This is a genomic window from Nocardia sp. NPDC005998 (genome assembly GCF_040614395.1).
Taxonomy (GTDB): domain Bacteria; phylum Actinomycetota; class Actinomycetes; order Mycobacteriales; family Mycobacteriaceae; genus Nocardia.
The window spans coordinates 1-57671 of record NZ_JBEXUI010000047.1 but is presented as its reverse complement, the minus strand read 5'-3'; the positions used below and the strand labels follow the sequence as shown (position 1 = coordinate 57671).

The window sequence follows — 57671 nt, the reverse complement described above, 5'->3', positions numbered from 1 at the left end:
GGACCCGGCCATCCCTGAGCACCAGCACGCGGTCGCAGACTTCCGAGAGTTCCTCGAGCTCGGAGGAGACAAAGATGGAGGAAATCCCGTTCGTGGCCAGCTCTCGGATGAGCTTGTAGATTTGGCCTTTGGCGTGGACGTCGATGCCGCGGGTCGGCTCGTCGAGCAGCAGCACCGACATCTTCGCCGCCAGCAGCCGGCCTATCACAGCTTTCTGCTGGTTTCCGCCGGACAGAGTGCCGATCTCTTGACCCGCTGTCGATGCGACGATCGAGAGCGCGCGCAGCGTTTCCTTCGTCACGGCGGCCTCGAGCGGGGGCTTGATCCAGAATCGCGGCAGCACCCGGCCCCGGGCCGATAGCAGGATGTTTTCCCCGACCCCGAGCATCGGCACGATTCCGGAGCCTTTCCGGTCCTCGGGGGCCAGTCCGACTCCTCTGGCCAGCATGCGGCGGGGGCGGCGACGCAGGATGCGTTCGCCGGCCACGGACACCTCGCCCTGGACGCGGTGTCGCAGGCCGTAGATGGCTTCGAGGAGTTCGGTGCGCCCCGATCCCAGCAGCCCGGCAATGCCGAGCACTTCACCGTCGTGCAGATCGAAGTCGACGCCGCCCAGCACACCAGGGATGCGCATGTCCCGCACCGACAGTACGACCGGCTGGTCACGACGATCCCGGTGCTCCATCTGGGCCGCCGCCTGGCCGCTCTCGCCCGCGATGAGGGCGGCCACCCTTTCCGCGCTCGCCTCGTGTGCACCTAGGGTCTGCACTTCGCGGCCGTCTCGCAACACAGTGAGTGTGTCGGCAACCAGCGGGATCTCTTTCATCCGGTGGGAAACGTAGATGATTGCCACTCCCTGACCGGCCAGGCGTCGGATCAGGGCCAGCAGCGCGTGGACCTCGTGACTGTTCAGGGCGCTTGTCGGCTCGTCCAGGATCAGTACCCGGGGCTCGTCCAGCAGTGCCTTGGCGATTTCTACGAGCTGCTGATGCGCCAGGGAAAGGTTGCCGACTTCCTGCCACAGCGGAATCGGTTCGCCCAGCATCTCGATGGCCCGCCGGGCATTGTCTTCCAACGTCTTGGAATCGATGAAGCCCGGCCCGTTCCGGCGTTCGGGCCAGCGACCGAGCGTGATGTTCTCCGCCACCGACAGTCCCGGCACGAGGCTGAACTCCTGGTGCACCATGGCGATGCCGCCGGCCCGTGCGTCGCCCGGCCGGCTCCAATGCACCTCTTTGCCGGACACGCGCAGTTTTCCGCCTCCTGGATCCGGCTGCTGGGACCCAGAGATGAGGTTCACCAGGGTCGACTTCCCGGCCCCGTTCTTTCCGAGCAGGGCCCGCACCTCCCCCGCACGCAGGGTGAGGTCGACATCTACCAGCGCCTTGACGGTTCCATAGGTTTTGCTGAGGGAAATGCATTCCAGGATCGGGGGAGCGGTCTTATCCACAAGCGTTCCTTCATCGATGACCGGGCAGACACCGTGCGGTGGCGCGCAAGGGCCTCGGCACCTGCCGTTCCTGTTCCTACTTGCCCAGGTACTTGTTCACTGCGGCCGGATCGTCACGGGTATAGGTGATTCCGGGGAGGTCGGTCTCCAGAGGGGAATTCGCCGTGCCCGCAACGGCGTTCTTGGCCCGCTCGTACGCGTCCTTCGCGGTGGTCTGCGGGTCCTGCCCGGTCGTGGCCTGAAGAATGTTGTTCTTATCCAGCAGGAAGCCAGCGAGTTGTTTGGAGATGTCCGTGCCGAAGACAGGAACGGTTTTGCCGGACTGCTGAACAGCGGTCACCTCCCCGACGGTGCCCCCTTCATTGGCGGCCCAGAGCAGGTTGATGCCGGGATCTCCGGAGAGCATGTTGGTGGCGACAGTGGTGGCCTTATCCGCAAGGAATCCCTCCTGATCGGAGGCATAGGTGGCCGTCACGCCCGCATCGTCGAGCGCCTTCTTGAAGCCGGCTTTGCGCAATTTGCAGGTTTCGGCCGCGCTGTCGCAGTTCAGGATGCCGATCCTCGCCGACCCGCCGAGCTTGTTCTTGATGTATTCCGCGGCGGCTTTTCCTGTCGCCGTTCCCAGGGCCGTGTTGTCGGACTGGACGACACCCTTGACAACGGAGGGATTCGTGGCGTCGGCCGTGCAGTTGCCGTAACAGATCAGCGGGATGCTCGCAGCCTTGATCGATTTCATCGTCGCCAGCGAGCCGGCAACGGTAACGGGCTGCATGATGATCGCGTCAACCTGTCGCTGGATCATGTTCTGCGCGGCGGCAGCCTCCGCGCCCGCATCATTGTTCGAGTTGGCCGCGATGACCGTACCCCCGTCGGCCTTCACCGCCGCTTCCAGCGCTGTCTGGATCCCCCTGAAGTATTCGTCGCCCTGGAGCATGATCAGCCCGACCGTGAGCTTCTTGCCACTGCCGCCCGCGCCACCGCTGCCCGCAGGTCCGCATCCCGAGACCGCAAGGACGGTCAGGACCCCGGCTGCGACAAGCGAGAGAAATCTCCGCTGCATTCCAATCTCCTTTGATTGCAGGTCGCACCATACTAGAGTTCAAACATACTTGTATACAAGAGCTCAATCGGTCAAAATTTGAGCATGGCTTCTACTTTCCTGTCCGCTGAGGGGCCGCCGCCCGCACCGTCCGCCGGTCTCCGGCGGGTCGTCCGCACCCCGGCTCGGCAGCGAATCTCAGACCGGGTCCACGATGAACTCACGTCGGCGATCCGGGACCTGCGGCTCGAACCAGGGGCTCTCCTGTCCGAGGCCGAGCTCTCCGAGCAGTTGGGGGTCAGTCGGACGCCCTTGCGGGAGGCCATTTCCCGGCTGGTCGATCAAGGCCTGCTCAGTGTCGTCTCCCAGGTCCGGACCAGCGTGGCGCTCATCGACCTCTCGGAGGTCCGAGAAGCCTGCTTCATTCGCCGCGCCCTCGAGACGGCAGCATTCCGGGAAGCCTGCGAATCCGGTGTCGATGTCGGCGAACTCCGGCGCATTCTGCTGCGTCAGGAGCGGGCGGTGGCCGGCCGTGACGTCGAAGACTTCTTCGTCTCGGATGAGGATCTGCACCAGGAGATCTTCAGGCTGGCCGGTTATCCGGGGGTCTGGAACATGATCCGGCGCTCGAAGCTGCAGCTGGACCGACTTCGCCGGCTGGCGTTTTCCCAGACCGTGATCACCCGGGACGTCATCGACGAGCACATACGCATTGTGGATCTGCTCGAGAACAGGGACGTCGAAGCGGGCATGCGCCTCATCACGGAACATTCTCGTCACGTGCTCGACAGGGCCGATAGGGTCCGGTCCGAGTACCCGGGGTATTTCACCCCATAGCGGTGCCCGCGCCGGACCGGTCCGGCGGCCGCGCGCGGGCACGCGAGCATGAACCGTGATCAGCTCGCCGCGGAAGCAGAGCTTCACCGTCTGCGGCATGCAGGCGCGCGGCGAGCCACTGCCCCAGGACATCACCGCTGGACGCGGCAGCGGGAATTGGCGAAAGGCAACCAAGCGAAGCGAAACGTGGTGTGGGGGCTGGACATCGTGTTTTCTGCCCCCACACCATGGTGTCGTTGGTGATCGACCGAATTCACCGGAGGATGGCGGCGCGGCCTGCGAATTCCGCCGCTGCGCCGAGTTCGCGTTCGATGTGCAGCAGTCTGTTCCATTTGGCAGTGCGCTCGGAGCGCATGGTGGAGCCGACCTTTATCTGGCCGGTGCGCCAGCCAACTGCCAGGTCGGCGAGCCAGCTGTCTTCGGTATCGCCAGAGCGGGCGGAGAGCACCGTCCGGTAGTTCGCATCGTGCGCGGTGCGCACGACGGACCGCGCCTGGGTGAGGGTCCCGATCTGGTTCGGTTTGACCAGCACTGCGTTGCCGACGTGATGGGTGATTCCGCGCTGCAGCCGGGCCGGGTTGGTAACGAAAAGGTCGTCGCCGAGCAATTGAGTGCTGTCGAGCCGTCCAGTGGCCTGTTTCCAGCCGTCCCAGTCGTCCTCGGCGAGGAGGTCTTCGATGGAGATCAGCGGGTAGGTGGTTGTCCACTCGGTGAATTCGCAGATGAGTTCGGCGCTGGTCAGCGAGCGGTCTTCGGTGCGGAGAAGATACTGGCCATCATGGAAGAATTGGGTGGCCGCGACGTCCACCGCGATAGCTGCCTGCGTCCCCGGCTCGAGTCCTGCGCGGTGGATCCCTTCGGTGACCAGGTCGAAGGCGTCGCGGTTGCGCGTCAGGGGGAAGGCGAGCCCGCCTTCGTCTGCGACGAGCGCAGTGGATAGACCTCGCTTTTCGGCCGCCACGGCGGTGCCTCGCCGGACACTCCAACACCATTCGAGCGCCTGGCGGAACGAGTCGGCGCCCACCGGGACGACGAGAATGTCCTGAATATCGATCGCACCGCCCGCGTGTGCGCCGCCGGAGATGATATTGACCATCGGCAGCGGCAGCAACGGTACGGTTCCGGCATCGAGAACGCTGCGGTACAAGGGCAGTCGGCGGGCATCGGCGGCGGCGAGCGCGGTCGCGACCGACACAGCCAGCACCGCGTTGGCTCCCACATTCGACAGCGTGGCATCGGTATCGGTGGCGAGCAAAGCAGCATCGACCTCGAGTTGGTCCAGAGCGTCCAGTCCATGGACGGCCTCGGCCAATGTGGCCTCCACGTTGGCGACGGCTCGCGTGACGGCCCGTCCGGCGTAGCGGTGATCGGCGTCGCGCAGCTCGGCTGCCTCGTGGGTTCCGGTGGAGGCGCCGGACGGTGCCATCGCCTGCCCGCGTGCGCCGCAGGCCAGCAGTACCTCGCAGGCGACCGTGGGGGTCCCGCGCGAGTCCAGTGCTTCCCACGCGAGCAGGGAAGTGATGCGGGTGTCTGTCATGCGATCGTCTTCCAAAGTTCGTTGAGGCTGGCCTCGCTGTGGAGCGCGGCAATGGCCAGCTCCCGTACCCGTTCGCGGCCGCTGTGGGTGAGATATTCCGCCGGAGATTTGCCGTCGAGCCGCGCCAACAGTAGGCATCCGACGTGTGCGGCCAGCTGCCCGGATTCCGGGACCAGGTCGCCGCGCACCGCACTGGAATAGCCATGGTTGAAGGCGTCCGCCACGCCGTGGTAGCCGAGGGCGTCCTCAGGCCGGTGGACCGCTTTGAGGAGCAGGTGGGTGTTGAGGAAGGCGAGATCGAAGACCGGGGAGCCGTAGTGGGCAACCTCCCAATCGATGACCCAGGCGTCGGTGCCGTTCACCAGGATGTTCTTCGGAGAGAAGTCGCCGTGTACCAGGCAAATGCGCTCGTGCAGCAGCTGATCGGCCAGTGCGTCGACCTTACCGGCGAGGCTGGGGTTGGCCGCGCCTGCTGCGCGGTAGAACGGCGCTATGCGCAGGCTCGCGAAGTGCGTGTTGCCGAAGTCGGCGGCCAGCCGGCTCTGGCCGACGGTGCCGGTGTGCCATCGGGCGAGTGCGGTGGCAACGGTCCCGGCGACCGCGGGTTCGATGGTTCCAGCGAGAAGTTGGCTTTTCCAGTCCTTCCACTGTCCGCGTGCGCGTTCGATGGTGATGGTCAGCGCTTGGTCGTCGGTGTCGATCACTTTCGGTACCGCGGTGGGGTCCAGTTCGCCGGCCAAGCGCAGCGCCGCAGCCTCGACCAGGATTCTCGTGGGGTCGGCGAACCACTCCTGCGTCACCCGCAAGCGCGGTAGCGCCTGCTTGACCACGACGTCCACCCCGTCTCCCCGCACTGCGAGCACCTCGTTCGACACCCCTCCGGACAGTGGGTACGCGCAGGCGGTGCTACCGCAGGGGAGTACGCCACGGCCGATCAGGTACGGGATGACGGTCTCGACGGTGAACATTGCTCACCTCCGGCTACGGGCGTGGTGCCGCATTTCGAGATCCCCTACGCGAGTGACGACTTCGTCGCCGTCGGTCAGGAAACGCGGTGGCCGTTGGCCAAGGCCGACACCTGATGGGGTGCCGGTGAGGATCACGTCACCGGGCAGCAACGTCACGATGCCGGACAGGTAGGCGATGAGCGTGCTGACGTCGAAGATGAGGTCCGAGCTATTGCTCAATTGCACCTGCTGACCGCTGACCTCGCACGACAGCGCGATCGCGTCCGGATTTTCCCACTCGTCGACGGTGACCAGCACCGGCCCCAGCGGCGTGAAGCCAGGGAAGGACTTGCCGAGGCTGAACTGTGGTGTCCCGGATGGCCGCATCTGTACGTCGCGCGCGGAAATGTCTTGCGCCGCGGTCAGTCCCGCGACGAACGACCACGCCCGGTCAGCTGTGACGCGATGGGCGCGGCGCCCGATCACCACGGCCAGCTCGACTTCCCAGTCCACCTGGTCGGTCGGCAATTCGATATTGCCTCGTGGACCGGTCACTGAGCTGGGGAACTTGGTGAACACCAGCGGGAACTCCGGTTCCGGAAGCCCTGATTCGATTTGGTGGGCGCGATAGTTGAGCCCGATTCCGAACAGCTGCCGGGGTAGCGGTACGGGGGCGTCGGCCTTGTCTACCTCGAATGGCTCGTTATCGGCGGCCGGGACGCCACTGGCCCAGCGCAGGAATTCATCCCACCGGTCATAGACCGCCAGGGGGTCGGGCCCGAAGCGCCCTCCGCTCGCATCTGCGATGTCGGTCGCCCGGTCACCCGCGACTATCTTCGCTCGGCCGGCTGTCACACCAATGCGCATCTTCTACCCGTCCTCAGTCGTTGTGTTCGGTGTCAGGAGGTCAGCCGGCGAGAATTCCGCCGTCGATGACGAATTCGCTGCCGGTGACAAATGCCGCGTCGTCGCTGGCCACATACAGCGCTGCCTTGGCCACTTCCACGGGTTGAGCCAGTCGGCCCATGGGTTGACGGGCAATGAGCTGCGCGCGCCGAGTATCGCGATCGTCCGCTTGCGCCAGTAGCCGGCCCACCCAAGGTGAATCCACCGTGCCCGGGCATATGCAGTTGCAGCGGATACCCTCCTTGGCCCACTGCACGGCGACCTGCTTGGTCAGCGAGATGACCGCCCCCTTGCTCGCGGAGTAGGACGCCCGATCGGGGAGCCCGATCATCCCCGCGACCGAGGCAGTGTTGACGATGACTCCGTAGCCCTGGCCGAGCATGTGCGGCAGCGCGTATCTGGTGCACAGGAATGTGCCACGGACATTGACCGCGAACACGCGGTCCCATTCCTCGACCGTGGCATTCAAAACACTGGTGGTCGAACCGATTCCTGCGTTGTTGCACAGAATGTCGGCTCCGCCACCGAATACGCGAGCCGCGACATCGAACAATCCGGCGACATCGTCCTCGACGCTGATGTCGGCCCGGACAGCGTGCGCTCCAGCGGGCAGGCTGCCGGGGTCGAGGTCCGCGCCGATCACCTGGGCGCCCTCTTCGAGAAACAGTCGGGTCATTTCCCAGCCGATGCCGGATCCTGCCCCAGTGACCAGGACCTTGCGGCCGTCAAAGCGTGCCATTGGTTACTCCAGCTTCTTAATTCGTCGATGGGTGGAAATGTCGTGTGGCCTACCGAGGCCGAGCGCGTCCGGCACACGCAGCCGATCGTGTGGGCTCGTCCGCGGCGGCGGTGGGCGGCGGGGGAGGTGTCGCCCGGTGGCGACATCGCCGATCATGGCCGGCATATCGTCCTCGAAGAGGAAGCCCCTCGCGGCCGACTGCGTGCAGCCGCAGGATGACCTGGGCAGGATTGAGGTGCCCCGCACCGAGAAAACACTCGGCGTACGGCAGGACCATGCCTTGACATCGCAGAAGTGCGCGTAGCAGATCCAGTGGCCCACGCGCCAGGTTGCCCCACCAGCCCGAATACCGCGCGATCGAGTGCTTCTTCCGCAGCGAAGAACACCGGGCCGGCAGTACTATCGTCGCCAGTGGGGCTCAACCAGCCGGGTCAGCGTTTCGCGGACCGGTGTGCGGCTGACGAAGCGTTCGTGACTGTGTTTTCCGACCCCTCGTGCCCACACCGAAGCTGCAAGATCCTGGACGGCCGAGACAAACGTTTCGAAGACCAGATCCGAGGTACGCCGGCCTGTTCGTTGCCGCTGGATCGGTGACAGGCCCGACACGAGCTACCGACGGCGCCCTGTGTTCTGTCGCGGGGAAATATCATGACCACAATCTTGCATACTAGTTGCTTGTATGCAAGTATTCATCCGTTGTTCTCGGCGATGGGATCGGTGTTGTTGGCGAAGTTTGGCGCGAGCCCGGACAGTAGAGTGCCGGCGTCGCCAGTCAGAGCCGAGGCCGCGGTGGCGTCGAGGTCCGCCGCGAGAGGCAGGCAAGCGGTGAGTTGGAGCCCGGCTCCGATCGGATCTCCGTCGGTGAGTTTCTGTACTGGGCCAGGCGACCTCCTGGGCTTGGCCGACTTCGTTCGCGACCCAGCCGCAGCGCCAGATGGACGCCCAAGCCCTCGGCCTTCTCTACGGAGACCGGACGGGACGAGACAACACCCCAACCGAGAAACCGCTGCCATTCGATAAATCGACGGGTTCAGTATCGAGCCCGAGAATCGGGTCCACGTCTTCGGGTCAGTCGGCGAAGTAGTCCGGATGTTGCTCGCGCAACATCGGACCATAGCGGCGCACCCGGTTAACGTGTGCGCGGAGCAGTGTCTGGCCGCCCTCGATGTCACCGACCTCCAGCGAGTCGACGATCGCGGTGTGTTCGTCGATCAGCTCCCGCAGCATGTCGGGTTCGGGAAGGCTCAGCCGGCGTAGCCGGTCGAGTTGGAGCTTGATCGGCTGCATCATCGTCCAGATGCCGCTGTGCCCGCTGAGCACGAAGATCTGCTGGTGCATTGCTTCGTCCGCGGCGAAGAAGGCACTGAGGTCGTGGCTTGCGTGGCAGCGTTCCTGCTCGGTGATCAGTATCCGCATGGTGTTCACATCGCGGTCCGGGCGTTCACATGCGGCCGCGAAGGCGGCCAGTTCCAGGGCTTCACGGACGAAGCGCGCTTCCTCCACGTCCTGTAACCGGATTCGCTCCACCCGCGTGCCCACCTGCGGCACGACGGACACCAACCCGTTGTCGACCAGGCGCGCGATTGCCTCACGCAGCGGCGTGCGGCTGACCTCCAACTGGGCGGACAGGTCGGTCTCGGACAGCGACGCGCCCGGCGGGATACGCAGGTTTCGAATGGCGGAAACCAACTCGTCATAGACCCGGTCGGATGTGCGGGCGCGGGCGCGTTCCCGCCGGATGGGTGCTATCCGGGGTACGCCACCGGTGCTGAGTGGCCTGGTACTCACCCATCCATTCTCGCATGCTTGCGTACTTGTCCATGATCAGGACGGTGGGGTGTGGCTGATGATTGGTTGCAGCTGTTGTGGCTCATGAGGAATGGCTGCCTCACCGTGCTGGACGCTCCGGCCACTTATTGAGATCTGATGCGAACAGTCGCTGGTTAGGGACCTGATGGCGGGGTTGTCCACGGGCTTGTCGTGTGCTGCTGGGAGTGTGGGAGTGGCTGTGCGCCAACGGATTTGGGTGGGAATCGATGTCGGTAAGGTCGCTCATCACGTGTGTGTGGGGTGGATGAGTCCGGCAAGGTGTGCTGGTCGGGCAAGTTCGGCAACGATCAGCGGGGAACGAGGCGGTGATCGCCCGCGCCCGCAAGACGGGGATCGAGCTGTGATGGGCGATCGGTCTGACCAGCCCCTTGGCCGCGCTGCTGATCACGGTCCTGCTCAGTGCCGGCGAGTCCGTCGTCTACGTGCCCGGCCGCGTGGTGGCCTCGGTGAGTCCCCCTTTGTGGCAGCGGTTTTCGTGGCGACGAGCCAGGCCAGGGCGAGCACCGATGGGGTGATGTGGGCTTAAAATGACGATGTGCAGCGCGCTGCAGTGACCGATCCTTCGAGCGTCGTGGTTCTCGGGTCCGGGTTTGCGGGTCTGTGGGCGGCGCTCGCGGCGGCCCGGCGGCTCGACGAGCTCGGTGTGGCGGTCGGAACCGTCGATATCACGATGATCAGTTCCACGCCGTACCACGACATCCGCGTGCGCGATTATGAGACAGATCTGAGCACATCCCGCATCCCGCTGAGCGCACTTCTCGATCCGGTCGGAATCAAGCACTTCACCGGCGAAGTGACGGCGATCGATGCGCTGGCGCGGGTCGTGGAATCCACCGCGGGCGCGCACGGCTATGACCGGCTGGTGCTCGCGTTGGGCAGCCAGGTGGTCAAGCCCGATATTCCCGGTCTGCTCGAGTTCGGTTTCGACATCGACACCCATGACGCAGCGACCAGACTGCAGGCCCACCTGCGCCGGCTTGCCGAGGGCCCCGCTGACCAGGCGGCCGCGACAGTAGTCGTCGTCGGGGCAGGTTTGACGGGCATCGAAGCGGCCACCGAGCTGCCCGCAATGCTCGCTGACATCTTTGCCATGCGTGCCGTCACGCCGCGGGTCATCCTGATCGACCGCAACCCGGACGTTGGCTCGGACATGGGCGCATCGGCGCGACCGGTCATCGAGGCGGCGCTGGCCTACACCGGGATCGAGACCAAGTTGGGCGTCGGGGTCCTCGCCATCGACGAGCGCGGCGTGACGCTCTCCTCGGGTGAAGTGGTGACCGCCGCCACCGTCGTCTGGTGTGCCGGCATGCGGGCCAACCCGCTGGCCGCCGACTTCGGGGTCGACCGTGACCGGCTGGGTCGACTCCCTGTCGACGACTATCTGCGGGTCTGCGGTGTGCCCGGGGTGTTCGCCGCCGGTGACGTCGCCGCCGCGAAAATGGACGACGAGCATATGTCGGTAATGTCCTGCCAGCACAGCCGCCCGATGGGCCGATGGGCGGGATACAACGTCATCGGCGATCTTCTGGGCAAGCCCATGAAGCCGTTGCGGATCCCTTGGTATGTAACGGTTCTCGATCTGGGACCGGCAGGCGCGGTGTATACCGAGGGCTGGGACCGCCGCGTGGTCGCGTGCGGCGAGGAGGCTAAAGACACCAAGCGCGCCATCAACACCCGGCGTATCTATCCACCGTTGAACCGCGACCGCGACGCATTGCTGGCCGCCGCCGCACCCGAACTGCAGGCCGCGCCCGAGCACGGACCCGAGTCCCCCCATCGACGACCAATTGCGCTGACGGATACATGATTCGGCGGAACATGCCACAACTACCAGGGTTGAATAACTGATCCATTAGTTAAATTTCAGCAACATTGCGTACGCTCCACCGAAGCGGACCGTCGATGGCCGACCGCGGGGAATATGACGTCGCCATTCTCGTTCGGATTGGTGCTTCTCCAGTTGCTGGAGGCTAGCTTTACATGGTCTTCATTGGGTAGGTTCCTAACCGATTGCATATTGCAACCAGAAAGGACTTCGATGACACAGTTGGTCCGCGTTCAGAACTTCAATGTGTCCAGTGACGGATACGGTTCGGGGGAGGGGCAAAGCTTCGAGCGTCCGTTCGGCCACGCCGATCCGAGTGCGTTCTTCTCCTGGGCGGGCGCCACCGCGCATTGGCCCACCCGGACCGACCCGGGGGGAACCTACGGCTTCGACGACTACTGCACGCGCGACTTCCGCAACAACATCGGCGCGGAGATCATGGGGCGCAATAAATTCGGTCCGCAGCGGGGGCCATGGGAGAACTACGACTGGCAGGGATGGTGGGGTGACGAACCTCCGTTCCGCACACCCGTGTTCGTCCTCACCCACCACGTGCGGCCCTCATTCACGCTGGGGGACACCACCTTCCATTTCCTGGACGCGTCTCCCAAGGACGCCCTGGCGCAGGCATTCGAAGCCGCCGAAGGCAAGGACGTGCGGATCGGCGGCGGGGTCGCCACGGTCCGCGAGTTCCTCGAGGCCGACCTGATCGACACGATGCATATCGCCGTCTCGCCGGTCGAACTCGGTCGTGGCGAAAAACTCTGGACCAGCCCCGACGAACTCGTCGACCGTTTCCACCTGGAGCAGATCCCGAGCCCGAGCGGGGTGGTGCATCACTTCTTCTGGCGAAAGTGAGGGCCGGGCCGCGCATCGGTCGGGTTCGACGTGGCGATGAACCGAACCGGCCGATCGTCGGCCCGTTGACGGGGTGTCGATAGCGATCGTGTCACCAGGTACCTGAGCGCTCCCGAAACGCAGTCGAGAGAGGTTGGCGCGGTGTAGTTTTCGCGCGTGATGAGGGAGCTCGACAAGGATGACCTGTACCGGGCCCGCGGCCGGCGAGAGCGATCTGTGGCCGGGTTGCGGCCGGCGATGACGCGCCCGATCACTGGTGGAGGGGTGTTATTCCTGGCGTGCGCTATTCCCTGCAGTCGCGGAGCCGGAATCGACTCGCAGAGGCGGTAGGGGGCGCCAGGTCACCGGCACCCCGCGCATCAGCAAGGCGCAGTCGAGCACCGCGCTGCCTGGCGGGAACCGGTTCTGGTCGTCGAAGACCGTAGACCGAACCGAGCGGACGTCGACCGGCTCGACGTGCCATGAGTCCGTTCGGAGTTCGAGCCCGTCGAGGCATTGACCGCCACGCGTGGCCGAGAATCCGGCCGAGCCACATCGAAAGAAGTCCGATGCCTGCGCCAGATCGGCGAACAGTTCACTTCCCTGGAACCGCTCGGCGGTCCGGACGTCCACGCTCACCGAGATCGTCTCGTCCTGACTGGCGAAGGCCACATGCAGGTCCTGCGCCGTCTCCCGCACGTCGAACCGCGCCGAACTGTGCTCGCCCGGAAACAGTCGGCCACCGGCAAGGACATTGATCACCGAGCCGCTGTCGCGACGCGAGATGTACACACCGGTCGAGCGTCCCTGCGGACCATCCCACTCAACCGCGATGCGATGCGCCGCGTTCTCGCTGCGCAGCCCGACCCAGCCGGGTAGCCAACTGGGCCGGAACTGTCCGAGGCGGATCAGGCAGATGCCGGCAACCGCCCAACCGCCAACCAATTGAGGTCGCATCGGCGGCGGCACCAAGCTCGCGGCGGCCTCAGGGTCGACTCGGTAGTTCACAAGCAGACGTCGCTCAACGACGCTGGACATGCGCGGTGGTCTCATTCGGCACCCCGGTTCTTCGTAGTTCGCAGTCTGCGCTGTCTGACGATGACCTGTTCCGGGCAGATCGCGCTCAGGAACCTGCCGACACACAACGCCAGTCGTTCCTCAACAAGCGAGTAGAAGATCCGATTGGCGGCTCGTCGCTCTCGGACTAGCCCGGCTGCCTTGAGTACGCCCAGATGCCGGGAGATCGAAGGACCACTGATCGGAAACCTCGCGGCAATATCGCCCGCGGTCAACTCGCCGGAGCGGAGGTCTTCCAGGATCTGCCGGCGCGTCGAGTCGGCCAGCGCGCGGAACACGCCGGCTTCTTCTTCGGGGTCGACCTCGGTCATGTTAGCAATTTAGCACTGTAGCTAAATAGCGAACAAACGCGACGGGGATTCCGGCCGCCGAGCGACTGCCGCCATTCGGCGGTGAGCTTGCCGCAATGCGCGCAGCCGATCCGAGTCGCTGGGTGCCCACCGTCGTGCAGAACGTGGGTGAGCCTCACAAGCGCTGGCGGGCAAGGAGATTCACCGGAAATCAGTATCACCAACGGTCGAATGCCGAATCGAATGCAATTCCGCGCGTTTCCGGTGGGAGTTGATCGCCGAGCAGTACGACCAGATGGTGAAGTACGCGACCGCGATCCGCACCGGCACCGCATCGACGGAGGCGATGCGTTCCGAGGGATCGATGCAACCATTGGATAGGCGTCGCTGAGGGCTTTCGGGTGGCGACCCGGTACAGCGATGACCCGTTCCGAGCGAGCGTAGGTATAGACACCGAAGTGCCTGTCCGCCGCATATGACAGATATCTGCGCCCCTTGGTCTTATATCCGCAGATCGTCCTGCACTCGAGCCGAATCATCACTTGTCCGAACGATTTCGTTGAGGAGCGAACCATGAGCGATTCTCCACGTCTGGCCGGCAAGCGGGCATTGGTTACCGGTGGCGGGCGCGGCATCGGGGCCGCGATCGCGCGTCGGCTGGCCGCCGATGGTGCCGCGGTCGCGGTCAACTACGTCTCGAACAAGTCGTCCGCAGACGCGCTCGTCGCCGAGCTGACCGACAAGGGCTACCAGGCAGTGGCATTGCGCGCCGACGTCAGCGACCCCGACCAGACCCGAGTGCTGGTCGATCAGGTGGTCGCGGCGTTCGGCGGGCTGGACATCTTGGCCAGCAACGCGGGCATCGAGCATTTCGGAGCGTTGGAGTCGATCACGCCCGCAGACTTCGAACGAGTGTTTCGCACTAATGTGGCCGGCCAGTTGTTTGCCACTCAGGCAGCAGTGACGGCGATGACCGGCGGCGGGCGCATCCTGCTTACCTCGTCGATCAGCGCACGCATCAGCGTCTACCAGCACACCTTGTATGCGGCCAGCAAGGCGGCGGTCTCGGCGATGGTACTCAACCTGGCGCCCGAACTGGCCGAGCGCGGCATCTCGATCAACGCGATCGCCCCGGGTGGCACCGCCACCGACATGGCTGCCGAAGCGGCGAGCCACTACATCCCGCCGGCGCTGCGTGACGCGCCCGCCGAGGCGGTGATCAAATCGATGACCGCGCTCGGGCGCCTGGCCGAACCCCATGAAATCGCCGCGGTCGCTGCGTTCATACTCTCTCCCGACGCCTCCTACCTCACCGGCACCACAGTCGAGGTAGCCGGCGGCCTGCGATAATCGTGCGTGCCGAGGCCGGGAATTACCGAGGAGTCAGGGAACTTTCCTCATCGTCCTCGGCGACGCGGGTCGTACCCGCTGGATTCGAGTATCGCGGGCCGTTACCTGGCCGAACAGGGCTTCATGTACTTGGTGACACGGTCGTCAACGGCACCACAGGATGAAGCTGCCCTTTCGTAGACAACAACGCGCAACCTCCTGTTCGCCAGGAGGTGTGAGACTCGCGGCCGCGCAGCCGACGAGTTATTCTGACGGGACCCCGACGTTCGGTCCACCGGGTATGAGAGCCGGTTATCGGTGGATGCAGGTTGCAGCGTATCCGGCTGGGGTGTTGTAGCCCAGTGCGGAATGTCTTCGGCGGTGGTTGTATTCGTCCTTCCAGTCGCTGATCACAACGCGGGCTTGGGTGAGGGACCAGAAGCTGTTGATGTTGAGGCATTCGTCGCGCAGGCGGCCGTTGAACGATTCGATGTAGCCGTTGCGCCAGGGCTGGCCGGGCGGGATGAACGCCAGACCGACCCGTTCACCGGCCCAGTCGGCCATGGCCTGGCAGGCCAGTTCGGGTCCGTTGTCACAGCGCAGCGCGGCCGGGTAGCCGCGGTCGACGGCGATGCGGTCGAGTTCGTCGATGAGCCGGTCGGCGGTGATCGACCGCTCGACCAGACCGCCGAGGCATTCGCGGGTGTGCTCGTCGACGATCGAGACGATCTTGACCGGGCGTCCGTCGTCTGTGGCGTCGAATTGGAAATCCACTGCCCACACTCGATTCGGTGCGTTCGCCTCGGCTGTCACGATGGTGGAGGTGCCCAGACGTTTTCGGCGGCGTCGCTGCGGCACTCGTAGTCCCTCGTCGCGCCAGAGGCGTTGGATCTTCTTGTGGTTGACCGTCCAGCCCTCGCCACGGGCGTCGTGGTAGGCGCGGCGGAAACCCTGCCGTGGATGCGCTTTGGCCCATTCGCGTAACCAATCACGCAGCGCCGCATCGGGATCGGCGGCGGTCTCATTGCCCGGAGGTCGGCGTTGGGTACTTCGGTGTTGCCCGGTGACCCGGCAGGCGAACCGTTCGCTCAGGCCCAGCACCCGCATCAGGTGCGCCACGGCCGCCCGCCGGCGTTCCGGGTCTAGAAGTTTCCCTTGGCGATCTCCTTCAACGCCGCCTTCTCCAGTTCCGCCTCGGCGAGAAGCCGTTTCAGAGTGGAGTTTTCGCGTTCGAGGTCCTTCAAGCGTTTGGCGTCATCGGCCTTCAGGCCGCCGAACTGGTTGCGCCAACGGTAATAGGTCGCCTCGGTGATCTGCAGGGTCCGGCACACGTCGGCGACGTCCCTGCCCTCGCCCAACAGCCGATCGGCCTCGCTCAGCTTGCGCACAACCTGTTCGGGGGTGTGCCTCTTGCGTGTCGCCATGATCTTCGAGCCTTCCTGCCCACTACGTGGGCCGCAAGAGCTCTCACACTCCCCGGACCGAAATCATGGGGTCAGGTCAATTCGCCGTGCCGCGCGACGGATTCAGTTGTCGGAAAGTGGCCGCCGCTGTGCGATATCGGCAGTGGCGTAGGAAAAGCAGGGCTCAGAGTTGCGATACCGCTCGTTTTTGCGCAGTGCGGCAATGGTGATAGCGGCGGGCGTATTCGGTACGACGCTGTCATCGACACCGTTCGCACCATCGGGAGCGGCGGAGCCGGGCGTCAGTGTGCCCGATGGGGCACATACCTCGCCGGATGGTTCGCGGATCGTGGATACCAGGGTCATCGATGCTCGGCATCTCGTTCTCACCGTCTTCTCGGCGGCGATGAACAGCGAATTCACTGTGGAGGTACAGCGCCCGGCCGATATCTCCGCGCCGCGTCCGGTCCTGTATCTGCTCAGCGGCGGTAGCGGCGGGAAGGGGCAGGCGTCGTGGGATGGGCTGACCAGCGCAACCGACTTGCTGCACGATAAGAATGTCAATGTGGTGCAGCCCGTCGGTGGTGCCGCGTCCTACTATGCGGACTGGCGAGCGCCGGATCCTCGGCTGGGCGTCATGAAATGGAAGACGTATCTGACCGAGGAGTTGCCGCCGCTCATCGATGCCGCTCTCGGTACCAACGGGATCAATGCGATTGCGGGCGTGTCGATGTCGGGTACCTCGGTACTGCAATTGCCGATCGCGAAACCCGGCCTGTACCGAGCGGTGGCGGCCTACAGCGGATGCGCGCAGATAGCCGATGCTGTCGGCCAGTCCTATGTCCGTATCACGGTGGCCTATGGCGGTGGCGATGCCGTGAATATGTACGGCCCACCCGACGATCCGATGTGGGGCGCCAACGATCCGTACCTGAATGCGGACGGGCTGCGTGGCATCAGCCTGTATCTGTCGAGTGGGAATGGGCTGCCCGGCCCCTATGACAAGGCCGGTGATCGGCATCTGGTCGGGGGTGGAGCCGCGCTGGCGAACCAGATCCTGGTCGGCGGCGTCATCGAGGCCGCGGTGGAGCAGTGCACACGCAATATGGCCGCCCGGTTGGCGGATCTGGATATCCCCGCGACCGTTGAGCTGCGTCCGTACGGCACTCATTCCTGGGGCTACTGGGGTGATGAACTGAGGGCGTCCTGGCCGGTACTGGCACAGGGGCTGGGATTGTAGGCATATGGGCTGATCAGCGCCATGGCCCTCGTCGAGTCGGGTACGTTGACGGGCAAGCGAGTACATGAACGGCGATGCCCCCGAGCGGGCGGATTCGTGGCGCGACGAACTCGGCGGGCGATCGGCAGCACGGCACCTTCTCCGAAGGAGCGGCGCTATGGATCTCAATACGATCACCGATATCGTTCGGCGACCCGCCGACCGACCGGGCGCGGACTGGCGCGACGGTGACGCGTGGCTGGCCGGAGGAACGTGGTTGTTCTCGACCGAGCAGCCGGAACTGCGCCGTCTGATCGATCTCACCGCACTCGGCTGGGACAGCCTGGTGCCCAGTGCCGACGGCCTCGAGATCGGCGCGACATGCACCATCGCCGAGCTGAATGCCTTTGCGCCGCCGAGTGACCGGCCCGCCGGCGCGCTGTTCCGCACCTGCTGCGAGGCGTTCCTGTCCTCGTTCAAGGTCTGGAACGCGGCGACAGTGGGCGGCAATATCTGCATGTCGCTGCCCGCGGGCCCGATGATCACACTGACGGTCGCGCTCGAAGCCACGTACACCCTGTGGGCTGCCGATGGTGGCGAACGCACGATCGATGCCGCCGACTTTGTCATCGGCGACCACCGCAATGTCCTCGCGCCGGGCGAGATCCTGCGGCGCGTCGATATTCCGGTCGTCGCGCTGCGCAAGCGTTACGCGTACCGGCGCTTCTCTCTGACGCGGCTGGGCCGCTCGACGCTGTTCATGATCGCCACCCGGTCGCCGGGAACCGCGGACCTCCTGCTTACCATCACCGCGGGCACCACCCGTCCGGTGCGCTTGGCATTCGACAGCATGCCCGACGCCGAGGCGCTGCGGCAGCGCATCGACGCCCTACCCGATGACCTGTGGTTCGGCGATGCGAACGGCACCCCCGATCACCGGCACCACCTGGCGAGGCACTTCGCCGAGGAGATCCGCGTCGAGCTCACCGAAGGCGGCTCCGCATGACGTACACCGTGAACGGAAACACCTTCGAAGACGAGCCGAATCCCGGTCAATGTCTGCGCACATTCCTGCGCTCGCTCGGCATGCACGGTGTCAAGAAGGGGTGCGATGCAGGCGATTGCGGCGCCTGCACGGTCTGGCTGGACGGGCATCCCGTGCACAGTTGCATCACGCCCGCATTCCGCGCCGAGGGACGTGCGGTCACCACGATCGAGGGTCTCGGCTCGCCTGCGAATCTGCATCCGATGCAGCGGCAGTTCCGCGACGCTCCCGGCTTCCAGTGCGGCTTCTGCACCGCGGGCATGATCATGACCAGCGTGGCGCTCACCGACGCCCAGAAACAAGATCTGGCGCGTGCGCTGAAGGGAAATCTCTGCCGCTGTACCGGCTACCGGGCGATCGAAGACGCGGTGCGCGGTGTCGTCGGGATCGAGGTCGCACTGCCGGGCCGAGCCGTCGGCACCAGCGTCGGCGCGCCGGCCGGCACCGAGGTGGTAACCGGGCGTGCGGAATTCACCATGGACACCGCGATCGAGGGCATGTTGCATCTGAAGGTGCTGCGCTCGCCGCACGCCCATGCCCGCATCGTATCGATCGACACCACCGCGGCGCTTGCGGTTGCGGGTGTGCATCGCGTGTACACCTGGGAGGACGTGCCGCGCAAGCGGTTCACGACCGCGATCCACACCGATCACCTGGTCGATCCCAGCGACACCTACATCCTCGACAATGTGGTGCGCTTTGTCGGTCAGCGGGTGGTCGCGGTCGTTGCCGACACCGTCGGGGCGGCGGAAGCGGGTTGTCGCGCGGTGATCGTCGAATACGAGGTGCTGCCCGCGGTTTTCGATCCAGAAGCGGCGATGGCCGACGGTGCGCCCCAGCTGCACGGCTCGCACGACCCGTTCGTGCGGGATCCCGAGCACAATATTCTGCTCGAGATCCACGGGCACGTCGGTGCTGTCGAGGCGGGATTCGCCGAGGCCGATGTGATCCACGAGGGCACCTACTCTTCGCCGCGCGTACAGCATGCGCATCTCGAGACGCATGGATCGATCGCCTGGCTCGAAGACGGCCGACTGCACGTTCGGACCAGCTCCCAATCCCCGTCGATCGCCAAGGACAAGCTCGGTTATCTGTTCGACCTGCGTCCCGATCAGCTCCGCGTGTTCTGTCGGCGGGTCGGTGGCGCGTTCGGCGGTAAGCAGGAGGTCATCACCGAGGATCTGGCCGCACTCGCCGCATTGGACACCGGTCGGCCGGTGTGTTTCGAGTTCACCCGCGAAGAGGAGTTCACGACGGCGTCGCCGCGGCATCCGATGTCGATGACGGTCAAGCTCGGCGCGCGCGCCGACGGCACGCTGACCGCGATCCAGGTCCGCAATGTGTCGAATACCGGTGCATATGGAAACCACGGCGGCGAAACACTGTTCGCCGGTGGCGCCGCCGTCGCGATCTATCGCTGCCCCAACAAGAAATTCGACGGCTATTCGGTCTACACGAACACCGTGCCCAGCGGTGCGCTGCGCGGCTACGGCATGACCCAGCCCGCGTTCGCAATGGAATCCGCCATGCACGAGCTGGCGGTCGCACTCGATATGGATCCGCTCGAGCTGCGGCGGCGCAATATCGTGCGCCCCGGTGATGCGCTCGTGGCATTCGACGACGGCCCGGACGATGTCATGTTCCGCGAGGAGGGCCTCGGGCGCTGCATTGATCTCGTCGACGACGCGCTGCGGCGCAATACCGCCGAACTGCCACCGGGCGACGGGTGGCTCATCGGCATCGGCACCGCCAGTTCACTGCACGAGACCGCGCCACCGACCGACCACCTCGCCGAGGCCTGGCTGACCCTCGGCGACGATGGCATCTACGAACTCGCCATTGGCACAGTCGAATTCGGCGAGGGCACCCCGACCGCACATGTGCAGATCGCGGCCGATCAACTCGGCACCACGCCGTCACGGGTGCGTCTGGTGCAATCCGATACCGACCGAACCGGATTCGATACCGGCGCATTCGCCAGCGCCGGACTATTCGTCGCCGGGAACGCGGTGCTGCGGGCCGCTGACGCCTTACGCTATCGCATCGTGTTTGTGGCGGCCGCACATATGGGCGTCGATATCGCTTCGTGCGCGATCGACGACACCGGGGTCATCTGTGGTGAGCGCCACCTATCACTATCGGAGCTGATCGATGTGGCACACCGGCGCGGCATTCGATTGACGGAGGCGCGCAAGGCATTCGGATCGCCGCGCAGCGTCGTCTTCAACTCCCACGGATTTCGCATCGCGGTGCACCGGATGACCGGTGAGATCCGCATCCTCTACAGCGTGCACGCCACCGATGCCGGTGTCCTCATCAACCCGGCCCAGGTGCGGGGCCAGATCGAGGGCGGCGTCGCGCAGGGCATCGGTTTCGCGCTGACCGAGAACTTCCACGTCGACGCGAACGGCGTCATGGTCAACCCGAATCTGCGCAACTACCGCATCCCGACCTACGCCGATATTCCCCGCACCGAAGTACTCATGGTCGACTCCGCCGATTCGGTCGGGCCGATGCACTCGAAAGGGATAGCGGAGTGCTGCGTCAACCCGGTCGCGCCCGCGCTGGCCAATGCGCTGGAGAACGCGACGGGGATCCGATACCGCGCGCTGCCACTGACTCCCGAGCGCATCTACCGGCGACTCATTGCGAACGCGCCGGTTCCGACGCGAGCCGATCCGTGAGGAGGGGGCGATGGACGCCGGGAAAGGTAGCGGCAGTGCGGCGACGGTCATTATCGGCCAGCGGGTGCGCCCGGGTTTCGAGAAAGATTTCCGGATCTGGCAGGAGGACCTGAATGCGGCAGCCTCGGGTCACGTCGGATTCCTCGGCGCGGAGATCGCCGCTCCCACTGCAGTGCAGCCGGAGTGGATCGTGGTCTACCGCTTCGACTCGGTCGGTCATCTACAGGACTGGATAAACAGCGCCACCCGCCAGGAATTCCTGGACCGCGGCCAGCAATACTTCGACGGTCCCGCCACTCAGCAGGTCATCGGTGGCGGTGCGCGGCCCGTCGATCCCCTCGTGACGGTGGTCGTCACCCATCGCGTTGCACCCGACAGCGTCGCGGATTTCCTTGCGTGGCAGGCACATCTGAGCCGGGAGGAGGCGAAGTTCGCAGGCTTTCGCGGTACCGAGCTCTTCCGCCCCATCGACGGTGTGCAGGACGAGTGGACCGCGCTCTACCGCTTCGATACCGCGGCGAATCTGGCCACCTGGCTCACCTCGAAGCGGCGCCAGGAACTTCTCGCCGAGGGCGAGAAGTTCAGCGACTTCGAATTGCGCACCATCGAGAACTCGTTCGGCAGCTGGTTCGCCTTCGACGAGAACGGACGTGACACTCCGGCGCCGTCCGATACCAAGACCGCCGTCGCGGTGTGGGTCGGCCTCTACCCGACGGTCGTGCTGCTCACCCTCGCATTGTCACCGTTGCACATGCCGCTGTGGCTGGGGTTGCTCATCGGCAATCTACTGTCCAGCTTCGTGATGAGTTTCTTGACGATGCCGTATTACGTGAACCGGTTGCTGCGGCGGTGGCTATGGCCGCCTCCGGATGCTCCCGCCGCCAAGACGAACCGCGAGGGCATCGTTATCGTCGCTGCCGTCATGCTGGTGTGGGCTGTCATTTTCTACGTGGTGACAACCCAACTCTGGACATTGCCCTGACCCGGCTATCGGCCGCCGAGCGGCGCGGGTCCGGTCGGTGCGGGAATCGCGGTCAATAGCGTCGATGTCAGGGTTGTGGCCGACGGGTCGGCGCGGCCGAGTCCGAACTTGCGGACCTCGGCCCCGGTGCCCGCCTGCCCACTGACGAGCAGATCAGCACCGGAGGTCGTGCTGGTTGTCCCCACCCGCACCCCGATACCAGCAGGTCCGTCGGCGAACGGGACGAACGATGTGACCTCGCGGAACGCGATCGGGCCCGCGTGGTGGTTCGGGCTCTCGGTGTACATCGCGGGCTGCCCGTCGAGACGCGAGCCGCTCGACCACACGCGCACCGTGCCCGCGCCGCCGAGCATGCCGGTGACAATGCTCTGCGCCCCGCCCTCGGCACCGGCCACCCATCCCGTCGAGAGCGAGACACTGTCTCGGTAGCTCTGGTCGAAGGCCAGGAATTCCGAGGTCATCATCGGATCGCCGGAGTATCCGGCGTCCGGCGTGCTTTGCGCCGCGGCGGTCGGCGGGTACAGGTCATAGCGAAAGGTCTTCACCCGCGGGGCGTCTCCCGGCCCCGGCGCCGTCACAATGCTGGCCCGGCCGGAGGCGCTGTCGACCATCCCGGTCGCGATGGCGACTCCGGTCGTCGATCCGGGATACGGTGTGAAACTCGAAAACTGCTCGGGCGCTTTGTCGCGCCCTCCGGGCAAGGTCGAGGAGAAGATCTTCACCCGGGATTCGATGCCGGGACCCGAGCCGACGATGATGTTGTCGGCCGACGCATTGCCGTCGATATCGGCGCCCGCGACATTGACGCCGCCGCGGAAGTCGGGCCCGAACGGTGCGAAGCGAGTCAGTTCGGCGCTGAAGGGTGCGGCGCCAGCGCCGTTGTAGGCCACTACTTCCGAGGCCACTCCCGCACCGGTACCGGCGACGAGGTCGAGCACTCCGTCGCCGTTGACATCGGCCATGGCAACCGTCGGTGTGCCCTCGAATGACGGGAACGGCGTGACCGTCGCGACCGGCCGGTCGCCATTGCCGTCGTAGACCCGCACGGTTGCGGGCGTGCCGGGGGAACCCGCGATCGCTACCGCGTAGGTCGATACCGCGGGGATGACATTGACGAGCGCCATCAGGCCATTGTCTTCGTGATTGAGGCGATGGCAGTGGATCACGAAGGTGCCGGTGTACTCGGTGAACCGCATACGCAATGTCACCGAAGCGGGCACGAGCGGATTCTCGTACTCGTCGGTCACGGGGGCGGGCACATTGACGTTGTCCTCACCCCACATCTGCACGCCGGTCCTGGAATTCGCCACCGGATCGACGATCTCCATCACCTGCATATCGTTCACGTGGATGTGCATCGGGTGCTCGTCGTTGTTCAGGTTCGTGAACAGCCACTCCTCGACCGAGTCGAGTCGCGGCTGCAGCAGCGGGATATTCGGGAAAGTGTTGTCGTCGAACTCGTAGGTGAACGCTTTGGGATCGCTGCTGCTGGCCTTGTCATTGCCGAATCCGCCTGTGACGGTGAGCTTTCGGCGCACATCGGGGGTACCGACCGAGGCGTCGACGAAGGAGGTGTACGCGTCGAGCTGCTGGCCGGGCACGAACGGCGTGGTCTGTCCGGTGCCCTCGTCGGGCCGCACCTGGAGCAGCTTCTGAATGGGGAAGGTGAAGAAGCCGTCTTCATAGCTGATGACCGAGGGGTCTACGGTGATCGTTCCCAAGACGGCGGGTGGGTTGTCGGTGCCGTTATTCGTATAGAGCACACCGGGATTCGTGACGGGGTGGGCTCCCGGCGCAGGGGGCATCTCGAGGATGAGACCGCCGGTCTTCGGCATCGTCACCGCGATCGCGTACCGCGACGCGGGCGGTATGACCAGACGGGTGCCGTCGCCGTCGACCGGCAGGTGGACCTCGGGGAAGGGGACGCCGTCCTGGCCGACGATCGCGAATTTCGGATGGCTGCCCGTTGCCGTCTCGGTGAGCGTGACCGGCATGTAGGCGAAGTCGCTGATATTGGCCAGGACCCAGATCTCGGTCTGCCCCGGCTTCAGCCGCAGCGCGGGCTGGAACTGTCCGTTGATCGTGAACTGCACATCGCGCTGGTTGTCCGGCAGGTTCGGGTCGGCCGGGATCGAGATGGGCGGCTGGGTCGTCGGATCGCTGGTGAAGCTCTGCAGGTTGGTCGGTACGAATTGGTTCTGCCCACGATGGTTGGCGGGCGATAGCGGCCCGGTATGCCAGTTGGTGACATATCGGGACCCGATGGTCGTCTGCGCGAAGTTCACCGGGGCCAGACTCGGCCGGTACGTGCCGTCGGCGAGTTGTGTTCCCTCCGGTGGCCGCAGCGTGCTCACAAATTGCGGCCAGTTCGGATCGTTCAACTCGTGGCCGGTGCCCTTGCGGTCGAAGACGAAGTTGTACTGCAGTGCCATGGTGCGGATCGGAATGTTGTTGCGCGTCACCAGCGGCAGATTGCCGTCGGGTCGTCCGATTTCCAGTAGACCCGCCAGGCCCTTGTAGGTCTGCTGAGCCGTGACCGTATGGCGATGGCTGTGGTACCAGTACAGGCCGTTCGGCATGCTCTGCGGTACCGCGAAGTCGTAGACATTGCCCTTGCCCGCCGGGATATCGAGCAGGACGTTGTCGGCGTTGCCATTGGGGCTCACGTGCAGCCCGTGGGTGTGCAGGTTCAGCGGCGAGGAGGTGAGGGCGGGCGGGTAGATCGGTACATCCCCACCGGCCGGGGTGAAAGCGGGGTTGTAATAGTCCCTGATCGTCAGATCGCGCAGATCGTTGTCGAAGTGCACGATCAAACGCTCACCCGGTTCGACGTGCAGTGTCGGGGCCGGATAGCCGTTGTCGCCCTTGGTCGATCCGTCCGAGGCGGTGCCTCTGATCAGTTCGTAACCGAAGACCAGGAAGTTCGCGACCGGTTTCGAAACCGTGTCGAGGGCAACGGTGCCCTGGTGCGCCGACAGTCGCACTTCCAGCACGCCGTCCTTGCTCGCGAGTTCGACCGGCTCCCGATAGGCGACCGGGGCGGCATTGGGGCCAGCATTGCCACCGCCCGATGGTTTGGACCGATCGGACGTGCATGCCGCGATCAACAGTGCGATCGACGCGGCGACCGCCACGACCGCGACAATTGGATTCCTGCGATGGGTGACCATGGGGATTCCCGCTCCACGAGGGCGACTGGGCTCCAAAGCATTGATCGACGATCCAAAGACTACTCACGATCAATGACCGGGGTCTGGAACTCACGGGATCGGATACCGACCGATCGGCCCCCGCGACGCCTGGTTTTATCGCCCGAGGCAAGTTGACCGGGACGTACGGACGTGGCTGATCTGTGCGGCCAACCTACGTTCGGTCGACGTATGCGGGACGGAGGGTTTCGATCGGGGTTTGCGGCCCGGGACACCCGGTGCATGTCGACAAGAATGTGCTGGCGGGTTGCCTTCGCGCGATCCTGGGATGGACGGCGCTGACCGACCGCCTTCGGCCCCTCCTACCTGCGGTTACAATAGCCGAGCCGCGCTCATCTTATCGCCTGCGTACCCGTGGGTTTCGGCTTTGTGCCGGAGCCACACCGAAGACAGCCTCGATCGTGAGAAGTTCGAACCGCGCTGAGTGCGGTTCCGGTGCGACATAGTCTGGCCGCTCGGGGGGCGGCCTCGGATTCCGGAGGAGCAGATCGAAATGTCGAAACTCCGAGCGGTTGTCGTCGTTGCGGCCATGGTGGGCTGCTCACTATTGGTCGGCCCGGTGCCCGCATCAGCGGGCCCCGGTATTTCCGAACACCCGCAACCGCCGACGCAGCCAGCTGGTTCGGTGCCGTCCGAGCTACAGCAGTGGATCGATGCCACCATTCCGGCCCCATCGTTCGCGCCGGCGCCATCACCGCCGACGCGCGCATTGCCCGCCGAACTCGCCGCATTGTGGCAGGCGGTGCGGTCCGCGCCGTCTGGGGATCCGATCTTCGACGAATGGCCGAGTGGTCTCGACGCGCTCGCCCCTGGCGATATCGTCGAATGGCGTGATGTGACCGCGACTTCCGCGCTGCTTGTTACGGAGCCGATCAGCCGGGCGGTGCTGCTGAAGTTCCGGACGACGGACGCCTCGGGCAGGCCGTCCTTCGGTACCGCGACATTGATCATTCCCGCCGCCGCGTGGACCGGTCCAGGGGAGCAGCCGGTGCTGGTGAGTGCATTGCCGATCAATTCGCTCGGGCTCAACTGCACGACGAGCTATGCGATGGCGCACGGGTTGCGCAACAATTTGTTTGGGGATGATCTGTTCCCGCCGACCACCGCTTGGGCGCTCAGCCGTGGCTATGCGGTGCTCATTCCCGATCACGAAGGTCCGTGGATGGCGTATGCGGAACCGAACGTCGCCGGGCATGTGGTGCTCGATACCATTCGGGCGGTGCGCAATCTGTTTCCAGCGGAGTTCGAGGGCAGCCGTTTCGCCGTTGGCGGGTATTCCGGCGGCGCGATCGCATCGTATGCGGCCGCGATGCTGCTCGACGAGTATGCACCGGAACTGGGCGGTGTGATGGTCGGAGCGGCCATGGGGGGACTGGTGACCGACTATCGAATGGTCGCGCAGCGCTTCGATGGCAGCTCCGAATCCGGCATTCTGTTGGCCGTCGCGCTGGCGATGGGCCGCGAATACCCGGAGATTCTCGAGCATATGAATCACTTGGCACAGTGGGTGGCATCCTCGCCGATCAAGGACACCTGCGGTGACAGCAACGGCCCGCTCGGCGTGGTCGGCATCCCGATCGAGGTCGCGGCCGATATCGCCGACCCACTCGACAGTGATGTCGCCGACGCGGTCTTCGCGCGGACCGACCTGACAAACCGGAAATCCGGTGTCCCGCTTTACATTTACCACGCCGCCACCGACTTCTGGATCCCCTTCGAGAACGGCTACAACCTCTACCGCGACCAATGCGCCCGCGGCGTCCCCGCGGTACACCGCACCGAGCCCGGCGAGCACATCATCGCCCTGTTCACCGGCTTCCCCGGCGAGATCGACTGGCTCGACGGACGACTGCGCGGCGAACCCGCCCCGAACGAATGCGGCACAGGTTCCTGACGGCTAGTTCGTAATCGGGCCGATGGTTGGTGGCGCTTGCACGATCGTCAGCGGCGAGCGTTTGCGCAGGGTGAATCCGAGCGTTTCATACAAACTGATCGCTGTCGCATTATGGGCGACGGCATGCAGGAACGGTGTCTCGCCGCGGGCACGGATGCCAGCGCCAACCGCGCGGATCAGGCGTGAGGCGAAGCCGCGGCCGCGGAATTCGGCATCGGTGCAGACCGCGCTGATCTCGGTCCAGCCCGGCGGATGCAGGCGTTCACCTGCCATCGCCACAAGTCGGCCGTCCACTCGCAGGCCAAGGTAGGTGCCCATTTCGATGGTGCGCGGCGCGTATGGGCCCGGTTCGGTGCGGGCGATCAGGTCGAGGATTTCGGGCACATCCGCCGCGGTAAGTACGTCGAGTTCCGGGTCGTGTGCGACGCGTAGCGCAGTGCCGTCCATTTGCACCGAGCCGAATTCGTTCAGCACCGTCCAGCCCTCCGGCGGCACGTGGCCGTAGCCGCGCAGCGCGGTGCTGCCACCCGGGCCGAGCAGGGTGGCCAGATCGGCCCAATCCTGATCGTCGAGCACCGGCGGATGCCCGACGAATCTGGCGACTTCCGGGTCGTAGCGGCCGATGCGGCCCACCCAGCTGGCGAACCGGTGGTGCTCGCCCCACAGCGACGCCCGCACCGGGTCGTCGAGCGGGTGCAGTGAGGTATCGATGTCGATGGTCGACTCGGTGGTCATCGCGCATTCCTCCGCAACAGGGTCCGACCGGAGAACCTTAGCGAGGCACACGACCGCTGGGACCGGTTGCGCTCATCGCAATTCATATCCGGTGGCGGCCTTCGAATCCGCTCGCGCACAGGGTATTTCCCAGCGCTCGAGCTGATCTCAACCGTTGACGGGCGCCAACGCCAGGGCGGAATCGTGCGCCCCGAACCCCGCCTGGCCACTAGGTATGGGACTCGATCAACGCGACCTTCAACGAGCCCTACGAGCTGGCCCGCCAGCTGGCGAGCCTGGATCACCTATCCGACGGTCGCGCCGCGTGGAACGTGGTGACCTCCTTCGACGCCTTCACCGGCCAGAACTTCCGGCGCGGCGGATACCTCGATCCGGCCGACCGCTATGCACGGGCCGAGGAGACGCTGAATGCCGTTCGCGCCCTGTGGGATTCCTGGGATGCCGCCGATCTCGTCGCCGACAAGGATTCCGGCCGGTTCCTGGCCCGCTCGGATGCCGGGGCATTCGCCTTCCACGGCAGCCAATTCGACATCTCCGGCCGGTTCACCGTGCCACGCAGCCCGCAAGGTCGGCCGGTGATCCTGCAGGCCGGTGTGTCACCGCAGGGGCGCGCATTCGCCGCGGCCAATGCCGATGCCATCTTCTCCCCGTACGGCAAGCTGCCCGAGGCGGCGGACTTCTACCGAGATATCAAGGCGCGCGCAGTCGCGGCCGGACGGGCGGCCGAGGACATCAAGATCCTGCCATCGGCGAGTTTCGTGCTCGGCGATACCGAGGCCGAGGCGACCGAGAAATTCCATGCGATCCGCAATGAGCAGGTCACGGGGCAGACCGCGCTGATCCTGCTGGAGCAGATCTGGAACCGTGACCTGTCGGGCTACGACCCGGAGGGCCCGGTACCGGACATCGATCCGGACCCCGATGCCGCACCGATCATTCAGGGACGCGCCTTCGTGCACCAGGACCGCTTCGCCACGGTCGAGCGCCTGCGTCAGGTCGCCGAGGCGAAGAAACTCACCCTGCGCGAGGTGGTGATCGACCAGTTCGAGCGCGGCCCCCTGGTCGGAACCCCCGCCCAGGTCGCCGAGCAGATCGATACGTTCGTCCAGAACGACGGCTCCGACGGCTTCATCCTCGGCTCGCACCTGGTCCCGTGGGGTCTCGACGAATTCGTCGACAAGGTGGTGCCGCTGCTACAGGACCGCGGCGCGCTGCGCACCGAATACACCGGAACCACGTTGCGCGCTAACCTCGGTCTCCCGGACGTGCGGTCGGCGGTATCGGCCAACGCCTGAGTTCCGTTGCAGCTCTTGATAATCCGGGTGCTTACCGAGCCGGGTGGTGCGGGTCGATCCACGGGACCGATTCGGGGTTCTCCGCTATCGGAATGTCCAGATTTATGACGATCGGCTCCTGATCGCTGCGGATCACCACGCAGCTCAGGGGCTCATCGTCGTCGGCATTGAGTTCCTGATGCGGTACGAACGGCGGGACGTAGATGAAGTCACCGGGACCCGCTTCGGCCATGAACTCCAGCTGGTCGCCCCAGCGCATGCGGGCGCGCCCGGCGACCACGTAGATCACGCTCTCTAGCGGGCCGTGGTGGTGCGCGCCGGTCTTCGCACCGGGATCTATCCGCACGGTGCCCGCCCAGATCTTCTGAGCGCCCACCATGGCATTGCTGATCGCGGCTTCGCGATACATGCCGGGCGTCTGTGCGGTATTGGGGTCGAGGCGGTCGCCGGGGACGACCCGCACTCCCTCCCGCCGCCAGTCCGGTGTGCTGTCATTCATCGGATCGGGCCTTTCGGCGTCAATCGTGGAATTGTGCGGTTATTGCCAGGCTACCCCGGCCAGGGTTGGACTCGGGGCAGTCCGCCACCCGAGTGCAGGGGTTGGCCGGTGATCGGCGGATGTTGTCGATCCCATCACGGCGCACCGCGGCGGTCAGCGCGCGGGTAGTGGTGGGAGTTCGAGGTTCTCGCGGAATGTGTTGCCGACGTAGTCGTTGCCGGCGATGCCACGACGGCGTAGTTCGGGCAGGAGTCCGTTGGTGACGAAGTCGCGGGTTCGGGGATCGGCCAGTCCGCCCAGTGAGATGACATCGAGGACGCCCGCGCGATAGCGCTCTTCGATGGCGTCGGCGAGTTGTTCCGGAGTTCCGGCGGCGGCCCAGTGGCCGGTGTCCTTGGCGGCGATGATGAGCTCGCGCAGTGTGCGGCCAGACGCCGCGAGTTTGGTGAAGATCTCCACCCGGCCGCGGCGGCGATTCACCGAATTCAGTTCCGGCAGTACGGTTTGCGGTATCGGTTGGTCCAGCGGTAGTTCGGAGAGGTCGACGCCGCCGCCCAGCATATCGGCCAGGCGGATTCGGCCTGCGTCGAAATCGGTGGCTTCGGCTTCCTCGCGGACCAGCTGGCGAACCTGCTCCTCGGTTGCTCCGTATGTCGCGTGCAGCGAGCTCATGATCAGTGGCAATCCGGGTGCGCGGCCGAGCTCTGTCGCGCGGGCACGGACCCACTTCGTGTAGGTGACCGCGTCCTCGAGCGTCGGCAGCGAGGTGAAGACTACCTCGGCGAAGCGGGCGCCGAGCTCGATACCGCCTGCCGATTGACCCGCCTGGAACTGGACCGGGCGCCGCTGCGGCAGCGGTGGAATATTGAGCGGGCCCCGCACCGTGAAGTACTGCCCCGCATGCTCGATCGGGTGCACCTTGGTCGCGTCGAGGATCGCGCCACCGTGCCCGTCGGGGGTCAGTGCCCCCGGCTCCCAGCTGTCGAACAGTGCATTGACCACCTCGAGCGCTTCGGTCGCGCGCGCATACCGATCCTCCGGGCTCGGCAGGTCCTGGTCACCGTAATTCTCTTCACCCACCGATGACGTCACGACGTTCCACGCGGCGCGGCCGTTGCTCACATGGTCGAGCGTTCCGAAGAGCCGGGCGAGGTTGTAGGGATGATGAAAGGTGCTGGTCACCGTGGCGATCAGGCCGACGTGTGTGGTCACCGCGCTCAATGCGGACAGGAAGATCAGCGGCTCCTGCGCGCCGATCGCGCCCTGCGCGCCGAAGCTGAGCAGATCGGCGGCGAACAATGCGTCGAACCTATTGGCCTCGGCGATCTTCGCGATCTCGATGGCGGAGGTCACCGTCGATTCCTTCGCATCGATGGCGGCCGCATATACGCTCACCGCGCCGCTGACTCCGGTGACCGTCTTCAGCGGCCGACGTCGTGCAGAACTCATTTACCGAAGCCAACCGTATCGCCCATCCGCCGAACAGGATTGCGATCAGTCGGACGCGAATTCGATGTGCACGGAAACCGATCGCGTTCGCTTTGACGGTACTCACCCTGGCTCTGCCGCGGCCGAAGGTGCGCAGTTCATGACGGCCCCGACAGCTCATAGCGACCAGCGGGCGGCCACTACTTCGACGGCATCAGGCGGCACCGGTCCCGACGTCGCGATCGAAACGGTTGCAACGAAGAAGCATACGACCGACGGTGCATCGAAGGTTGTGGCGCCGTTCGCCGTTGGACCTGTCGCGGCCATGGCGGCGGTGGGCGGAGGGCAACGCCTGCCGCGAACTCGGTTACCAGACCGGTGCATTGGGAGGCAGTGTGGCCAGTTGACGGCGTCGTGGACTTTGCGAGCCCGCTCGGCGATACGCGGAGTATCGCCGAGCGGGTTCCCTTCCCCGTTCGCTGTGCGGACGCCGCCACGTCGCACAGCGCAGCAAGCTTAGCCAACCAAGTCCGCGGCGGTGGGGAGCCGCGCCGTAATGGCGCCGAATTTCCTGCGCCGGTACGGGCGCGCAATTCCGATGGCCGGGTTAGGCGTTGGCCTTCTCGTACGCATTGGCCACCTCGGCCGAAATCCGTCCGCGTGCCGAGACGGTAAGGCCCTTCTTGCGTGCCCAGTCGCGGATGGCGGCGGTGCGTGCGCGGTCGTTCGCCGAGCGGGAGGCCAGGCCCCGACCCCGCGGTGCGCGACCGGTTCTGCGGGCGTTCAGTGTCCAGTTGTCGAAGACGCCGCGCAGCTGGCTGGCATTGTCCGTGGACAGATCAATCTGGTATTCGACGCCGTCCAGTGCGAAGGCCACTGTTTCCTCGGCGGGGGACTTGCCATCGTAGTCATCGACCAGCGTCACAACGACCTTGCGTGCCATGGGCATTCCTGTTCATGAGTCGACAGCGGGCAGAGAAACGTGATCATAACGAGTGCCTGCGAGGGCAACTCGCAGGCGTCTCGCTCACCGAGGCCGTCCTATGCCGCCATTGGCTCGCACCCCACCGTCCCGGCCGCAACACCGGTTGCTTCGGGGGCGCAGCCAGCCGCAGTTCCGGCAGGGCACCATGCTGACAGTGACCAGCTGATTCGCGGACAGCCATACCTCGTCGATGAGGAAGGGCTGGCGCGGGTGGGACAGGCCGTCGTCGGCCAACGATAGGTCCTCGGCCGGAATTTCGCGATGAATTCAGCCGGGGATTCTCGCTATACGAAAGTGAGCGGTGGTGCTGGAGGGAAGATCACCGGCACCGCGGTCGGCGCACGGTGAAAGGCGCCCAGCCGCCACTGCAACTGGTCGGCGGGCACGGCCAATTCGATATCGGGTAGCACGTCGAGCAGTTGGTCGAGCGCTTCTTGCACAATGACCATGGCCACCGACTGGGCTGGGCACGAACGCGGCCCGGCGCCCCACGCCAGATGCGAACGGTTGCCGGTCCGGTCGCCACCGACCGCGGGATCGTTGTTGCACGCCGCCAAACTGATAACAACGGGCTGGTGGACCGGCAACCACGAACCCCCGATTATCTGTGGCTGCCGTGGAAAGCGCGAACAAAAGTTCGCCAGCGGTGGATCGGTGAACAGTACTTCGTCGATCGCATCGCGGATGGACAGCGCACCACCTAGGAGCTCGTCGTGGAACTGGTCATTGGTCACCATCAACAGCAGTGCGTTGACGATGAGGTTCCACGTCGGTTCGGTACCCGTCGAGTACAACACCGCCGTCTGCGCCACGATCTCCGCGTCGTCGAATCGGGCGGAATGTCCGATCAGCCAGGAAATTACGTCCGCACCAGGCGCCGCGCGCTTGGCCGCCACGACATCCGATATCGCCGCTGTGAACCGCTGTTCGCCGTGCTCGGTCGAGGCCGCATCCGAGGCGTCACGCAGTGCCACCAAGGCCGCAAATGCTTCCTGCCCGGCCTCCGGCGAGAGCCCGAGGAGATCGTTGAGCACCCGCACGGTGAGCGGGACGGCATACTCGCCAAGCAGATCCGCGGAACCGGTCTCGCAAAAGCTGTTGATCAGTGGCACCGCGATGGCTTCGACCGCGTGGCGTAGGGCGTACAGATCGACTTTTTCGAGGCTGGCCGTATAGGCGGCCCGATGACGGGAGTGGTCCTCGCCCACCGTCTTCGACCCGGTGGGCCCCCACTCCATCATCGGTAGGACCGGGCAGTGCTTCGGAACGGTGGCCTGCCAGGCCCGCGGGTCCGCCGGGAAGTGGTCGGGATCACTCAGGATGTTCAGTGCTTCGCGGTAGCCGATCACGAGCGTCGCGGGCACATCGACGGTTATCTCCACCGGAACGAGCGGACCGTGACTGCGCCGCATATCGTCGTATGCGGCGTGCGGATCGGCTGCGAACTCCGGCGAATGCAGGGACATGGCCAAGAAAGTAGCTCCCAAGAACGAATAACACGTCAACGGTGAGATCTGGTCAACTGCACGGTCTTTCACGCCTGTGTATGCGACCGTATCCAGATCGTCGGCCCACTACCGGTAATAAGGGTCGAAGCATATTGCTACTGGAACGCTACAAAGTGGATGGATCCCATTTATCCACAGGCAGTTACGGCCTTACGCGTTTAGAACCTCGGTGGCTGCTCCCCGGTCGGCGCAATCATCGATACGCCTGTACGAAACCGAGCGGTACGCCAAATGCGTTTGACCGTAACATGTTTCGATCATCGTGGGATCATACCCCCTCTGCGTAGCGGTCCGCAGCGCGATCCGGTTCTCGCAGCACTATTGCCGCAAATCGGGGAATATTAGCCATATCCGACCGTCCAGTAGCTGGCGGCGTGCATGTTCGTGGCGCGGCTCGGCCGACGAGGGGCTCTTGTATTTACGGCGGCACTGACTACGGCGTGTCCGGTGCTCAGCTAGCAGCCTCCGGGCAAACGCGGCCAATTGCCGTATCGGCGGTGGAAAAGGCCGCGCACTTTCGGCGCAGAATTGGTTGACCCACGTCGAACGCACTCAGTCGTACGCAATCTGGCGTCTCGAGAAGGTCGAGGATCGGTTCCGCTGCGCGGCGCTACCGGTTTGCCATCTCGTCACACGCGCCACATGAGCACCAGTGTGGCCGAGTCGCATTCACACGCCCGCCGGTGCCTGTGATGCGTACGGGCGGCAGGTTGTGACGGGCACCAGCTTCAGTGGGGCTCGTCGGTCAGGACACCGTTCGGTGCGGGTGCGCTCGCCTCCCCGTGGCTGATGAAGCGTTGGGGAGCAAAGTGCCTCGCGCTCGGCATCGCCCTGTGGCGGCGGTGACGTACCTGTGCCTGACATCCGACGAGGTGAATCTCGCCGTCGCCGACACCGTGTCTCGAGCATCGAGGCGCGATACCGAGGCCGCAGTCGGTATCGCGGGCGTAGCGGTATTCGAGGGCAGGGCGCGCACAGTCGGTTCGGGCAATCCGATATCTCTCCCCGGATCTGCTCGGCCGCGTCCTGCCGAATAGGCGCGCAAGGTCGTTGTCCGCGAGCCGATTTCCGGCGGCGCGGATCGAGATCTCAGCAGGCCACACCGTTGAGGTGCGGCTTGCGGCCGGTTTCGGCGGCGCGCACGGCGGCGGCGATGGCGACAACCGGCGGCACCCAGCGGGCCTCGGCCGGGGAGATTCCCCAGCAGGCCGCACCGGCCGAGAGCCGGGTCGGCGGCAACGGGATGCTCGCACCGCTGGTGTGCACGATCGCGCCGACCGCGCGCAACGCGCCGATCGCCTTCGCGGCCTTGGCGGCGCCGACGACCAGATGGATCTCGCGGCGCTGCGCGCCCGGAATCTCGATCACCGGACCGGACAGATTGTTCGCCCGCAGGAACCGGCGCACGGTGGCGGCCAGTGTGCCGGTGAGTTCGATGGCCGATATCTGCTTGTCGGTGATCAGGCAGACACCATTGACCGTTTCGGCGACGGTCCACCCACGTCGGCGGCAGTCCTGAACCGTATCCGAAGTGGCCTCGGTGACGGAACTCGGAAACGTCGTGGGCACTGTCTTCTCCGTTCTGGGTCAATCTGCGACCATCAGCGTCACATCCCTACCTGGGCATCAAATCTGTTGGCGCTTAGAGTTTCCCAACAGATTTCTTACGGCCCCGATTCTGCGGGGTTCGCAGGGCCGGTGACATCGGCCTATGGTCGCGGCCGGTGTCCTCCTTTGGTAGGACACCGGCGCCGGAATCATCCGGGTAAACCCCAGAACTGCCCGTGCAGTCCCACCTGGGCGAAATAGGCCGTGGCCGAGGCCGGATCGCGCCGGGTGTACCCGGATTCCATGCGCCCGGCGTACCAGTCGCTGGCCAGCCGCCACAGCGTGGCCAGGTCCATGACGTAACCCGGTGTCTGCCCGGTGTTCTCGAGCCAGGTGTCGACGCAGTCGGTCGAGCAGAACACGCGCTGGTTGGCGCAGCTGTGCACGACGTCGTCCCAGATGCGGGGGACCGGGGTGAGGAAGTGGGCCACCTGATCACCCGCGGGCGGAGCCGCGCGTCCAACCACCCAGGCGTGCGGAGTGTCGCAGGCCGGGCAGCGCGTGGCGACCAGCACGTCCGGCTCGTCGTGGAGCAGGTGTGGGATGGCGAAGGAATCCCATGCGCAACCGCCCCACCACAGCGTGCCGGTGCCCATTACCGAGAAGCCGAGCGGGATGGCGGCGAAGGGGTGCGCCATGAGGATCCGGTCACGGTCGTGTTTGTCGAGGACCAGATCGCGGTGTTCGTGCAGCGCTGCGAGCGCGTCGCGAACCTCGGGGTGCGCGAGTCCGGTCTCGGCTGCGAGATCCGCTGGGGCAGGGGCGGTTCCGGTGCCGGCGAAGTGGGCGTACACCGCCACGCGGACCTGTTCCCGCATCATCGCGGAAGGATCGTTCATTGCTCTACCTCCTGACACAAGTGCGGTGTCCCAGCCTCGGCCCCGGCGGATCGGAAGTCTTGAACGCTGGTGCAGCGGGCGCGACCTACCCGAGTCGGCGCGCTACCTCGCCGAGTCCAGTGGCTATGGCCTCCTGCTGTTCGGGGCTCAGCACATCGATGAGCACGCGACGGACCGTTTCGACATGGCCGGGAGCGATCTGCTCGAGACGGTGACGGCCGTCCGCGGTGAGAACGGCGGTGACACCGCGGATATCGGTCGGACAGGCCTCGCGGCGGACCAAGCCGGACTTCTCCAGCTGCGTAACCTGGTAGTTCAGGCCGCTTTTCGAGGTGTAGAGCGCATCAGCGAGTTCGGTCATCCGCAGTTGGCCGTCCGGGGCGGCGGCGAGGCGGACCAGGACTTCGTACTGGGTGTGCGAAAGCCCCTCCTGTTTGAGGTGCTGTTCGACCTGACGGCCGACGAGTGCCCAGGCCGCAAGGAAGCCCTGCCAGGCGCGCATCTCCCGATCATTGAGCCATTTCGGATCAGCCACGGCACCCACCCTACTCGTGTTGTTCAAATTTGAACAACAGGCTATAGTCGCGTGGAGTTCAAATTTGAACTACTTGGATGGAGAGCAGTGATGAGTGCAGTTTCGCGTCGCGATTCGATGAGCGGTGAGCCCGGGCAGATGCCGGTGCTCTACCTCTCGCACGGTGCGCCGCCATTGGCCGACCACCCGCGGTGGCCCGGGGAGTTGGCCGCGTGGTCGCACGAATTGCCCCGGCCCACGGCGATTCTGATGATCTCCGCGCATTGGGAGGCCGCGCCGATCGCGCTCGGCGCGACCACCACGGTGCCGCTGGTCTACGACTTCGGCGGCTTTCCGGAGCGCTACTACCGGGTGCAATATGCCGCGCCCGGGGCGCCGGAACTGGCGGACAAGGTGCGCAAACTGCTCGGCGGCGGCGTGGTCGATGTCCCGGATCGCGGGCTGGACCACGGCGCCTATGTGCCGCTGAAGGAGATGTATCCGGATGCCGATATTCCGGTGCTGCAACTGTCGATGCCGACGCTGGACCCGCAGCGGCTGCTGGCGATCGGCCGCAAACTCGCGCCGCTGCGCGCCGAGGGTGTGCTGATCATCGGGAGCGGCTTCTTCACCCACAACCTGCGCGCCATCACCGCCGATGACGAGCACGTCCACAGCTTCACCGCCGAATTCGACGCCTGGGGCCGGGAAACCCTCGCCGCCCATGATCTCGACGCCCTGCTCGACTTCGAAAACAAGGCCCCCGCGGCACATCTCGCGCATCCGCGCACCGACCATTTCGCACCGCTGTTCGTCGCCCTCGGCGCGGGCGCGGACGATCTGGCCGACCAACGCACCGTGATCGACGGGTTCTGGCTGGGCATGGCCCGGCGCTCCATCCAGCTCGGCTGATCCACCCCTGACGAAAGGCATCCAGATGACCGCAACGCTCACCGCCCCCGCACCGACCTCCGAAACCGCCACCCCCACACATACTTACGACCTCGGCCTGCTGGTGCTGCGCCTGGCTGTCGGCCTCACCATGGCCGCCCACGGCGCCCAGAAACTGTTCGGCTGGTTCAACGGCGGTGGCCTCACCGGAACCGGCAAGTTCTTCGAAATGAGCGGCTACCCCGCGGGCAAAACAATGGCCGCCGTCGCCGGACTCACCGAAACCCTCGGCGGCCTTGCCCTGGCCATCGGCCTACTCACCCCCCTCGCCGCCGCAGCGCTGGTCGGCACCCTCCTCAACGCCATCGCCGTCAAATGGGGCGGCAACTTCTTCGCCCCCAAGGGCATCGAATACGAACTGATCCTCACCCTCGCCGCCGCCTCCCTGTCCCTGACCGGCCCCGGCCGCTACGCCCTTGACCGGTTCATCCCCGCCCTGCGCACCCACCGCCTCATCGTCGGCTTCGCCGCCATCGTGCTGGCCCTGGTCACCGCAGGCGCGATCCTCCTCATCCGCAACTAACCCATACCCCGAAACTGCACTATCTCCCCAGGCTCCGCCCGCCCCCTGACACACCCCGACCCGCCCGGCAACATCGCCGGGCGGGTCTTTCACATCCCACCCAAACACGCCGAATAGTCATCGAGAATGCGCTGGTGCAGGTGCGTTCTCGACGTTTACCTGCACCAGCGCATGGTGAGCGTTTGTCCAAGTCCTAGTGGGGGAGTTGTGTGTAGGGGGCGACGGGGCAATGCATGGTGTCGAGTGGTGTTGGCAATGGTGCTGTGAGGTTCGGGGGTGCTTTGGGAGGTTGACGGTCAGGGGACGATGTCAGCTGTTTTGGTGCGGATTTCGACGATTGGGAGGGTGAGGGCGGTTGGTGCGTCTGCGGGGACGACGGGGTTGTTGGGGGCGATGGGGTGGATCTGGTGGTAGGCGACGTCTTGTGGGGGGCGGTGATCTTGTTCGCCCTTGTTGGGCCAGTAGGCGGCGGAGCGTTCGGCTTGCGCGGTAATCGTCAGTGACGGATTGACGCCGAGGTTGGCGGAGACGGCGGCGCCGTCGACGATGCTGAGTGTCGGGTAGCCGAAAACTCTGTGGTAGGCGTCGATTACGCCGGAGTTGCGGTCCGCGCCGATGGGGGCGCCGCCGAGGAAATGGGCGGTGAGGGGGATATTGAAGACTTCGCCCCAGCTGCCGCCTGCGACACCGCCGATTTCGTCGGCGACCTTGCGGGTCACCTCGTTGCCCGCCGGAATCCAGGTCGGATTCGGTTCACCGTGGCCCTGTTTGCTGGTGAGTTTGCGGCCGAAGAGGGTGCGCTTGGTGTAGGTGGTGATGGAGTTGTCGAGGTGCTGCATCACCAGGGAGATGATGGTGCGTTCGCTCCAGTTCTGCACGCTCAGGAAAGTGAGGAGGGTGAACGGGTTTCGCACGACCTGCCCGAGGAAGCGCAGCCAGCGCGGTATTCTGCCGCCGCCATCGACCATGAGGGTCTGCAACAGCCCCATCGCATTCGAGCCCTTGCCGTAGCGAACGGGTTCGATATGGGTGTCGGCGGTCGGGTGGATCGATGAGGTGATCGCGACGCCTCGGGTGAAGTCGACATCCGGATTCACCTTGCGGGTGGCCGCGCCCACTATGGATTCGGAGTTGGTGCGGGTGAGTTCGCCCAGCCGGTTGGACAGTTCGGGGAGTACGCCCCTATCGCGCATGGCGTGCAACAGCTTCTGGGTGCCGAGGGTGCCCGCGGCGAGTACGACCTGGCCCGCGGTGTAGGTGTGCGGACGCTTGCGCACCCACGCGCCGGTGCGTTCGGTCGAGACGTCCCAGGTGCCATCGGGCAGTGGGCGGAGCGAGGTCACCGTTGTCATCGGGATCACCTGTGCGCCAGCCTTTTCCGCGAGGTACAGATAGTTCTTGACCAGGGTGTTTTTCGCGCCGTGACGGCAACCGGTCATACATTCACCGCATTCGAGGCAGCCGGTGCGGTCGGGTCCGACGCCGCCGAAGTACGGATCCGCCACCGTTTTTCCCGGTTCGCCGAAGAAGACACCGACCGGGGTCTGTACGAAGGTGTCGCCGACGCCCATGTCATCGGCGACCTTCTTGAACACTTCGTCCGCGGGTGTCAGATGCGGGTTCTGCACCACGCCGAGCATCTTCCTTGCGCGCTCGTAGTACGGGGTGAGTTCCGCGCGCCAGTCGGTGATATCGCGCCACTGCTGGTCCTGGAAGAACGGCTCCGGCGGCATGTAGAGGGTATTCGCGTAGTTGAGTGAACCGCCGCCGACACCGGCGCCGCCGAGGATCAGCACATTGCGCAGCGGGTGGATGCGCTGGATGCCGTAGCAGCCGAGCTTGGGTGCCCAGAGGAATTTGCGCAGGTCCCAGCTGGTTTCAGGGAGCTCGTCATCGGAATAGCGACGACCCGCCTCGAGCACCCCGACCCGGTAGCCCTTCTCGGTCAGCCGCAGTGCCGTAACGCTGCCGCCGAATCCTGAACCGACGACGAGTACGTCGAAATCCGTCGCCCGCTGGTCCATGTGGTGCTCCTCGATCTGTGTCGCCAGTGACACCGGTAACACTACTACCGAGTAGCTAAGCCTCGCTCGAGGGTTCAGAGCTGGGATTTCATCGAGTGACGGTGGCCGCGATGGCGAGGTCGACGGGTGTCGGGTGCAGGCCGAGGCGCTGTTCGCTGGCGGTGGAGTCCAGTGCGAACGGGCGGGTGACCTGGTAGCTCATCTCGAAATGGGTCGAGGAGGTCCGATGCGGCAGCGCGCACGGTCGCGACAGCATGAGCCTCGCGGGTGTGCAGCGGCTGGGTCTGGACCCCGAGCTTGCCGAAATCGTCAGTGCCGGCGAGGCGCGCATGTGCCATTGCACCCGAGGTAAGAGCGGTGCTCGCATTAGTTGACATTGCTCTCACCGGCGCGCATGGTGATGCGTATGGCGACGACACCGCGGGCCCGTGCCAGGGCTCAGACCATGAACGATATCGTCCGGATCGGACGCGAACATCTGGCCACCGATGGCGCGGCCGCACTGTCACTTCGCGCCGTCGCCCGCGATCTCGGTGTCGTCTCCTCGGCGGTCTATCGCTATGTGCGCAGCCGCGATGAGCTGCTGACTCTGCTCGTGATCGATGGCTACAACGCACTCGGTGACGCGGTGGACGCGGCGCTGGCCGATGCCCCCGACGATCCGATCGAGGGTCTGCGCATCGTCGGCCGCACCGTGCGTGCCTGGGCGCTGGCCGAACCCGCCCGCTATGGTCTGTTGTTCGGCACACCGGTCCCGGGCTACGACGCCCCGGCGGAACAGACCACTGTCCCCGGCACCCGGGTGATCACCACCATGCAGAACCTCTTCGCCCGCGCCTACCACGCGGGTGTGCTCACCGCTCCGGCACGGGAGCGGCCGATATCATCAGCGCTCGCAGGCAATTTCGCGATCATCAGAGCCGTCTTCGGCCACGACAACCCGGACTGGCTCATCGCGCGCGGTATCACCATGTGGACCGGACTCTTCGGCGCCGTGAGCTTCGACGTCTTCGATCAGTACGGTACCGATAGCTTTGCCGATCGCGCCGAACTGTTCGAGCTCCAACTGGAGGGCCTGCTCGAACAACTCGGCTACCACGGCTGACCGCGTCGCGTTCAGGTGATGAGGCGAGGCGGCGGCGCGCCGTGCGGGAGGCGGGGGCCGACGGCGACCAGTGCGCCTGCTGTTCGTCCCTTGCCCCAGCCGAGTTTTTCGCGGTGGCGGCCGATGTGCTCCTCACGGATGGGGCTGCCAGCGGCCAGCGGGGTCGATTCGGGATCGACATACAGCGCGTCGGTGGGGCAGTAGGCCTCACACATGAAGCAGGTCTGGCAGTCGGATTGCCTTGCGATGACCGGGATTCCGGATTCGGTGCGGTCGAAGACATTGGCGGGGCAGGCGTCGACGCGTTTATCGCAGCCGATGCAAGCCTCGGTCAGCCAATAGTGGTCGGCGAGATGGCCGCCGAGCGCCTCTCGACTCGCCTGCGCATTCGCCCGCGCCGTGGCCTCCGGGGCGATATACCAGACACCGGTACCGGAAGGCGCTGTGGCGCCACTGGTTCCGCAGTAGCCCTTATCGACCAGGGTCGCCTCGGCCCCGGTCTCGCGCGCGTGGATGGCCGCCCATGTCGCGGCCGGACCGCCACCGATCACCAGGACGTCGGTGTCGGTCTGCCGGAGTTCACTCATGCGTCTGCTCCTGAGGCGTCGGGATTGCGGCCGAAGAATGGGCAATCGTCAGCGGAATGCGGGGTCAGCGCAGGGAATTCGAAATGTACGAGGGTCATCGCCTTCGCAAAACCCTTCGAATCAGCGCGATTTGACGCTCGGATCATCGATGCGCGAGAAATCCGCGCAGCGGGCGCAGAACCATTGCCGCACCCGACGCGCCCGGCGATAGTTCTGGCCACATCCGGATCGGTAGAAATATCAGGAGGAACCATGACTGTCGCCGATCAACCCCGTTCGGGTGCCCAAGCGGTCGACCGCGCGATCCATGTCCTGAACTGCTTCGAGGGCGATGATCCGGAACTGTCGGTGAGTGAACTGGCCCATCGCGCGGGCCTGCCGGTCAGCACCACCTATCGGCTGGCCCAGGCGCTGGTCCGGGGCCGGCTGCTGGAGCAGGATCCGACGACCGATCGCTACCGCATCGGCCAGGGGCTCGCCGCACTGGCTCGGCCAGCACTGTCGCGATTGGGTATCGACGCGGCCGCACCGCATCTGTATGCGCTGGCCGCGGGCATCAAGATAACCGTCAGTCTGAGCATTGCCGATGATCGAGATGCGGTCACAGTCTTCCAGGCCCGGCCGCCGGTGTACTTCTGCCCCAACCAACTACCGCCCGCCCGCCAGCCCTTGCGATCCAGCGCGGTCGGACACGCGCTGCTGGCGTTCGCACCGGTGCGAGCCCCCGCCGACGGGGCGGACCGGCGGCCGACACCGCTGCCGCCCCCGGATCTGGATCGCGTGCGTCGCAGCGGTTTCGCCGAGGAGATCATCGAGCGCGAGGATCCGGTGCGCTCGGTGGCGGTGCCGATCCTCGGTCCGGACAAGCAGGTCTGGGGAGCGCTCGGCGTACAGGCTCGTTCGGCACGTCTCAATGCGGAATTGGTGCGGGGTATCGTCCCAGCGATGCGCCAGATCGCGGGCCGGATCGCTCCACTGTTCGATTCGACCGCCGCCATTGCCGATGCGCCGGTCGAGTTGTACTCACGGTGATTTTCACAATGTGAAATCGCCATTGTCGCCCGGCAGGGTCGACCCCACCATGGACGCACAGCCGCGGGGTCGCCGCTTGTACACAATCCACGAAGGTCGTTGAAATGGTTGAATCCATTGCGCTGATCCGCCGTCGCACGGTGGATCTCATGCGCCTCCCACACGGAGTCTGTCGCGCCTGAATCCGCGGTCGCCGAAGAACGGTAGCCGCATTCGACAATCAGGTAATTCTCGCGCTTAGCTGCCGTCGCGGTGTGACCGCTGCCGCCGCGCGGTAGGGCGTATTCGGTGAAAGAACTCCCATGACGTTGTCCCAGAAAACCAGGCCACGGCTCGTCCGTGCGCTGGCCGCCGCACTCACCATTCCCGCCGCACTCGCGATGCTCACCGGCTGCGGAAAGTCGGCGCCGGGCACCAATGCCGACGGCAAGGCCGTGCTGCGCTACCAGGGCGCGACCGGCCAGGTCTCGGCCTACGAGCTGGCCGACGACCTCGGCTACTTCTCCAAGATCGCATTGCACTGGGCGGGCGACACCACCAGCGGCCCGGCAAATATCCAGGCCGCCGCGACCCGCCAGATCGAATTCGGCAGCGCGTTCAACGGCGCGGTCGTCAAGTTGGTCGCGGGCGGCGCGGCGGTCACCTCGGTACTGAGCTCCTATGGCGCCGATGAGCAGTCGTTCACCGGCTATTTCGTCCGCGATGATTCCGGGATCACCTCGGCCCGGGATCTGATCGGCAAGGAGGTCGGCGTCAATACCCTTGGCGCACACCATGAATTCATCACCCGGGAATGGCTGCACCAGCAGGGACTGACCGATCAGGAGATCAAAAAGGTCGAGCTGATCGTGGTACCGCCCGCCAATACCGAGGACGCCCTGCGCAAGGGCCAGATCGATGTCGGCACCCTCGGCGGCGTCTTCCGGGAGAGCGCGGAAGGGCGCGGCGGCATCCACCCGCTCTATACCGACAAGGCCCTGTTCGGTCAATTCGACTATGGCACTTACGTTTTCCGCAAGGACTACATCGCCCAGAATCCGGACGCCGTCAAGGACTTCGTACAGGGCACCGCACGAGCGACGCGCTGGCTCCAGGTGACACCGCGCGACGAGGTGGTGGCGCGCTTCGCTTCGATCATCAATAAGCGCGGGCGCAATGAGAACACCGACCTGTTGAAATTCTGGCGGAGTCCAGGCATTCCGGTGCCCGGTGCCGTGATCGCAGAGAAGGAACTGCAGATCTGGATCGATTGGCTGGTTCGCAATGGTGATCTGCCCGCGGGCAAACTATCCGCGAAGGATCTGTTCACGAATAAGGACAACCCGTACGCCAATGGCACCTACGGCCCGACCACCGGGCCGACCGGAGAGGTGGTCGCGGCGAAATGAGTCAGGTGAAACTCGCACTCACCGGAGTGCGCAAACAGTTCCCGGTCCGGGACGCCAACGCGGAGTTCACCGCGATCGAGGATATTTCGCTGGAACTGCGTAACGGCGAATTCCTGGTGCTCGTCGGCCCCAGCGGTTCCGGAAAGTCGACGCTGCTGGATCTGCTCGGTGGGCTGAGCAAGCCGACCGCCGGGCGGATCCTGTTGGACGGCAAGCCGATCAGCGGTCCGGGACTGGACCGCGGCATCGTATTCCAGCAGTATGCGCTGCTGCCATGGCGCACCGCCCGGGCCAATATCGAATTCGGCTTGGAGGCCAAGGGCCTCCGGCGCCGGGACCGCCGGAAGATCGCGGCGGAGTATCTGGAGTTGGTCGGACTCGACGGATTCGGCGATCGGTATCCGCATGAGCTGTCCGGTGGGATGAAGCAGCGCGTCGCCATTGCCCGCAGCCTCGCCTTCGATCCGGAGGTGCTGTTGATGGATGAGCCGTTCGCCGCGCTCGACGCCCAGACCCGGGAGTCGTTGCAGGACGAACTGTTACGGATCTGGCGGGCGACCGGGAAGACCATCCTGTTCATCACCCACGGCATCGACGAGGCCGTCTACCTCGGCCAGCGCATTGCCGTGCTGACCTCGCGGCCGGGGCGGGTCAAGGCCGTTATCGATATCGACATCGACCGTGATTCCGGTGTGGATGTGCGGTCGAGCGAACGCTTCCGGGAAGCCCGGCATCAGATCTGGTCGCAGTTGCAGAGCGAGGTCACCCGGGCGCAGGGACTCGAGCGGGAATCGCTGTCCGCGGCCACGAATACCGAAAGGAAGCCGGTTCATGTCTAGTGCAGTGCAGATCATCGAGAAGTCCCGGCCGGTCGTAGTGCAGAGCCGGGCCGAATCCACCGTACCGAGGGAGATCGGTGCGCTGCGGCTGCTGCGCGCGTTGGCGCTGCTGGCGTGGCGAATCTTCAAGCCCACCTTCGCTATTGGCGCGCTCGTCGTGGTCTGGGAGGCGGCACCACGGCTCGGGCTCGTGGACGAGGTCTTCCTGCCGCCGTTCTCGACGGTCGCGCAGGCCTTTGTCGACCTGGTACAGAGCGGCGAAATGTGGGAGCACGTCTCGACCAGCCTGACCCGCTCAGCGACCGGATTCTCCCTAGCACTGGCGGTGGCCATTCCGGTCGGTGTCGCCATCGCCTGGTACAAACCGGTGGCGGATTTCCTCAACCCGATCCTGGAACTGTTCCGCAACACCGCGGCATTGGCGCTGTTGCCGGTGTTCATCCTGATTCTCGGGATCGGCGAGACGTCCAAGATCGCGCTGGTGGTGTATGCGAGCTTCTTCCCGATCCTGCTGAACACCATCACCGGCGTGCGCACGGTGGACCCGCTGCTGATCAAATCGGCTGTCTCACTCGGCTTCTCGCCGATCAGGCTGTTCCAGAAGGTGATTCTGCCCGCCGCTCTGCCATCGATATTCACCGGTGTGCGAATGGCGGCCGCCTCCTCGATCCTGGTGCTCATTGCCGCCGAAATGGTCGGTGCGCGCGCCGGACTCGGCTACTTGATCACCGCGGCCCAGCAGAACTTCCAGATTCCCAATATGTATGCGGGCATCCTCGCGATTTCCCTGTTGGGGTTGACCTTCAATGGCGTGCTGGTCGCCCTCGAACGCCGCCTATCGCGCTGGCGCACCGAACCATCCCGTTAGGGACCTCCCATGTCTCTACCTCGCAATCAACGCCTTCCTCATGGGAGTCGGCCATCACGAGGCGGCCTGGCGCCATTCTCGGACCGAGGAACGCGTGGCACGCAAATTCGCCTCGCTCGACCACATCAGCAGTGGGCGGGCCGGATGGAACATCGTCACCTCGGCCAATGAACAGGAGGAGTTCAACTTCGGTTTCGACGCCATTCCGGAGCACCCCAGGCGCTACGAGCGGGCACAGGAGTTGGCGGACGTCACCGTGCAGCTGTGGGACAGCTGGGAGTCCTCGGCGATCGTGCTCGATCCGGATGCGGGCGTATCTACCCGGCGGGCTCGAGGTCTTCGTGGACCGAGTGGTCCCGATCCGGCAGGCACGCGGCCTGTTCCGCACCGACGACACCGCGACGACCCTGCGCGGACACTACGGGCTGGCTCCCGTGGAAACGCCGGTTCGCACGGGTGCGGACCGAAGTCGGCGCATGACCACCCGGCTGTCCAGGCAGCGCGCGATCGAATGATCGCCCGCTGATCTTGGGCGAACATTCGATGCGATATGCCAGGCTGGCGGCCATCATTCGCGAGGGCAAGTCTCCGGATTTCGGTGCACGGCCTGCGAACCCCGGTGTCTGTGCTCCGGCTAGCGGGGCACCGTGACCGGGTCGGTGCAGCTGGCGGCGGCGTCGACGAAGGAACAGAGTTTGGGGTCGCGAGTGGGGCGGTAGTCCGGGGCGACGCCGCCATTGTGGGTGATATCGGTGTAGGCGGGGACGGCATCGGTGGGTTTGCGGGTGAGCGTGGGGTCGGTCCGGACGTCGACGGCGTACAGGCCGAAACGCGGTGTGTAGGAACCCCATTCGTAGTTGTCGGTGAGACTCCAATAGTTGTAGCCGATCAGGTTCATGCCGTCGGCCTTCGCGCGCTGCAGCCAGTAGACGGTATCGCGGAGGTCGTCCGTGCGGGTGTAACCGTCGGTGCGCGGTGCACCATCCTCAGTGGGCATGCCGTTTTCGACAATGTAGAGCGGGCGACCCGGAAACTTGCGTGAATAGTGTTGCAGGGCATAGTAAATGCCCTCCGGTTCGAGTGGGTTCTGCCAGAGGTCACTGAGGCTCAGCTGGGTGACGGTGCCGGGGGAGGCGCCGTAGTAGTAGTCGATGCCGATGTAGTCGAGCTTCGCGGCGATCTTGTCGATGAGCGGACCATTGACCACATCCTCGCCCGCCGGAATGTAGGCCACGTTGCTGGTGACCATCGCGCCGGGCTGTACGGCGTGGATGTAGTCGTAGATGGCGTTGTGCGCCTGGGCGATTCGGTCCTGCATCGCCGGGATGGCGGTGGCGTCGAGGCCGCCGTGCGTGGACTCGTTCATGATGTAGGCGGCGGGTTCGTTGAACGTGACCCACAGCGGGTTGTTCGCGGCGTACCGATCGACGACGGTGCGGGCGTTGGCGAGCCAATCCGCGACGATATTCGGATTCGACCACCCGCCGCGATCGGCCTCCCAACCCGGGTAGACCCAGTGGTCAATGGTGAGCATCGGCCGCATGCCAGCGGCGGTGATCGCGGCGATCACATTGTCGTAGAAGCGAAGTCCTGCCTCATCCCATGCACCCGGTCGGGGCTGCACCCGCGCCCATTCGATGCCGATCCGGTAGACCTGGACGCCGAGCTTCGCGGCCAGGTCGATATCGGATCGGTAGCGGTGGAAGAAGTCGACCGAGTCGAGGTACGGATCGGTCGTCTTGTCCTCGGCCACATACCGGGACCAATTGCTATCGGGTGCAAAACCTTCGGACTGATAGCCCGAAGCGGCAACGCCCCAGAGGAAATCTGCGCCGAGTGGCTGCACCTGCGTGGGTGGGGCCGGGCTCGCCACCGCGGGCGCTGTCCCGCCGACAATGAGCGTGGCAGTGGTAGCCGCCAGGGTGGCCAAGATATGGCGACGACTCTGTGATCGCATCGAACTCCTGCTTCCTGATGTGACGGGGCTCATGGACCTCCGGCGCGCGCCGGGTCGGGGCGGGACCACGCGACGAGAGTAACTGGTCGGTCGACCTTCGCGAGGCATCTACACGCGGAATGTGTTGGGGTCCGGTAGTAATCGCCGAGAAGGCAACGGATATGGCCTTGCGTCGGGTGAAGGTTGATTCGCAGGGTATGCATTCGGCGCGCCCGAAGTCTCTGGGCGTTACGAACGGGTCAGCATGGTTCGTGCTGTACGGATTTCAGGAATTCCGATCACTCGTGCGGCGAGCAGGAATACCGCCATGCAGACAGAAGCTCCTGCAGCGAGGGGGACGAGCTGTTCGACGGTGGGCGTGCCAATTGTCGTGCGGGTGAGCGCGATCGCGGCCAGTCCGGCGGCGCCAGCGAGGGCGGTCGCCCACATGACGCGGTGGACGGTGGCGGCGACGGCGGAGAAGCCGAGCAACCCGTACCGGCGACGTAGCAGAATGTGACCGGTCACCGCACCGGCAACATAGGCAAGCGAGCTGGCGACGCTGAGCATCACGATCACGACGTGGTTGGTCAGGACGGTCGCCGTCAGCGCCAAGATCGCCACCTTTGTCACCACCATGACTATGTTGATCACAGTGGGGGTGCGAGTGTCGTTGTAGGCGTAGAACACTCGCATTTGCAGCATAACCAACGCAAACGGCGCGAGCCCGAACGCCGAACACCCCACTGCCATGCCGATCAGCCGGGCAGCGTCGACGTCGACACGACCGGTGAACACCAGCGTGGCGAATCCCGGACCTAGCAGGCTCATCGCCATCGTCACTGGTATCAGCGCCACGGATAGATAGCGTGCGCCACGTGAGAGATCGGCGATCACCGCGGCGTGATCGCCGATAGCGGCGGCTCGGGAGATTCGCGGCATCAGCACTGTCAGCACCGACGCGGCGAGAATGCCGTAGGGGACCTGGAACAGCAGTTCGGCGTAGGTGTAGATGGATACGCCACCATGGTCGAAAGCGACCCGCATCGTGATCGCAACACCGATCTGGCTGATCGCGGCATACACCAGCAGCCACCCCACAATCGGCAGTCCGGAGCGGATCGGACGCCACGTGTAGGGCAGTGGCCGCACGCGCCAACTCCACGCGAAACCATTGTGCCGCAAAGCCGCAACCACCCAGGCGGCCTGTCCTGCGATTCCTGCGGTGGTGCCTACACCGATTGTCAGCACCTGGGCGGTGGTCATGGCGGCCGGAGTCAGGGTGACCGGCCCGGGAAGCAGAACGAACACCCCGCAAGTCACCAGGACGATCACATTGTTGACCACCGGCGCCCACGCCGCAGTGGCGAAGCAGTCGCGGACATTGAGCACCGCACCCACGACCACGGACACCCCGTAGAAGAAGATCTGCGGCAACAACAGATAGGCCAACCAGGTGGCCAGGTGACGCTGTTCGGAATCGGCTACGAACACCCGAACGATCAGCGGAGCACACGCCACGGTGAACGCCGTGACCACCGCCAGCACCAGCACGGCCGCGACCATGACCCGCTGGGTGAATTCGCGGGATCGCTTGCGGCCCTGGCGTCGAGCCCTGGTCAGCAGGGGGACGACGGCGCTGGCCAGGACGCTGCCGAGCAGCAGTTCGTACAGCATGTTCGGCAGATTGTTCGCACCGTTATAGGCATCGCCGACCGCCGCGGTCCCGAGGACCGCGGCCACCACGATCGTTCGGACGAACCCCGTGACCCGACTGACCACGCCGGCGAGAGCCACGTGCCCACCCGCGCGGGCGAGCCCCGCAGAGTCTCCACGCCCTTCGCCGCCAACACCTTTCAACCTGACCGGTTCGGCGGCGCGGCGCGGTAATCCTTGAATCGGCAACGGCTGTGTGGCGAAGCTGCCGTAGTCGTTCAACACGTCCCCCTGATCGCATGGCTGGTTCCGACCCCGTCCAGGCTACGGATGCGGTTCACCGGTCCCGGCGTGGTGCGGTCACCACACGGTGGATCGAAAACGTACGTATCCGGACACTCCCTGGGTGAGTGTGGCGGGTTGCCGAGCGGGTACACATCCGGCAGGTCCGGGCCTTCCCGGCATTGGGCCTGGAAGAAGCGGTGGGGACATGTCGAAGAGCCGGGTGCAGAAGAAGTTTCGAGCGATACACGCCTACATCCGGATGCTCCGCCGCCAGCTGACCAATGATCCCGAGGCTCTGGTGATTACCGGTCATGCAGTATTGCGCAGCAAACATCCATGGCAGCGGCGCTTTGCCGAAGATATGTTTCGGCGCGCCGCCGAGAAGGGTGACCCGGCCGGGATGGTCTCGTTGGCGGAGATTCTGGTCGACCATGGCGACGACACCGTGGCCGAGGACTGGTATCGCAAGGCCGCCGCGGCAGGATTGCCCATTGCCATGCACAACCTTGGCGTGCTGGCGAATCGGCGAGGAGCGCGCGAGGATTCGACCCGATGGTTCCGGATGGGCGATGAGGCCGGCTACCCGGATTCGGCGCTAGCCCTGGCCAACATGCTCGGCGATACTGCGGAAGCCGTCGCGCTGCTGCGTCGCACAGCCGACGCCGGACATCCGGATGCCATGAACTATCTGGGTGTGCAGTTGCAGAGATCCGGCGACCACGTGGAAGCCGAGATCTGGTTCCGCCGCGCCGAGGAGACCCGTTCCGACCCGCTGTTCCAGTGCAATATCGGTATTTGCTGTGTGCGACGAGGAGATCACGCGGCCGCAGAACACTGGTACCGCAAGGCGGCCGTGGCCGGAGGCGTCGACGGCATGGATTCGCTCGCTCATCACCTCGACGAGCAGGGCTACTCCGCGGAGGCCGGATTCTGGTGGCGCAAGGCCGCCGAGACAGGGGATGTCGATGCGATGTTCGATTACGCAATCACCTGCGACGAGCAAGGGCGCAGCACCGAGGCCGAATACTGGTATCGCAAGTCTGCTATGGCAGGTGACCCTCGTGCCATGAACAACCTGGCAATCCTGCTCGCCGAACGCGACGGTAATGACGCCGAGGCGGAGTCCTGGCTACACAAATCCGCCGCAGCGGGCTTTATCCGCGCCATGCGGAACCTGGCCGACCGATACCAACGTCGCGGCGACGATCACCAGGCACAGTACTGGTCGCGTCAGGCCGACGCAGCCGACAAGAACCCCAGCTGAAAGATCCAGACCGTAGCCGAAGCCCGGACCACATACCGCACTGACCAACGAATAGGACCTGGTGGCAAGCGTTTCCAAGCGCAACCGACTCGGCCGCTCCCTCGAGCATCTGATCGAGCTGTCCAATACCCTGCAGGACCGCGGCGTGGTCCTGGTCGTGCTCGACCAGGGCAGCGACCCTCCACTGCCGTCGGCCGCATGTTCTTCCAAACCCTCGGCGCGATTGCCGAATTCGAGCACGCCGGAGTCCGCGAGACCGGCACCAGTGACGCGACCAGTCAGCCGCGGATCGTCGCGAAGCTGCGGCCGCGGTCGGTGCATCCTGCCCGAGCCGTGAGCGCGGCCTACCAAACCACTTGCGTTCGCTGCGGCCGGATCCGCTGCGCTGCGGGCCTATGGCCCAACGGATATGTCTGCCGCACCTGCCACGATCGCGCACTTATGGGCGGTCAGGAAACGAGCGGATGTTCGGCAATCTGACGGCCGTGCGTTACGAGGTCCACCGGACCCGGGTGCCCGGAAGCCTTCCCTGTCGGGTGATCGCAAAACTGCAGCCACTGACATGGCGTGTGATCGTGGGTGAGGGCGTCGGACATCTCGATGGGGGCGTCGAGCAGGACTGGTTGGATGACGAACTGCCGTTCGAATTCCGCAGACCGAATGCGGTTTTCTTCGCCACTGGCCCCTACTGAGCCGGGGTCGTGCGAGGCGATCCGCACCGACTGCGACGCTTTCGCCACCGACTACCGGTGCTCGCGCCGCGGATGCGAGGACAAGGTTCATGCCCATAGTCTCTGCACTCGCTGCCCGCCCGGGTCGTCGCCGACGCTCTCGGCTACCACCACGTCACCCCAACCAAGCTCGCAGCCGCCTGGATGCGCTACGTCACCGCGTCCCGGTTCCGGTCACCCGCCGGCTGCATCGACAACCCGCGACAGTTGAATACGCGATCTCACCGGTCCGGACCCCGTGTCGGGGGGAGTGGATGTCGTGGGGGACTTCTGGAGCAGGCGGGGGAGCGTGCGTGGACGCGAGGGGCGGCTATCCGAAGGGGGAGCGGGCCAACGGGATTCGCATCCGACATATGGGCGCTGGGTGGACAAGGCCCATCGAATTTGGACTCTAAAATATTATGGTAGGTAGATATGCGCATCTACGCATGCAATCTTCAGATGAACCGATCACCACAAATCACCTCCCGACATTCACACGGGACCCAAACAATCACCAACAGCCCAGAGGAGAGAGCCTTGACTTCGAGCGCGCTCTAAAACCTAGCGTGAAGGCATGACAGCAACATTGATCACCGGAGCGAACAAGGGTCTCGGCTTCGAGACCGCCCGCCGACTCGTTGCCGCGGGCCACACCGTCTACATCGGCAGCCGGGACATCGAACGCGGTCGTCGGGCCGCCGAGCAGTTGGGCGCGCGGGTGGTTCAGCTCGACATCACCGATGACGCGTCCGTGGCGGCCGCGGTCGAGACCATAGCCGGCGAGGGTGGGCTGGATGTGCTGATAAACAACGCGGGCATCCAGGCAGAGATGAGTGAGAGCCATGAAGTGGTCGGCGCCGCGGACGTGACGGCCGACTTGATGCGAAAGACATTCGACACGAACGTCTTCGGCACGGTGCGCGTCCTACACGCATTCCTTCCGCTGCTCCAGCGTTCCACCGCCGCGGTCGTGGTGAACGTCAGCAGCGGTCTCGCCTCACTGACCAGAGTCGCCGCTGCGGGCACCCCGGCGTACGCCTACCCCGGCGTGGCCTATCCCGCGTCGAAGACGGCGGTCAACATGATTACTGTCCAGTACGCGAAGGCATTCCCGAACATACGGATCAATGCGGTGGAGCCCGGCTTCACGAAGACCGATCTGAATGTGAACACCGGCATCCAGACCGTCGAAGAGGGCGCCGAGATCATTGTGCGCATGGCGCAGATCGGGCCCGACGGCCCCACCGGCGGCTACTTCGATGCCGAAGGCACACTGCCCTGGTGATGCGAAACCGGCTGCCGCGTCGCGACTATTCCGGCTCGACCACGGCCGTTGCGACTATGTAGCCCTTCGGATCGCGCCACGTGTGGCCCGGATGATGGGTGAACCAGTCCTCGACGTCCTCACGCAGATCGGTGAGGATGGCCTGCCGCCGTGGGTGGTTCGGTGTCACACCGTACAACGTGAACAGTGCCTCGGCGAACCGCACCAGTGGTTCGGGCGTATCGAAGACGAGAGCGTTGTCGGACCGGTGGATCCGGACATCGCCGAAGACCTGGGACATCATCTCCGGCAACGTATCGGAGTCAACGGTCATGGTGACCGCGGAGCCGGCGCCGTAGGTCGTGGCATGCGCGGCCACGAGTTCGCTGGTGTACGGGTAGGTTCCGGGATGATTGACGACCACGCTGACCGACCCGCCGGGTTTGGTGGTGCGCCGGAACTCCCTGAGTGCGGCGGTCGGATCGGGCACGTGGTAGAGCATGTGGCGCGCGGTGACCACATCGAAACTGTTGTCATCGAACGGGATACGCTCCGCACTGCCGAACACCCCGCGTACCCCGGGTATCGCATCGGCCGCGGCGACCATCGCGGGGGAGGTGTCGATGCCGACGAGGGAACCCTGGTGACCGCTGGCGGCGAGCTGGGCGAGAAAACGCGCGTCTCCGCAGCCGATATCGGCTAGCTGTTCGGTGCCAGTGAGCGCTAGTGCGGCCAGGACGGCGGCGGCCGGCTTGTCGGGCCGTTCGGAGTAGCGCTCATGCGTGTCGATGCGCACCTTCAGCGGTGTCGGATCGGCATATTCGGCATCGAGGCGGTAGCTGCACATCGCGGTCGTCCTTCGGTCCAATGGCCGGTGGTTGACCAGGTCGCCAGGCACGGCGATCGGGTCCGCGGGCTTTCCGGCGGTGAGCGTACCTCCCGAGGCGGCGCGTGGCGTCCCTTTCGCGATGCAGTCGGTTCTGCTAGGAACCCTCCGACCGTCCTGCGGTGGCGGCCGGAAGCTTTGGTGGGACGGTGTCGGTGATCGGTGTGGCCTCGACCAGAAGGTGACGCATGTTCTCGGTGCCCGGGCGTTCATCGTCCAGAATAGGTTCGCCGAGTCCGATTTTCTCCTGGAGACGTTTCATCCAGGCCGGTGCCCACCAGCAGTCGTCGCCGAGCAGTTTCATGACGGCGGGCACGAGCAGCATGCGCAGTACGGTGGCGTCGATGAACAGTGCGGCGATCATGCCGTAGGCGATGTACTGCATCATCACCAGATCGGAGAATGCGAACGCACCGGTGACCACCAGCAGGATGAGTGCGGCGGCGGTGATGATGCGTCCGGTGTGCGCGGTGCCGGTGTGCACCGCATCGGTGGTGGTCGCGCCCTTGGCCCTGGCTTCGACCATGCGGGAGAGCAGGAAGACCTCGTAGTCGGTGGACAGGCCGTAGATGATCGCGATGATCAGTACGAGCACATTGGACTGGATCGGCTGTGGCGTGAAGTTCAATAGCCCTGCGGCGTGTCCGTCGACGAAGATCCAGGTGAGGATGCCGAGGGTGGAGCCGAGGCCCAGTGCGCTCATGAGCGCGGCCTTGATCGGTAGGACGAGCGATCCGAAGGTGAGGAACATCAGCAGCGTCGTCACCAGCAGTACGAGGGCGATCATCACCGGGATTCGGTAGAGCAGTGCGTCGATGCTGTCCTTCTGCATTGCCGGGATGCCGCCGACGAGCATGGTGACGCCCTCGGGTAGTTCCATCGAGCGCAGGTATTCGATGGTTTCGCCCGCCTCATTGGAGTTCACCAGTGTGGCCTTGGTGCGGTAGACGTTGTCCTGGGTCAGGGATTTGGACGGCATTTCGAATGGACTGGCCAGGCCTGGCGCATGCCCGGCGGCGCGCCAGGCATCGCCGACCGGAGCGCTGGTATCGGCGACGAAGACCAGTTCGATGGGGTCGGATCTGCGCTGCGGGAAGTAGGTGTCGATCTGTTGCTGTGCGACGCGAGTCGGGTTGTCCGGTGGCAGATATCGTTCGCTGAAACCGCCGAAGATGAGGTCCTTGACCGGGATGATCAGCAGGAACAGCGCAATGACCAGCGGAATTGCGACGGTCAGTGGGCGCTGCATCACCCAGCGAGTGGTCTTGCCCCACAGACCGTCCTCGACCTGTTCGGCGGTCCTGGTTCTTCGGAATCGCTTGAACCCCAGCATATCCACGCGCGGTCCGAGGATGGCCAGGCTCGCGGGCAGGATGGTGATGGCAGTGAGGGCGGCAAGCAGGACCGTGGCGATGGCGCCGTAGGCCATTGATTTGAGAAAGCCCTGGGGGAACAGCAGCATGCCGCCGAGGCTCGCGATGATCATGGTCGCGGAGAACACGACGGTGCGGCCCGCGGTCATGACGGTGCGGCGCACCGCCAGGCGGGTGTCGTAGCCCGCGGCCAGCTCCTCGCGGAATCGGCTGACGATGAATAGCCCATAGTCGATCGCCAGGCCCAGACCGATCATCGAGAGCACCGATGAGACAAATGAATTCACTTCGGTGAAGCGCGTCAGGAACATGATGATGCCCGATGCGCCGATCACGGTGAGCCCGCCGACCATCAGCGGCAGCGCGGCGGCGACAAGGCCGCCGAAGATGAAGAAGAGCAGGACCGCGACGGCGGGGATGGCGAGGACTTCCATGCGGTGGACGTCGTCGGCCATGGTGTCGTTGAGTGTGCCCGCCACCGCTTGCAGCCCGCTGACCTGCACGTCGATACCGGGTATGGCGAAGGCGTCCTTGACCTTTCGGAAGTTGCGCACGGAGTCGGTGTCGTTATCGCCCGCGATGGCGATGGCGGCCACGGCGCGCTTCTTGTCCTCGGTTGCCGCCTTTGCGCCGCTGATCTTGGCGTTCTCGACGCGCCAGTAGGAGGCGTTGATGCCGGTGATCTCGTCGGGATACTTGTGCGGCAGGCTATTGAGGTTGTCGATGATCGGCTGGCTGAATTCCGCATCGTCGACCGTCTTGCCGTCCGGTGCGGTGTAGAGCACGACGACGTCGAAGTCGTGATTGCGTCCGAAGGCGGCGTCGGCGAGGCGTGCGGCCTGCGCGGATTCCGAAGTGGGGTCGTCCATGCCGCCGGAGCTGAGATGGTCGTCCAGGCCGAAGCCGTATCCGCCGAGTGCCAGTAGCGCGCCCACCACGATCCCGATGACGGCGAAGCGCAGCCGATATACGAGATCCCCCCAGCGCCTGAACATCAGCGGGCTCCTTGCCGCGGGGAAGATTGTTGTGCTGCTCGCTCTGCCGCGCCGATCGCCAAGGGGCTGCATCCTTTCCGGGGTGCACGCTCGATGTGCCTGTAATCAAAGGTACAGGCCAATGTGAAGTGGGATTGTTTCAGAAATGATGCCGCGAATGTGCCGGTATGACCTGAATTGCATTGACTGCGAAGGTGTATCGAATGACCCCGATGGATCGGGGGGCTGCGGTATCAACGGCGCAACAGACAACAAAGTAAGCCTAGTGCCCCGTCCAAATAGATTGCTGCGCTACTCACGTCGGCTGCTCGTCGAGCGTAGTCATCCGGCGGTCAAACCCAGCCTGGGTGACCACCATTCGACTACCTTCGACGCCCCCTGGCCCCAGGGGGCGATACGGCAGGAGCTATCTGGACGCGGCACTAGTTCCGGTCGGCGGGGCTGGACGGATATGAACGCGCCAGGCCGATACCGCGCCTAGGCGGCCTGACCGCAGCATCGACCGGATCGGATTGTCTACCAAGCGAATTGCACGCTGTGCAGTGTTGCGGCCTATGAACTGCGCGGGCGCCGCGGCGTGAGCGCGATATCGGTCGGGCCCAGGATCTTGCCGAGAGTCGCAGCGAGCGTACGCAATTCGTCCGGGTCGAGCTTGTTGGCGAAGCTTTCTTGGATGCTCGCAAGGTAGCTGGGTGTTGCCGCATGCAGGCGCTCGCGCCCCGCATCGGTGATGGCGACGAATGCGGATCGGCCGTCGTCCGGATTTGCTTCACGCGCAACCAGACCCGCGGCCGCCAGTTCGGTGACGAGCCTGCTGACCCGGGTGCGGCTGAGTACGACGCGTTCGCCGAGGTCGGTCATGCGCAGCGGTTCGACGCCGTCGAGTTCCAGCAGTACGTCGTACCACGCGAGCGGGAGTCCGAAGTCTCGGCGCAGCTCGGCGTCCAGGCGTGGGACCAGGCTCGCATGCACCCGCAGCAGGGCCGACCATGCGCTGCTGGCCGCGTGATGCTGCTTCTCCGATTGCGTCACGGACCGATTCTAACCACTTGCGTGCACCCGCACATATATAATAGCGTGCGCACGCACATAAATTTCCGTGTGCCGTTAGGAAGGAATCCCATGACCACAGTCATTGCCCGTGATGAGTTGGCGGCCGCGATCCAGGCCGGCTCGGTAACGGTCCTCGACACCCTCGGTGCGGGCTATTACGAGAAGGCGCATCTGCCCGGTGCGCTCACTCTGGTGGAAGCCGATGTGGAATCCCGGGCCGCCCAGCTGCTTCCGGACCAGCATGCACCGATCGTCACCTACTGCTCCAATAACGCCTGCCAGAACAGCGAGGTCGTCGCCGTGCAACTGCGCGCGCTCGGCTACACGAACGTCCGCGCCTATCGCGCGGGCATCCAGGACTGGACCGAGGCGGGTCTGCCGGTCGAATCGGAGTCCTGAGTCGGGGTCTCGGGGGCCCGGAGGTCCTCACCATCGCGGA

Annotated in this window: 50 protein-coding genes and 2 pseudogenes (1 of these 52 running past the window's edge); 24 read left to right on the top strand and 28 right to left on the bottom strand. The window is 65.1% G+C overall.

Features of this window, described 5'->3' with window-relative positions:
* Together ABZ293_RS37120 and ABZ293_RS37115 are read right to left on the bottom strand one after the other, a co-directional pair.
* A protein-coding gene (locus ABZ293_RS37120) for a sugar ABC transporter ATP-binding protein (RefSeq protein WP_355188547.1) crosses the window boundary here: on the bottom strand, window positions 1–1450 show its 5' portion. 71 nt of this gene lie to the left of the window's left edge; only the first 1450 of its 1521 coding nucleotides appear in the window; it begins with the start codon at window positions 1448–1450; the stop codon falls past the left edge of the window.
* A gap of 76 nt (window positions 1451–1526) precedes the next feature.
* The gene (locus ABZ293_RS37115) at window positions 1527–2510 is read right to left on the bottom strand and encodes a substrate-binding domain-containing protein (RefSeq protein ID WP_355188545.1); all 984 of its coding nucleotides are present in this window, start codon (window positions 2508–2510) and stop codon (window positions 1527–1529) included.
* 84 nt (window positions 2511–2594) lie between these two features.
* Between ABZ293_RS37115 and ABZ293_RS37110 the strand changes: the two genes are divergently transcribed.
* On the top strand, window positions 2595–3326 hold the full coding sequence (locus tag ABZ293_RS37110) for a GntR family transcriptional regulator (RefSeq protein ID WP_355188543.1): 732 nt from the start codon (window positions 2595–2597) through the stop codon (window positions 3324–3326).
* Between the two features lie 253 nt (window positions 3327–3579).
* Here ABZ293_RS37110 and eno read toward each other — a convergent pair whose 3' ends face one another.
* From eno to ABZ293_RS37085, 5 genes are all read right to left on the bottom strand, one after another.
* A complete protein-coding gene (gene eno / locus ABZ293_RS37105; RefSeq protein ID WP_355188541.1) occupies window positions 3580–4863 on the bottom strand; it encodes a phosphopyruvate hydratase in 1284 nt (427 codons plus the stop codon).
* Entirely contained in the window at window positions 4860–5831 is a 972-nt protein-coding gene (locus ABZ293_RS37100; protein WP_355188539.1) for an aminoglycoside phosphotransferase family protein, read from the bottom strand. The genes eno and ABZ293_RS37100 overlap by 4 nt, the downstream gene beginning before the upstream one ends.
* A 3-nt stretch (window positions 5832–5834) precedes the next feature.
* Window positions 5835–6665: a fumarylacetoacetate hydrolase family protein gene (locus tag ABZ293_RS37095; RefSeq protein WP_355188537.1), complete on the bottom strand. Its 831-nt coding sequence runs from the start codon at window positions 6663–6665 to the stop codon at window positions 5835–5837.
* A gap of 52 nt (window positions 6666–6717) precedes the next feature.
* On the bottom strand, window positions 6718–7455 hold the full coding sequence (locus tag ABZ293_RS37090) for an SDR family NAD(P)-dependent oxidoreductase (protein ID WP_355188535.1): 738 nt from the start codon (window positions 7453–7455) through the stop codon (window positions 6718–6720).
* Window positions 7456–8523: 1068 nt separating this feature from the next.
* Entirely contained in the window at window positions 8524–9243 is a 720-nt protein-coding gene (locus ABZ293_RS37085) for a GntR family transcriptional regulator (RefSeq protein ID WP_355188533.1), read from the bottom strand.
* Between the two features lie 592 nt (window positions 9244–9835).
* Between ABZ293_RS37085 and ABZ293_RS37080 the strand changes: the two genes are divergently transcribed.
* Window positions 9836–11092, top strand: coding sequence for an FAD-dependent oxidoreductase (locus tag ABZ293_RS37080; protein WP_355188566.1), 1257 nt, complete (start codon window positions 9836–9838; stop codon window positions 11090–11092).
* A gap of 231 nt (window positions 11093–11323) precedes the next feature.
* A complete protein-coding gene (locus ABZ293_RS37075; protein WP_355188531.1) occupies window positions 11324–11968 on the top strand; it encodes a dihydrofolate reductase family protein in 645 nt (214 codons plus the stop codon).
* Between the two features lie 267 nt (window positions 11969–12235).
* Here ABZ293_RS37075 and ABZ293_RS37070 read toward each other — a convergent pair whose 3' ends face one another.
* Together ABZ293_RS37070 and ABZ293_RS37065 are read right to left on the bottom strand one after the other, a co-directional pair.
* A complete protein-coding gene (locus ABZ293_RS37070; RefSeq protein WP_355188529.1) occupies window positions 12236–12985 on the bottom strand; it encodes a DUF2071 domain-containing protein in 750 nt (249 codons plus the stop codon).
* Between the two features lie 11 nt (window positions 12986–12996).
* On the bottom strand, window positions 12997–13335 hold the full coding sequence (locus tag ABZ293_RS37065; protein WP_355188527.1) for a metalloregulator ArsR/SmtB family transcription factor: 339 nt from the start codon (window positions 13333–13335) through the stop codon (window positions 12997–12999).
* A 163-nt stretch (window positions 13336–13498) separates the two neighbouring features.
* Between ABZ293_RS37065 and ABZ293_RS37060 the strand changes: the two genes are divergently transcribed.
* The gene (locus ABZ293_RS37060) at window positions 13499–13705 is read left to right on the top strand and encodes a Tn3 family transposase (protein WP_355188564.1); all 207 of its coding nucleotides are present in this window, start codon (window positions 13499–13501) and stop codon (window positions 13703–13705) included.
* A 218-nt stretch (window positions 13706–13923) separates the two neighbouring features.
* Window positions 13924–14664, top strand: a complete 741-nt coding sequence (locus ABZ293_RS37055) for an SDR family oxidoreductase (protein WP_355188525.1) — start codon at window positions 13924–13926, stop codon at window positions 14662–14664.
* Between the two features lie 291 nt (window positions 14665–14955).
* On the opposite strand, the gene ABZ293_RS37050 is transcribed toward ABZ293_RS37055, so the two are convergent.
* Window positions 14956–16067 (bottom strand): IS3 family transposase gene (locus tag ABZ293_RS37050; protein WP_355188523.1). Its coding sequence is split into 2 segments (ribosomal slippage): window positions 14956–15800 and window positions 15800–16067, totalling 1113 coding nucleotides; the frame shifts between segments, so codons are not numbered across the junction.
* Window positions 16068–16169: 102 nt separating this feature from the next.
* Window positions 16170–16412, bottom strand: coding sequence for a hypothetical protein (locus ABZ293_RS37045; protein WP_355188521.1), 243 nt, complete (start codon window positions 16410–16412; stop codon window positions 16170–16172).
* Here ABZ293_RS37045 and ABZ293_RS37040 point away from each other — a divergent pair.
* From ABZ293_RS37040 to ABZ293_RS37025, 4 genes are all read left to right on the top strand, one after another.
* Window positions 16396–17286 carry an alpha/beta hydrolase family protein gene (locus tag ABZ293_RS37040; protein ID WP_355188519.1) on the top strand — a complete coding sequence of 297 codons (891 nt, stop codon included), beginning with the start codon at window positions 16396–16398 and terminating at the stop codon, window positions 17284–17286. The two genes, ABZ293_RS37045 and ABZ293_RS37040, sit on opposite strands and share 17 nt — an antisense overlap.
* A gap of 157 nt (window positions 17287–17443) precedes the next feature.
* Window positions 17444–18271, top strand: a complete 828-nt coding sequence (locus tag ABZ293_RS37035; RefSeq protein WP_355188517.1) for an FAD binding domain-containing protein — start codon at window positions 17444–17446, stop codon at window positions 18269–18271.
* Window positions 18268–20994 carry a molybdopterin-dependent oxidoreductase gene (locus tag ABZ293_RS37030; protein WP_355188515.1) on the top strand — a complete coding sequence of 909 codons (2727 nt, stop codon included), beginning with the start codon at window positions 18268–18270 and terminating at the stop codon, window positions 20992–20994. The genes ABZ293_RS37035 and ABZ293_RS37030 overlap by 4 nt, the downstream gene beginning before the upstream one ends.
* 10 nt (window positions 20995–21004) lie before the next feature.
* A complete protein-coding gene (locus ABZ293_RS37025; protein WP_355188513.1) occupies window positions 21005–21976 on the top strand; it encodes an antibiotic biosynthesis monooxygenase in 972 nt (323 codons plus the stop codon).
* 5 nt (window positions 21977–21981) lie between these two features.
* On the opposite strand, the gene ABZ293_RS37020 is transcribed toward ABZ293_RS37025, so the two are convergent.
* Window positions 21982–25146 (bottom strand): multicopper oxidase domain-containing protein, encoded by a 3165-nt coding sequence (locus tag ABZ293_RS37020; protein ID WP_355188511.1) that lies wholly within the window; start codon window positions 25144–25146, stop codon window positions 21982–21984.
* A 532-nt stretch (window positions 25147–25678) separates the two neighbouring features.
* Here ABZ293_RS37020 and ABZ293_RS37015 point away from each other — a divergent pair.
* Complete coding sequence (locus tag ABZ293_RS37015; protein ID WP_355188509.1) at window positions 25679–27079, top strand: lipase family protein; 1401 nt, start codon at window positions 25679–25681, stop codon at window positions 27077–27079.
* A 3-nt stretch (window positions 27080–27082) separates the two neighbouring features.
* Here the strand turns inward: ABZ293_RS37015 and ABZ293_RS37010 are convergent, their stop codons facing one another.
* Window positions 27083–27814, bottom strand: coding sequence for a GNAT family N-acetyltransferase (locus ABZ293_RS37010; protein WP_355188507.1), 732 nt, complete (start codon window positions 27812–27814; stop codon window positions 27083–27085).
* Window positions 27815–28038: 224 nt separating this feature from the next.
* On the opposite strand from ABZ293_RS37010, the gene ABZ293_RS37005 reads away from it, so the two are divergent.
* Window positions 28039–29109 (top strand): NtaA/DmoA family FMN-dependent monooxygenase, encoded by a 1071-nt coding sequence (locus tag ABZ293_RS37005; RefSeq protein ID WP_355188562.1) that lies wholly within the window; start codon window positions 28039–28041, stop codon window positions 29107–29109.
* A 31-nt stretch (window positions 29110–29140) separates the two neighbouring features.
* On the opposite strand, the gene ABZ293_RS37000 is transcribed toward ABZ293_RS37005, so the two are convergent.
* The 7 genes from ABZ293_RS37000 to ABZ293_RS36970 all read right to left on the bottom strand — a co-directional run bounded on the left by ABZ293_RS37000 (window position 29141) and on the right by ABZ293_RS36970 (window position 36511).
* Entirely contained in the window at window positions 29141–29608 is a 468-nt protein-coding gene (locus ABZ293_RS37000; protein WP_355188505.1) for a cupin domain-containing protein, read from the bottom strand.
* A 153-nt stretch (window positions 29609–29761) separates the two neighbouring features.
* On the bottom strand, window positions 29762–31057 hold the full coding sequence (locus ABZ293_RS36995) for an NtaA/DmoA family FMN-dependent monooxygenase (protein WP_355188503.1): 1296 nt from the start codon (window positions 31055–31057) through the stop codon (window positions 29762–29764).
* 586 nt (window positions 31058–31643) lie between these two features.
* Window positions 31644–31979, bottom strand: a complete 336-nt coding sequence (locus ABZ293_RS36990) for an Lsr2 family protein (RefSeq protein WP_354953442.1) — start codon at window positions 31977–31979, stop codon at window positions 31644–31646.
* Window positions 31980–32305: 326 nt separating this feature from the next.
* Complete coding sequence (locus ABZ293_RS36985; RefSeq protein WP_355188501.1) at window positions 32306–33487, bottom strand: cytochrome P450; 1182 nt, start codon at window positions 33485–33487, stop codon at window positions 32306–32308.
* 1131 nt (window positions 33488–34618) lie between these two features.
* Window positions 34619–35098: a hypothetical protein gene (locus tag ABZ293_RS36980; protein ID WP_355188499.1), complete on the bottom strand. Its 480-nt coding sequence runs from the start codon at window positions 35096–35098 to the stop codon at window positions 34619–34621.
* A 188-nt stretch (window positions 35099–35286) separates the two neighbouring features.
* Window positions 35287–35976, bottom strand: a complete 690-nt coding sequence (merB, locus tag ABZ293_RS36975; protein WP_355188497.1) for an organomercurial lyase — start codon at window positions 35974–35976, stop codon at window positions 35287–35289.
* An 85-nt stretch (window positions 35977–36061) separates the two neighbouring features.
* Window positions 36062–36511 (bottom strand): MarR family transcriptional regulator, encoded by a 450-nt coding sequence (locus tag ABZ293_RS36970; RefSeq protein WP_355188495.1) that lies wholly within the window; start codon window positions 36509–36511, stop codon window positions 36062–36064.
* Window positions 36512–36601: 90 nt separating this feature from the next.
* Between ABZ293_RS36970 and ABZ293_RS36965 the strand changes: the two genes are divergently transcribed.
* On the top strand, window positions 36602–37402 hold the full coding sequence (locus tag ABZ293_RS36965; protein WP_355188493.1) for a class III extradiol ring-cleavage dioxygenase: 801 nt from the start codon (window positions 36602–36604) through the stop codon (window positions 37400–37402).
* Window positions 37403–37427: 25 nt separating this feature from the next.
* Window positions 37428–37964 (top strand): DoxX family protein, encoded by a 537-nt coding sequence (locus ABZ293_RS36960; RefSeq protein ID WP_355188491.1) that lies wholly within the window; start codon window positions 37428–37430, stop codon window positions 37962–37964.
* Between the two features lie 296 nt (window positions 37965–38260).
* Here ABZ293_RS36960 and ABZ293_RS36955 read toward each other — a convergent pair whose 3' ends face one another.
* Both ABZ293_RS36955 and ABZ293_RS36950 read right to left on the bottom strand, forming a co-directional pair.
* Complete coding sequence (locus ABZ293_RS36955) at window positions 38261–39988, bottom strand: GMC family oxidoreductase (protein ID WP_355188489.1); 1728 nt, start codon at window positions 39986–39988, stop codon at window positions 38261–38263.
* A gap of 88 nt (window positions 39989–40076) precedes the next feature.
* The gene (locus tag ABZ293_RS36950; RefSeq protein ID WP_355188487.1) at window positions 40077–40244 is read right to left on the bottom strand and encodes a hypothetical protein; all 168 of its coding nucleotides are present in this window, start codon (window positions 40242–40244) and stop codon (window positions 40077–40079) included.
* A 150-nt stretch (window positions 40245–40394) separates the two neighbouring features.
* Here ABZ293_RS36950 and ABZ293_RS36945 point away from each other — a divergent pair, with 150 nt between their 5' ends.
* Window positions 40395–41093: a WHG domain-containing protein gene (locus ABZ293_RS36945; protein WP_355188485.1), complete on the top strand. Its 699-nt coding sequence runs from the start codon at window positions 40395–40397 to the stop codon at window positions 41091–41093.
* A gap of 11 nt (window positions 41094–41104) precedes the next feature.
* On the opposite strand, the gene ABZ293_RS36940 is transcribed toward ABZ293_RS36945, so the two are convergent.
* Window positions 41105–41680 carry an FAD-binding protein gene (locus ABZ293_RS36940; protein ID WP_355188483.1) on the bottom strand — a complete coding sequence of 192 codons (576 nt, stop codon included), beginning with the start codon at window positions 41678–41680 and terminating at the stop codon, window positions 41105–41107.
* A gap of 252 nt (window positions 41681–41932) precedes the next feature.
* Here ABZ293_RS36940 and ABZ293_RS36935 point away from each other — a divergent pair, with 252 nt between their 5' ends.
* The 5 genes and pseudogenes from ABZ293_RS36935 to ABZ293_RS36915 form a co-directional block, all read left to right on the top strand.
* Window positions 41933–42712: an IclR family transcriptional regulator gene (locus ABZ293_RS36935; protein WP_355188481.1), complete on the top strand. Its 780-nt coding sequence runs from the start codon at window positions 41933–41935 to the stop codon at window positions 42710–42712.
* Window positions 42713–43014: 302 nt separating this feature from the next.
* Window positions 43015–44100, top strand: coding sequence for an ABC transporter substrate-binding protein (locus ABZ293_RS36930; RefSeq protein WP_355188479.1), 1086 nt, complete (start codon window positions 43015–43017; stop codon window positions 44098–44100).
* Window positions 44097–44939, top strand: a complete 843-nt coding sequence (locus ABZ293_RS36925) for an ABC transporter ATP-binding protein (protein ID WP_355188477.1) — start codon at window positions 44097–44099, stop codon at window positions 44937–44939. Before ABZ293_RS36930 ends, ABZ293_RS36925 begins: the two co-directional genes overlap by 4 nt.
* Window positions 44932–45807, top strand: coding sequence for an ABC transporter permease (locus tag ABZ293_RS36920; protein WP_355188475.1), 876 nt, complete (start codon window positions 44932–44934; stop codon window positions 45805–45807). Before ABZ293_RS36925 ends, ABZ293_RS36920 begins: the two co-directional genes overlap by 8 nt.
* A gap of 40 nt (window positions 45808–45847) precedes the next feature.
* Window positions 45848–46123, top strand: a pseudogene (locus ABZ293_RS36915) (LLM class flavin-dependent oxidoreductase); the annotation flags it as partial.
* 318 nt (window positions 46124–46441) lie between these two features.
* On the opposite strand, the gene ABZ293_RS36910 reads toward ABZ293_RS36915, so the two are convergent.
* Both ABZ293_RS36910 and murJ read right to left on the bottom strand, forming a co-directional pair.
* A complete protein-coding gene (locus ABZ293_RS36910; RefSeq protein ID WP_355188473.1) occupies window positions 46442–47764 on the bottom strand; it encodes a family 1 glycosylhydrolase in 1323 nt (440 codons plus the stop codon).
* Window positions 47765–47992: 228 nt separating this feature from the next.
* Entirely contained in the window at window positions 47993–49603 is a 1611-nt protein-coding gene (gene murJ / locus ABZ293_RS36905) for a murein biosynthesis integral membrane protein MurJ (protein ID WP_355188561.1), read from the bottom strand.
* Between the two features lie 286 nt (window positions 49604–49889).
* On the opposite strand from murJ, the gene ABZ293_RS36900 reads away from it, so the two are divergent.
* From ABZ293_RS36900 to ABZ293_RS36885, 4 genes are all read left to right on the top strand, one after another.
* Entirely contained in the window at window positions 49890–50948 is a 1059-nt protein-coding gene (locus ABZ293_RS36900) for a tetratricopeptide repeat protein (RefSeq protein WP_355188471.1), read from the top strand.
* A gap of 61 nt (window positions 50949–51009) precedes the next feature.
* Window positions 51010–51285, top strand: a complete 276-nt coding sequence (locus tag ABZ293_RS36895; RefSeq protein WP_355188469.1) for a recombinase family protein — start codon at window positions 51010–51012, stop codon at window positions 51283–51285.
* Between the two features lie 127 nt (window positions 51286–51412).
* Complete coding sequence (locus ABZ293_RS36890) at window positions 51413–51640, top strand: hypothetical protein (protein ID WP_355188467.1); 228 nt, start codon at window positions 51413–51415, stop codon at window positions 51638–51640.
* A gap of 595 nt (window positions 51641–52235) precedes the next feature.
* Window positions 52236–52946, top strand: coding sequence for an SDR family NAD(P)-dependent oxidoreductase (locus ABZ293_RS36885; protein ID WP_355188465.1), 711 nt, complete (start codon window positions 52236–52238; stop codon window positions 52944–52946).
* A 25-nt stretch (window positions 52947–52971) separates the two neighbouring features.
* On the opposite strand, the gene ABZ293_RS36880 is transcribed toward ABZ293_RS36885, so the two are convergent.
* The 3 genes and pseudogenes from ABZ293_RS36880 to ABZ293_RS36870 all read right to left on the bottom strand — a co-directional run bounded on the left by ABZ293_RS36880 (window position 52972) and on the right by ABZ293_RS36870 (window position 57211).
* Window positions 52972–53772, bottom strand: a complete 801-nt coding sequence (locus ABZ293_RS36880) for a class I SAM-dependent methyltransferase (protein ID WP_355188463.1) — start codon at window positions 53770–53772, stop codon at window positions 52972–52974.
* A gap of 169 nt (window positions 53773–53941) precedes the next feature.
* Window positions 53942–56179 (bottom strand): annotated as a pseudogene (locus ABZ293_RS36875) (MMPL family transporter); the annotation flags it as partial.
* 552 nt (window positions 56180–56731) lie between these two features.
* A complete protein-coding gene (locus ABZ293_RS36870) occupies window positions 56732–57211 on the bottom strand; it encodes a MarR family transcriptional regulator (protein WP_355188461.1) in 480 nt (159 codons plus the stop codon).
* Between the two features lie 90 nt (window positions 57212–57301).
* Between ABZ293_RS36870 and ABZ293_RS36865 the strand changes: the two genes are divergently transcribed.
* Entirely contained in the window at window positions 57302–57631 is a 330-nt protein-coding gene (locus ABZ293_RS36865; protein ID WP_355188459.1) for a rhodanese-like domain-containing protein, read from the top strand.
* Window positions 57632–57671: the final 40 nt, after the last annotated feature.

Excerpts from the sequence above, each read along its gene's own strand:
- ABZ293_RS37115 (WP_355188545.1), bottom strand. The coding sequence starts at position 2,510 with ATGCAGCGGAGATTTCTCTCGCTTGTCGCAGCCGGGGTCCTGACCGTC.
- ABZ293_RS37110 (WP_355188543.1), top strand. The coding sequence starts at position 2,595 with ATGGCTTCTACTTTCCTGTCCGCTGAGGGGCCGCCGCCCGCACCGTCC.
- eno (WP_355188541.1), bottom strand. The coding sequence starts at position 4,863 with ATGACAGACACCCGCATCACTTCCCTGCTCGCGTGGGAAGCACTGGAC.
- ABZ293_RS37100 (WP_355188539.1), bottom strand. The coding sequence starts at position 5,831 with ATGTTCACCGTCGAGACCGTCATCCCGTACCTGATCGGCCGTGGCGTA.
- ABZ293_RS37090 (WP_355188535.1), bottom strand. The coding sequence starts at position 7,455 with ATGGCACGCTTTGACGGCCGCAAGGTCCTGGTCACTGGGGCAGGATCC.
- ABZ293_RS37075 (WP_355188531.1), top strand. The coding sequence starts at position 11,324 with ATGACACAGTTGGTCCGCGTTCAGAACTTCAATGTGTCCAGTGACGGA.
- ABZ293_RS37070 (WP_355188529.1), bottom strand. The coding sequence starts at position 12,985 with ATGTCCAGCGTCGTTGAGCGACGTCTGCTTGTGAACTACCGAGTCGAC.
- ABZ293_RS37065 (WP_355188527.1), bottom strand. The coding sequence starts at position 13,335 with ATGACCGAGGTCGACCCCGAAGAAGAAGCCGGCGTGTTCCGCGCGCTG.
- ABZ293_RS37045 (WP_355188521.1), bottom strand. The coding sequence starts at position 16,412 with ATGACCCTGGTATCCACGATCCGCGAACCATCCGGCGAGGTATGTGCC.
- ABZ293_RS37035 (WP_355188517.1), top strand. The coding sequence starts at position 17,444 with ATGGATCTCAATACGATCACCGATATCGTTCGGCGACCCGCCGACCGA.
- ABZ293_RS37030 (WP_355188515.1), top strand. The coding sequence starts at position 18,268 with ATGACGTACACCGTGAACGGAAACACCTTCGAAGACGAGCCGAATCCC.
- ABZ293_RS37025 (WP_355188513.1), top strand. The coding sequence starts at position 21,005 with ATGGACGCCGGGAAAGGTAGCGGCAGTGCGGCGACGGTCATTATCGGC.
- ABZ293_RS37020 (WP_355188511.1), bottom strand. The coding sequence starts at position 25,146 with ATGGTCACCCATCGCAGGAATCCAATTGTCGCGGTCGTGGCGGTCGCC.
- ABZ293_RS37015 (WP_355188509.1), top strand. The coding sequence starts at position 25,679 with ATGTCGAAACTCCGAGCGGTTGTCGTCGTTGCGGCCATGGTGGGCTGC.
- ABZ293_RS37010 (WP_355188507.1), bottom strand. The coding sequence starts at position 27,814 with ATGACCACCGAGTCGACCATCGACATCGATACCTCACTGCACCCGCTC.
- ABZ293_RS37000 (WP_355188505.1), bottom strand. The coding sequence starts at position 29,608 with ATGAATGACAGCACACCGGACTGGCGGCGGGAGGGAGTGCGGGTCGTC.
- ABZ293_RS36995 (WP_355188503.1), bottom strand. The coding sequence starts at position 31,057 with ATGAGTTCTGCACGACGTCGGCCGCTGAAGACGGTCACCGGAGTCAGC.
- ABZ293_RS36990 (WP_354953442.1), bottom strand. The coding sequence starts at position 31,979 with ATGGCACGCAAGGTCGTTGTGACGCTGGTCGATGACTACGATGGCAAG.
- ABZ293_RS36985 (WP_355188501.1), bottom strand. The coding sequence starts at position 33,487 with ATGTCCCTGCATTCGCCGGAGTTCGCAGCCGATCCGCACGCCGCATAC.
- merB (WP_355188497.1), bottom strand. The coding sequence starts at position 35,976 with ATGAACGATCCTTCCGCGATGATGCGGGAACAGGTCCGCGTGGCGGTG.
- ABZ293_RS36965 (WP_355188493.1), top strand. The coding sequence starts at position 36,602 with ATGAGTGCAGTTTCGCGTCGCGATTCGATGAGCGGTGAGCCCGGGCAG.
- ABZ293_RS36960 (WP_355188491.1), top strand. The coding sequence starts at position 37,428 with ATGACCGCAACGCTCACCGCCCCCGCACCGACCTCCGAAACCGCCACC.
- ABZ293_RS36955 (WP_355188489.1), bottom strand. The coding sequence starts at position 39,988 with ATGGACCAGCGGGCGACGGATTTCGACGTACTCGTCGTCGGTTCAGGA.
- ABZ293_RS36950 (WP_355188487.1), bottom strand. The coding sequence starts at position 40,244 with ATGCTGTCGCGACCGTGCGCGCTGCCGCATCGGACCTCCTCGACCCAT.
- ABZ293_RS36945 (WP_355188485.1), top strand. The coding sequence starts at position 40,395 with ATGGCGACGACACCGCGGGCCCGTGCCAGGGCTCAGACCATGAACGAT.
- ABZ293_RS36940 (WP_355188483.1), bottom strand. The coding sequence starts at position 41,680 with ATGAGTGAACTCCGGCAGACCGACACCGACGTCCTGGTGATCGGTGGC.
- ABZ293_RS36935 (WP_355188481.1), top strand. The coding sequence starts at position 41,933 with ATGACTGTCGCCGATCAACCCCGTTCGGGTGCCCAAGCGGTCGACCGC.
- ABZ293_RS36930 (WP_355188479.1), top strand. The coding sequence starts at position 43,015 with ATGACGTTGTCCCAGAAAACCAGGCCACGGCTCGTCCGTGCGCTGGCC.
- ABZ293_RS36925 (WP_355188477.1), top strand. The coding sequence starts at position 44,097 with ATGAGTCAGGTGAAACTCGCACTCACCGGAGTGCGCAAACAGTTCCCG.
- ABZ293_RS36920 (WP_355188475.1), top strand. The coding sequence starts at position 44,932 with ATGTCTAGTGCAGTGCAGATCATCGAGAAGTCCCGGCCGGTCGTAGTG.
- ABZ293_RS36910 (WP_355188473.1), bottom strand. The coding sequence starts at position 47,764 with ATGCGATCACAGAGTCGTCGCCATATCTTGGCCACCCTGGCGGCTACC.
- ABZ293_RS36900 (WP_355188471.1), top strand. The coding sequence starts at position 49,890 with ATGTCGAAGAGCCGGGTGCAGAAGAAGTTTCGAGCGATACACGCCTAC.
- ABZ293_RS36890 (WP_355188467.1), top strand. The coding sequence starts at position 51,413 with ATGTTCGGCAATCTGACGGCCGTGCGTTACGAGGTCCACCGGACCCGG.
- ABZ293_RS36885 (WP_355188465.1), top strand. The coding sequence starts at position 52,236 with ATGACAGCAACATTGATCACCGGAGCGAACAAGGGTCTCGGCTTCGAG.
- ABZ293_RS36880 (WP_355188463.1), bottom strand. The coding sequence starts at position 53,772 with ATGTGCAGCTACCGCCTCGATGCCGAATATGCCGATCCGACACCGCTG.
- ABZ293_RS36865 (WP_355188459.1), top strand. The coding sequence starts at position 57,302 with ATGACCACAGTCATTGCCCGTGATGAGTTGGCGGCCGCGATCCAGGCC.